Annotated in this window: 46 protein-coding genes, 2 tRNA genes and 3 pseudogenes (1 of these 51 only partly in view); 15 read left to right on the top strand and 36 right to left on the bottom strand. The window is 38.3% G+C overall.

Going from position 1 to position 57,671, the window contains the following annotated elements; all coding sequences use genetic code 11:
* Positions 1 to 52 precede the first annotated feature (52 nt).
* From guaA to IPO27_11855, 3 genes are all read left to right on the top strand, one after another.
* A complete protein-coding gene (guaA, locus tag IPO27_11865) occupies positions 53 to 1,579 on the top strand; it encodes a glutamine-hydrolyzing GMP synthase (protein MBK8847193.1) in 1,527 nt (508 codons plus the stop codon).
* A gap of 92 nt (positions 1,580 to 1,671) precedes the next feature.
* Positions 1,672 to 2,340, top strand: coding sequence for a hexitol phosphatase HxpB (gene hxpB, locus IPO27_11860; protein MBK8847192.1), 669 nt, complete (start codon positions 1,672 to 1,674; stop codon positions 2,338 to 2,340).
* Entirely contained in the window at positions 2,337 to 3,542 is a 1,206-nt protein-coding gene (locus IPO27_11855; protein ID MBK8847191.1) for a glycoside hydrolase family 16 protein, read from the top strand. Before hxpB ends, IPO27_11855 begins: the two co-directional genes overlap by 4 nt.
* On the opposite strand, the gene bshC is transcribed toward IPO27_11855, so the two are convergent.
* The gene (gene bshC, locus IPO27_11850; protein ID MBK8847190.1) at positions 3,539 to 5,128 is read right to left on the bottom strand and encodes a bacillithiol biosynthesis cysteine-adding enzyme BshC; all 1,590 of its coding nucleotides are present in this window, start codon (positions 5,126 to 5,128) and stop codon (positions 3,539 to 3,541) included. The two genes, IPO27_11855 and bshC, sit on opposite strands and share 4 nt — an antisense overlap.
* A 94-nt stretch (positions 5,129 to 5,222) precedes the next feature.
* Between bshC and IPO27_11845 the strand changes: the two genes are divergently transcribed.
* The gene (locus IPO27_11845; protein MBK8847189.1) at positions 5,223 to 6,032 is read left to right on the top strand and encodes a class I SAM-dependent methyltransferase; all 810 of its coding nucleotides are present in this window, start codon (positions 5,223 to 5,225) and stop codon (positions 6,030 to 6,032) included.
* Between the two features lie 7 nt (positions 6,033 to 6,039).
* On the opposite strand, the gene IPO27_11840 is transcribed toward IPO27_11845, so the two are convergent.
* The 4 genes from IPO27_11840 to IPO27_11825 all read right to left on the bottom strand — a co-directional run bounded on the left by IPO27_11840 (position 6,040) and on the right by IPO27_11825 (position 12,266).
* Complete coding sequence (locus tag IPO27_11840; protein MBK8847188.1) at positions 6,040 to 6,246, bottom strand: hypothetical protein; 207 nt, start codon at positions 6,244 to 6,246, stop codon at positions 6,040 to 6,042.
* 437 nt (positions 6,247 to 6,683) lie between these two features.
* Entirely contained in the window at positions 6,684 to 8,021 is a 1,338-nt protein-coding gene (locus tag IPO27_11835) for a T9SS type A sorting domain-containing protein (GenBank protein ID MBK8847187.1), read from the bottom strand.
* A gap of 5 nt (positions 8,022 to 8,026) precedes the next feature.
* Positions 8,027 to 10,933: a hypothetical protein gene (locus IPO27_11830; protein ID MBK8847186.1), complete on the bottom strand. Its 2,907-nt coding sequence runs from the start codon at positions 10,931 to 10,933 to the stop codon at positions 8,027 to 8,029.
* A 517-nt stretch (positions 10,934 to 11,450) separates the two neighbouring features.
* Positions 11,451 to 12,266, bottom strand: a complete 816-nt coding sequence (locus IPO27_11825; GenBank protein MBK8847185.1) for a hypothetical protein — start codon at positions 12,264 to 12,266, stop codon at positions 11,451 to 11,453.
* Between the two features lie 141 nt (positions 12,267 to 12,407).
* Between IPO27_11825 and accC the strand changes: the two are divergent.
* From accC to IPO27_11805, 4 genes and pseudogenes are all read left to right on the top strand, one after another.
* Positions 12,408 to 13,899, top strand: a pseudogene (gene accC, locus IPO27_11820) (acetyl-CoA carboxylase biotin carboxylase subunit).
* Positions 13,900 to 14,006: 107 nt separating this feature from the next.
* Complete coding sequence (locus IPO27_11815) at positions 14,007 to 14,624, top strand: DUF4294 domain-containing protein (GenBank protein ID MBK8847184.1); 618 nt, start codon at positions 14,007 to 14,009, stop codon at positions 14,622 to 14,624.
* A 248-nt stretch (positions 14,625 to 14,872) separates the two neighbouring features.
* Complete coding sequence (locus tag IPO27_11810) at positions 14,873 to 15,934, top strand: SPASM domain-containing protein (GenBank protein MBK8847183.1); 1,062 nt, start codon at positions 14,873 to 14,875, stop codon at positions 15,932 to 15,934.
* A 174-nt stretch (positions 15,935 to 16,108) separates the two neighbouring features.
* Positions 16,109 to 18,118 (top strand): dehydrogenase E1 component subunit alpha/beta, encoded by a 2,010-nt coding sequence (locus IPO27_11805; protein ID MBK8847182.1) that lies wholly within the window; start codon positions 16,109 to 16,111, stop codon positions 18,116 to 18,118.
* A gap of 18 nt (positions 18,119 to 18,136) precedes the next feature.
* Here IPO27_11805 and IPO27_11800 read toward each other — a convergent pair whose 3' ends face one another.
* The 10 genes from IPO27_11800 to IPO27_11755 form a co-directional block, all read right to left on the bottom strand.
* On the bottom strand, positions 18,137 to 19,366 hold the full coding sequence (locus tag IPO27_11800; GenBank protein ID MBK8847181.1) for a tetratricopeptide repeat protein: 1,230 nt from the start codon (positions 19,364 to 19,366) through the stop codon (positions 18,137 to 18,139).
* Between the two features lie 101 nt (positions 19,367 to 19,467).
* Positions 19,468 to 20,004 (bottom strand): hypothetical protein, encoded by a 537-nt coding sequence (locus IPO27_11795; GenBank protein MBK8847180.1) that lies wholly within the window; start codon positions 20,002 to 20,004, stop codon positions 19,468 to 19,470.
* A 173-nt stretch (positions 20,005 to 20,177) separates the two neighbouring features.
* Positions 20,178 to 20,747, bottom strand: a complete 570-nt coding sequence (locus IPO27_11790) for a threonylcarbamoyl-AMP synthase (GenBank protein MBK8847179.1) — start codon at positions 20,745 to 20,747, stop codon at positions 20,178 to 20,180.
* Positions 20,748 to 20,800: 53 nt separating this feature from the next.
* Positions 20,801 to 20,917 (bottom strand): 30S ribosomal protein THX, encoded by a 117-nt coding sequence (locus tag IPO27_11785; protein MBK8847178.1) that lies wholly within the window; start codon positions 20,915 to 20,917, stop codon positions 20,801 to 20,803.
* A gap of 30 nt (positions 20,918 to 20,947) precedes the next feature.
* Positions 20,948 to 21,021 (bottom strand) — tRNA-Arg (locus tag IPO27_11780).
* 191 nt (positions 21,022 to 21,212) lie between these two features.
* The gene (locus IPO27_11775; protein MBK8847177.1) at positions 21,213 to 21,620 is read right to left on the bottom strand and encodes an HIT family protein; all 408 of its coding nucleotides are present in this window, start codon (positions 21,618 to 21,620) and stop codon (positions 21,213 to 21,215) included.
* Between the two features lie 4 nt (positions 21,621 to 21,624).
* Positions 21,625 to 22,098 (bottom strand): transcription elongation factor GreA, encoded by a 474-nt coding sequence (gene greA / locus IPO27_11770; GenBank protein MBK8847176.1) that lies wholly within the window; start codon positions 22,096 to 22,098, stop codon positions 21,625 to 21,627.
* 145 nt (positions 22,099 to 22,243) lie between these two features.
* Positions 22,244 to 24,394, bottom strand: coding sequence for a hypothetical protein (locus IPO27_11765; protein ID MBK8847175.1), 2,151 nt, complete (start codon positions 24,392 to 24,394; stop codon positions 22,244 to 22,246).
* Positions 24,298 to 26,310: a hypothetical protein gene (locus IPO27_11760; GenBank protein MBK8847174.1), complete on the bottom strand. Its 2,013-nt coding sequence runs from the start codon at positions 26,308 to 26,310 to the stop codon at positions 24,298 to 24,300. The genes IPO27_11765 and IPO27_11760 overlap by 97 nt, the downstream gene beginning before the upstream one ends.
* Before the next feature lie 343 nt (positions 26,311 to 26,653).
* Positions 26,654 to 27,994, bottom strand: coding sequence for a PhoH family protein (locus tag IPO27_11755; protein MBK8847173.1), 1,341 nt, complete (start codon positions 27,992 to 27,994; stop codon positions 26,654 to 26,656).
* A gap of 279 nt (positions 27,995 to 28,273) precedes the next feature.
* On the opposite strand from IPO27_11755, the gene IPO27_11750 reads away from it, so the two are divergent.
* Positions 28,274 to 28,612 (top strand): hypothetical protein, encoded by a 339-nt coding sequence (locus IPO27_11750; protein MBK8847172.1) that lies wholly within the window; start codon positions 28,274 to 28,276, stop codon positions 28,610 to 28,612.
* Positions 28,613 to 28,709: 97 nt separating this feature from the next.
* Here IPO27_11750 and IPO27_11745 read toward each other — a convergent pair whose 3' ends face one another.
* The 3 genes from IPO27_11745 to IPO27_11735 all read right to left on the bottom strand — a co-directional run bounded on the left by IPO27_11745 (position 28,710) and on the right by IPO27_11735 (position 35,258).
* Positions 28,710 to 32,162: a T9SS type A sorting domain-containing protein gene (locus IPO27_11745; GenBank protein MBK8847171.1), complete on the bottom strand. Its 3,453-nt coding sequence runs from the start codon at positions 32,160 to 32,162 to the stop codon at positions 28,710 to 28,712.
* Positions 32,163 to 32,462: 300 nt separating this feature from the next.
* On the bottom strand, positions 32,463 to 34,031 hold the full coding sequence (locus tag IPO27_11740; protein ID MBK8847170.1) for a M23 family metallopeptidase: 1,569 nt from the start codon (positions 34,029 to 34,031) through the stop codon (positions 32,463 to 32,465).
* Positions 34,032 to 34,157: 126 nt separating this feature from the next.
* Positions 34,158 to 35,258: a T9SS type A sorting domain-containing protein gene (locus tag IPO27_11735; GenBank protein ID MBK8847169.1), complete on the bottom strand. Its 1,101-nt coding sequence runs from the start codon at positions 35,256 to 35,258 to the stop codon at positions 34,158 to 34,160.
* 191 nt (positions 35,259 to 35,449) lie between these two features.
* Between IPO27_11735 and IPO27_11730 the strand changes: the two genes are divergently transcribed.
* From IPO27_11730 to IPO27_11710, 5 genes and pseudogenes are all read left to right on the top strand, one after another.
* A complete protein-coding gene (locus tag IPO27_11730) occupies positions 35,450 to 36,862 on the top strand; it encodes a phosphoglucomutase/phosphomannomutase family protein (GenBank protein MBK8847168.1) in 1,413 nt (470 codons plus the stop codon).
* A 15-nt stretch (positions 36,863 to 36,877) separates the two neighbouring features.
* Complete coding sequence (locus IPO27_11725) at positions 36,878 to 37,798, top strand: DUF2279 domain-containing protein (GenBank protein ID MBK8847167.1); 921 nt, start codon at positions 36,878 to 36,880, stop codon at positions 37,796 to 37,798.
* A gap of 218 nt (positions 37,799 to 38,016) precedes the next feature.
* Positions 38,017 to 39,112, top strand: a pseudogene (locus tag IPO27_11720) (hypothetical protein).
* A gap of 38 nt (positions 39,113 to 39,150) precedes the next feature.
* Complete coding sequence (locus tag IPO27_11715; protein MBK8847166.1) at positions 39,151 to 39,876, top strand: DUF2807 domain-containing protein; 726 nt, start codon at positions 39,151 to 39,153, stop codon at positions 39,874 to 39,876.
* 9 nt (positions 39,877 to 39,885) lie between these two features.
* Positions 39,886 to 40,335 carry a type I restriction enzyme HsdR N-terminal domain-containing protein gene (locus tag IPO27_11710; protein MBK8847165.1) on the top strand — a complete coding sequence of 150 codons (450 nt, stop codon included), beginning with the start codon at positions 39,886 to 39,888 and terminating at the stop codon, positions 40,333 to 40,335.
* A gap of 11 nt (positions 40,336 to 40,346) precedes the next feature.
* Here the strand turns inward: IPO27_11710 and IPO27_11705 are convergent, their stop codons facing one another.
* From IPO27_11705 to IPO27_11645, 13 genes and pseudogenes are all read right to left on the bottom strand, one after another.
* Positions 40,347 to 40,931, bottom strand: a complete 585-nt coding sequence (locus IPO27_11705; GenBank protein MBK8847164.1) for a noncanonical pyrimidine nucleotidase, YjjG family — start codon at positions 40,929 to 40,931, stop codon at positions 40,347 to 40,349.
* Between the two features lie 118 nt (positions 40,932 to 41,049).
* On the bottom strand, positions 41,050 to 41,619 hold the full coding sequence (locus IPO27_11700) for a hypothetical protein (GenBank protein MBK8847163.1): 570 nt from the start codon (positions 41,617 to 41,619) through the stop codon (positions 41,050 to 41,052).
* 6 nt (positions 41,620 to 41,625) lie between these two features.
* Positions 41,626 to 42,273, bottom strand: a complete 648-nt coding sequence (upp, locus tag IPO27_11695) for a uracil phosphoribosyltransferase (protein MBK8847162.1) — start codon at positions 42,271 to 42,273, stop codon at positions 41,626 to 41,628.
* A gap of 574 nt (positions 42,274 to 42,847) precedes the next feature.
* The gene (locus IPO27_11690) at positions 42,848 to 43,759 is read right to left on the bottom strand and encodes a hypothetical protein (GenBank protein ID MBK8847161.1); all 912 of its coding nucleotides are present in this window, start codon (positions 43,757 to 43,759) and stop codon (positions 42,848 to 42,850) included.
* Complete coding sequence (locus tag IPO27_11685; GenBank protein MBK8847160.1) at positions 43,756 to 44,124, bottom strand: hypothetical protein; 369 nt, start codon at positions 44,122 to 44,124, stop codon at positions 43,756 to 43,758. Before IPO27_11685 ends, IPO27_11690 begins: the two co-directional genes overlap by 4 nt.
* Positions 44,096 to 45,052, bottom strand: a complete 957-nt coding sequence (locus IPO27_11680; protein MBK8847159.1) for a hypothetical protein — start codon at positions 45,050 to 45,052, stop codon at positions 44,096 to 44,098. The genes IPO27_11685 and IPO27_11680 overlap by 29 nt, the downstream gene beginning before the upstream one ends.
* Positions 45,053 to 45,056: 4 nt before the next feature.
* Positions 45,057 to 46,187: a UDP-N-acetylglucosamine 2-epimerase (non-hydrolyzing) gene (gene wecB / locus IPO27_11675; GenBank protein ID MBK8847158.1), complete on the bottom strand. Its 1,131-nt coding sequence runs from the start codon at positions 46,185 to 46,187 to the stop codon at positions 45,057 to 45,059.
* A 15-nt stretch (positions 46,188 to 46,202) separates the two neighbouring features.
* Positions 46,203 to 46,844, bottom strand: a complete 642-nt coding sequence (locus tag IPO27_11670) for an O-methyltransferase (protein ID MBK8847157.1) — start codon at positions 46,842 to 46,844, stop codon at positions 46,203 to 46,205.
* Between the two features lie 60 nt (positions 46,845 to 46,904).
* Positions 46,905 to 46,978 (bottom strand) — tRNA-Met (locus tag IPO27_11665).
* Between the two features lie 295 nt (positions 46,979 to 47,273).
* Positions 47,274 to 47,918, bottom strand: coding sequence for an FMN-binding negative transcriptional regulator (locus tag IPO27_11660; protein MBK8847156.1), 645 nt, complete (start codon positions 47,916 to 47,918; stop codon positions 47,274 to 47,276).
* 22 nt (positions 47,919 to 47,940) lie between these two features.
* Positions 47,941 to 48,258 (bottom strand): hypothetical protein, encoded by a 318-nt coding sequence (locus tag IPO27_11655; protein ID MBK8847155.1) that lies wholly within the window; start codon positions 48,256 to 48,258, stop codon positions 47,941 to 47,943.
* A 111-nt stretch (positions 48,259 to 48,369) separates the two neighbouring features.
* Entirely contained in the window at positions 48,370 to 48,585 is a 216-nt protein-coding gene (locus IPO27_11650; GenBank protein MBK8847154.1) for a hypothetical protein, read from the bottom strand.
* 22 nt (positions 48,586 to 48,607) lie between these two features.
* Positions 48,608 to 50,001: pseudogene (locus IPO27_11645) on the bottom strand (arginine decarboxylase).
* Between the two features lie 90 nt (positions 50,002 to 50,091).
* Between IPO27_11645 and IPO27_11640 the strand changes: the two are divergent.
* The gene (locus IPO27_11640) at positions 50,092 to 51,039 is read left to right on the top strand and encodes an arginase (GenBank protein ID MBK8847153.1); all 948 of its coding nucleotides are present in this window, start codon (positions 50,092 to 50,094) and stop codon (positions 51,037 to 51,039) included.
* A gap of 244 nt (positions 51,040 to 51,283) precedes the next feature.
* Here the strand turns inward: IPO27_11640 and IPO27_11635 are convergent, their stop codons facing one another.
* From IPO27_11635 to IPO27_11615, 5 genes are all read right to left on the bottom strand, one after another.
* On the bottom strand, positions 51,284 to 52,516 hold the full coding sequence (locus IPO27_11635) for a tetratricopeptide repeat protein (protein ID MBK8847152.1): 1,233 nt from the start codon (positions 52,514 to 52,516) through the stop codon (positions 51,284 to 51,286).
* 89 nt (positions 52,517 to 52,605) lie between these two features.
* Positions 52,606 to 53,937, bottom strand: coding sequence for a TolC family protein (locus tag IPO27_11630; GenBank protein MBK8847151.1), 1,332 nt, complete (start codon positions 53,935 to 53,937; stop codon positions 52,606 to 52,608).
* Positions 53,938 to 54,014: 77 nt separating this feature from the next.
* Positions 54,015 to 55,373, bottom strand: a complete 1,359-nt coding sequence (locus IPO27_11625; protein MBK8847150.1) for an HlyD family efflux transporter periplasmic adaptor subunit — start codon at positions 55,371 to 55,373, stop codon at positions 54,015 to 54,017.
* A gap of 18 nt (positions 55,374 to 55,391) precedes the next feature.
* Positions 55,392 to 57,044, bottom strand: coding sequence for an ATP-binding cassette domain-containing protein (locus IPO27_11620; GenBank protein ID MBK8847149.1), 1,653 nt, complete (start codon positions 57,042 to 57,044; stop codon positions 55,392 to 55,394).
* Between the two features lie 8 nt (positions 57,045 to 57,052).
* Positions 57,053 to 57,671 carry the 3' portion of a TetR/AcrR family transcriptional regulator gene (locus IPO27_11615; protein MBK8847148.1) on the bottom strand. The gene runs 56 nt beyond the window's last position, so only the last 619 of its 675 coding nucleotides appear in the window; its start codon lies off the right edge, out of view; it ends in the stop codon at positions 57,053 to 57,055.

The following is a 57,671-nucleotide window of genomic DNA, read 5'->3' as shown; positions in this document are numbered from 1 at the left end:
AATGATGTAACCTTACCTTCAATATTCTTAAATTAATTATTTCCTTCGCCCTATGCATCAGTCAATATTAATTATCGATTTTGGTTCACAGTACACACAATTGATAGCACGAAGAGTACGCGAACTTCAAGTGTATTGTGAGATAGTTCCTTACAACCACATTCCTGCTCAGTGGCAGTTATATAGTGGTATTATACTCTCAGGGAGTCCTTCAGGTGTTAATCAACCGGATGCCCCAAATATAGATACGGCCATGTTTCGTGGTAAGTTGCCCTTGCTAGGTGTATGTTATGGTGCTCAGTTGATTGCCCATCAGGGAGGTGGTAAGGTAGCGCCAGCCGCAATACGTGAGTATGGCAGAGCTACTATTAACCAACGTATATCCTCACTGTTATTAGATGGATTAACACCCAACTCGCAAGTATGGATGTCGCATGCCGATACCATCTTGCAAGAACCTGCAGGCTTCGAAATAATTGCATCTACCAATGATGTGGCCTGCGCGGCTTATCATATTGCAGGCGAGAAGACCTACGGTCTTCAGTTTCATCCTGAAGTTGTTCATAGCACCGAAGGCAAGATTATCGTCAGCAATTTTATTTACAACATTTGTGGATGCACAGGCGATTGGACCCCGGGTTCATTTATCGATGAAACGGTGCTAAATCTTAAGCAGAAACTTGGAAGCGATAAAGTAATTTTAGGCCTGTCCGGAGGAGTGGATAGCAGCGTTGCAGCCATGTTGCTAAGTAAGGCCATTGGTAAAAACCTCTTTTGCATTTTTGTTGACAATGGTCTGTTGCGAAAAGGTGAGTTTGCGCAGGTATTAACAACTTTTGAGCATTACGAATTAAATCTGATTGGGGTAAATGCAGCGCAGGAGTTTTACGATGCATTAAAAGGTGTTACCGACCCAGAGCAAAAACGAAAAATAATCGGACGTACGTTTATCGAAATTTTTGACCGCGAGGCGCATAAAATTGAAGATGTAAAATGGCTGGCGCAAGGCACCATCTATCCCGATGTTATCGAAAGTGTAAATGTAAAGGGACCTTCGGCCACCATAAAATCGCACCACAATGTGGGAGGCTTACCCGAGCGTATGAAACTAAAAATTGTAGAACCACTGCGCATGTTGTTTAAAGATGAAGTACGCGAAACCGGAAAGAGCCTTCAAATGCCTGATACATTGCTACAGCGACACCCATTTCCGGGACCTGGGCTGGGCATTCGTATCATAGGTGACATTACCCAAGATAAAGTAAAGATGCTTCAGGAAGCAGATGAAATATTTATAAGTGCATTGCACAAGCATAGTTTATATCATGAGGTATGGCAGGCAGGTGTTATGTTGCTGCCTGTTCAAAGTGTTGGTGTAATGGGTGATGAACGCACCTACGAAAACTGTGTGGCGCTGCGCGCTGTAACTTCAATTGATGGTATGACTGCAGACTGGGCGCATCTTCCATATCATTTTCTTGCGAGTGTTTCTAACGAGATAATCAATAAAGTAAAAGGTATTAACCGTGTAGTGTATGATATTAGCAGCAAACCACCTGCAACAATTGAGTGGGAATAAATAATGTATCATACTATTAATTGCCTTTTTTGAAAATTTAAAATGCCAATATTATTTAACAGATTCCAAGTTTATCAGGACTTCGTATTTAGATGCTAAGAGAAAAATATAAGGCCATCATATTTGATATGGATGGAGTACTCATTGACTCCGAACCGCTTTGGCGTAAGGCAATGATTGAAATTTTCAATTCAGTGGGCCTGCCCTTTGATGATGATAAATGCATAATGACTACTGGCCTCCGTATAGATGAAGTAACTCAGCATTGGTATGATATGCATCCATGGCCACATTATTCACCCGATGAGGTAGCAGAAAAAATTATTGATCAGCTTATACAATTAATAGAATTGCAAGGCAAATCTATGAAGGGTACCATGGAGTTGTTGTATTACCTGCAGCAACAAAATTATAAACTAGCGATTGCCACAAGCAGTAGTATGCGCATTGTTGAAGCAGTAATAACTACACTGAAACTTAACTCTTTTTTCAACATCATACATAGTGCAGAACACGAGGATTATGGCAAGCCGCATCCGGCAGTATTTATTTCCACAGCCAAAAAATTAAATTGCACCCCAGGCGAATGTCTTGTGATTGAAGATTCAGGTAATGGCATTATTGCAGCAAAGGCTGCTCGCATGCAGGTGGTTGCTGTGCCCGAACCTCACCTTGCCAATCATCCGGCCATGTTGCTTGCAAAAGGTATATACCCATCGTTAACTGAAGTGTGGCATGATTTTATAAGTGGAAAATTATGATTCGAAAATTCCTTTTTTTGTTTTCGTTTTGCATTTATGCTCCTTGGGCAAGCGGACAATATATGTTCAGGTTAAATGACAAGGACATCACTTGCCTTAATTATATTGGCGGAGATGAATTCAATACGAATAGACTTGATACCTCGGCATGGATAGACCGCCTACCATATTCCCGTGTTACGGTGCGAGAGCGAAGTTTTTACGCTTCTGAAAATGTTATCGTAGGCAATGGTGTGCTAACTTTAATTACTAAACCTGAAAAAAGAAAATATGTGCTTGAGTCTTATTTATACGACACGGTCTTATTTACTAAGAATAAAAATTTTCCGAATCAGTATGGTGAAATAACTACAGATTATACGGCAGGTATGATATGGTCACGAAAGCCCTATGCACATGGATACTTTGAGTGCAAAATAAAATTGGAGTTCAAGCGCGGCATGTGGCCAGCATTTTGGCTCTATGGAAAAGAAGGAAATGAAATTGATTTTGTAGAATACAAAGGCGAACGCAACAAGCAAATGCACATAGATGTGCATTGCCCCACTGGTTGCCGCAATTACATACAAGGCGCCCTTGGCTATAGAAAGCGATTTGGGCATTGGGTTGATGTAAATGGAAGTATTGCAGATCAATACCATCTTGTAAGCGGATGGTGGAACAAGGACGGTGTGCGTTTTTATTTAAACGGAAATTTACTTGGCATATACCGCGGATCCATATTAGCACCACAAGACATAATTGTAGGATTGGGTTTAGCCTCTGACGATGGCCCGTTTAATCCGGGACCCGATGCCTCTACGATCTTTCCTTGTAAATTGGAAGTAGATTACATACGTGCCTGGAGTGTTGATTCTGTTTTACCTTCTACTGCTTTCGAAAAGCTTGATTTTAGTTCATTGCCCAGAGTCAATTATAATCTTGTTCCCAAGGGCAAAATCAAATTCAAGCGCAAAGTAAAAGGGGAAATTTATGAGGATGTTTTTATTTCCATATTACCATTGGGCATTGGAAAGTGGATTGTGAATACCAACGGCCTTACAAAAGGCGATAGTGTTATTTTACAATTCATATCTGGAAACAAAGTGATAAAGCAATTACAACTTTCTGCCAATGGAGATAATATCATAGAACTTGCTTCTAAAGAAGGAGTAGAGGTGAAAGTAATTTACAAGGGCAATAATTATGTAAAGAAATTTTAGTACTCCATTATTTTCAACTTCATTTCAAATGGATTGCAAGCCTTTATCAATGCATCAATAAAAGACTCACTGTTCATGGCATAATGCCATGAAAAATTTTCGTGCCGCTCCTGCAAGGTATTCGCAGGAAAAATGGTTTCATGCATTTTTCGAATTTTACTGATGCTTGTTTCATGTTGTCGTTTTAATGCTCTTCGCATTTTATCTTCAATCGCATCAATCGATTTAAGTGTCTTTTGCAATTCTCCATTTACTGATTGCTCTAGTGTTTTGTCTAAACCAACGGCCTTTATTTTAATTTCTTCAAAAATTTTAGATATGCTTTTGCGCTCTTCTTCCATGTTCGCATTTTGTTCCTGATGTTTATCAACCCATTTATTAATGGCCACATCGGCATGTTGCATCAAGTCAGCCATTTCAATAGCTTCGTTACTTACTGTTTGCAATAATTTTTGATTTAGCAATAGGAAGCTATCGCGCAGTAATAGCATGGGGAAGGGAGTTTGGGTTTCATCAAACACTGCTTTTAATTGTAGCCAATAAGCAACTTCGCCCGGACCACCTATATAAGCCAGGTTGGGCAAAACATATTCCTGGTACAAAGGTCGCAAGACCACATTGGGACTAAATCTTTCAGGGTTTTTTTCTAGCTCGTCAAGCAATTCATTATTGGTAAATTGTTTGTTCGAATTTAGTAATTTAAAATTTCCGCCTTCTGATATTATTCGCTCTCGTGAATTTTGACCGAGGTAAAACAAATTTAATTCGCGTGGAGTAACTTGCAGTGCGTAGTCGCTTAATGCATTATTCGTTTTTATTACTGCATGGTGCGAAAAATTAGTGCTAATTTCTTTTTTAAAAACCGGAATAAAATTTCTTTTAAGTGCCGCATCCATTCCATCAACAATCACCAAACCATATTTTCCAAATAATGCATGCACCAATTTATGAGTGGCTTGAGATAGATTTATTGTATTGGAATAAGCCTCGGTTATAACGCTATTCCAGGTTTCATTCTTTCCAATCTCGGGAAAGTCGATTTTTATTTCATCAATTATTTTACTAATGCCTTCTATACTTGCAAGGCCTGCAGCTCCTGTCCATGCTGTGTTCCAAGCATATGCTTTGTCTTTTATATGCAAGTGGTTTATTTCTGCAATATCATGATCTTCGCTTGCCATCCAGTACACGGGGATAAAATCATAGTCAGGATATGCAAGCTTCAACATGTGGCAAGTGCTTATGGTACTACATATTTTATAAATAAAATATAACGGACCGGTTAATATATTCAGTTGATGTCCGCAGGTAATTGTAAAGGCAGATGATGTTGCAAGCAGCTTAATATTATCCAAGGTTTGTTTGCATTCATATTGATCTACGTGTGCATACTGCCTGGTAAGTGCGGTAACCAAGGTTTCTCTAAATGGAAAGTTTTTTTTAGCATCAATAAGTTTGGTTATTGATGCCATGGTAGGTTCGCTACTGTATAAAGGTTGCAACGTTTTTTTGCCTGCGAGATAATCTCGTGTTAAAGCCGGAATAATGGGCAAGGATGTTATATCAATAGCAGCGTTTAGTTTCAATTTCGATGTTTTAGCAAGCAAAGAAAGCGAATAATAAAAGTGTGAAGCAAATATTCAAATCAAATTCATACTATTGCTTCCCTGTAAATTTAGCATGGAAAATAAGGAAACATTAAAGCAGGAAGTTCACGACTTTTGGAACGAGGCATCGTGTGGAACTTTTGCTGCGCATAGTGAAAAGTATACAAAGGCGTATTACGAAGAAATAGAAGCCTACCGTTACAGTAAAGAACCTGAGATAAGGGAGTTTGCACAATTTGATAAGTGGAAGGGCAAAAAAGTACTCGAAGTTGGCTTGGGTGCCGGTACCGACTTTTTGCAATGGTGTCGCAATGGAGCACTGGCTTATGGTATTGACTTAACCGAAGAGGGTATTGCACATGTACAACATCGCCTTCATTTATATAATTTAAGTGCGGTTGAGTTTAAAGTAGCCGATGCCGAAAGCATTCCTTATCCTGACAATTCGTTTGACCTTGTTTACAGTTGGGGAGTAATTCATCATTCGCCCGATACCGAAAAGGCATATAGCGAGCTTGTGCGGGTGTGCAAGCCAGGTGGTGAAATCCGTTTTATGGTTTATCATTACGATTCAGTGCTTACGCGCTTCTTCTGGCTTAAGCATGCACTGTTAAAACTAAAACCTTGGAAATCGAAAGCATGGGTATTATGGAACCATATGGAAAGTATTGGTACGAAGGCTTACACACATAAGAGCATTGCTGCTATGATGAAACCTTATAAGGCAGAAGTATTAAGTATCACATCTCCATTTACATGGTACGATACCATGCAAAGGCATCACCCCCTGCTTAAAATTGCTGATGCAATAACACCTTTGTTTTATAACAAAGAAAAAAATGGCTGGTTTTTAAAAATGATTTGTCGGAAAACAATCGATTGATGCTGTTCTAATAATCATCGTCATCATCGTCATCAAAGTTGGATTCAAAGTTCATTCCATCCTCGTCCATTAAGTTTTCACTAAACTCATCTTCATTGTCAAACTGATCATCAAGTTTGTTTTTGGTACTCTTTTTCAGCGGTTGCATTTTCGATGGTTTCCGCAAGTCGTCAGCTTTGCCTGCAGGCTTTAGCGGTTTTGCTTTTTTCGACATTTTTAAATAATATGTTGGTTTTCGTTTTTATTCAGATTAAATAGTCACACACACAGAAAATCATCATTATCCTTCAACAAATTTATATAAAAACCTCCCTACACCCCATTTCAATCACGTAAAATTGTGTTCTTTTTTTTAACAGATTTTTTAACAAAGCACTTTCCGTTTCATAGAACACCGCTCGCCCACATTTGCAATGCGGATGTCCCATTTTTTATGCTCGTCCGCATTTGCAATGCGGATATTCTATATTCACCACTAATCAGAATTTCCGATGCAAAAGAGCTGCATAACATATAAAATGGCTTCACAAACAGCATAAGCCAGTTTGTTCCTACTTTCAATTAACTTAAAAAAAATCAACCTCTCCAAATGGAGAGGCTGAAATTATCTTTACAATATGCTTTTTTAAAAGGTTCACAAACACCCAACCATTACCGCACCACCACAAACCTCGTATGCCTTTGTTTATCACCATTGCTTATTACAGCAGTGTAGAGGCCATTTGCAAATAAGCTCACATCTATTTGTTCTTGTGGTGCAATTGTTTTTTGCAAAAACAAATTGCCATATACATCGTATATGGTTATGGTTGCTTTCCGGTTGAGCAAATCATTTGGAATTGCAAACCTAACATAATCACTTGCCGGATTTGGAAAGGCGCTATCTTCATCTTGCAGCGTTAACTCTATTTGGCTGGTGAAGATGGTGTTGCCCAGGGAGTCGCATTTGACTAAACAAGCATACCAAATAGAGTTCTTAAAAAGAAATCCTAAATAGGCAAATCCATTGTCCTTTGTCTTTTTAATATCGAATATTTCACTTACTTCAGTATGAAAGCTAAATAAGGTATCAGCATCTTGATTTATAAAATAATGCAAATTACTTAATCCATGTCCACGGATAAGAAATACATTGGAATCGTAAGGTAGTATAAATTCATAGGTAGTACCAAAAAAAATATCTTTAGTCCATAGTGTATCTCCAGTATTTCTATCTAATTTCATAAAATCGTAATCACCGCGGTCGCATGCTATTAAGTAGTTACTATCAGGGCAAACCACACCGGTTGGATAAAGGTCACCTTGCGTATTCCACCACAAATCGCCATAAGTTCGATTCCAAAGTATATTACCCATGCTATCTCTTCTTTGTACCTGCCAGGCGTCGTAAGTGCCCCCGCTCCATCCACAGGCAAAGTAACCATTATCAATATCCTCATACATAATTCCTGCAAAACCCATTTGCATATAATCATGCCAGACATTATTGAAGTTACTATCTACCTTTTGAAATGCATAATCAAAATTGCTGGCATTGGTTAATACAAAACCTTGGTCTTTGCTTCGCTTAATAAAACGAGAATCTGCATAAACGCCATTTGTAAAAATATATCTACTATCTACACTATCTCCATTCAAATTAATAATTGCAAAATTGACAGTACCTATATTAAGTTTAAAAGAAGTAGCTACAATTATCAAAGTGTCATTTAACTTTTCAATATTTAATATTCCCTTCCAATCATGAAACATTTTAAACCAAATTTGATTTCCAAATTTATCAAGACGAAATATAAATGATTCATAATTCCCTCCAAATAATTTATCTTCATTACGACCCGCACAAATATATCCCGAATCGTTTAGCTCTATAAATGTGTGTGTATAGGTATGATACCCAATTTGATTTTTATAAAAAAAAGTTGACTGCGAATAACCAGTTGAGCTTGTTATTGATATAATAACCAACAAAGTTAATATTCCTCTCATACAACTTACTTTGCAATTTGAAATGGAAAATTTTGTATTAAACCACGAGATGTTTTAGCTTTTAGCAAATAAAAACCATTTGTTAGACCATTAAGATTTAACAAATAATTTACCTTGTCAATTTTGGTGATCATTGGATAAAATTTTCTGCCTAATAAATCTTCGCAAGTAATTTCAATAAACTCATGATTAGAACTTAATTTTATGTAATCTCTTGCAGGGTTAGGGAATAAAGTTAAGGTGGAATTATCAGAAAAATATTTTGAAGCTAGATTACTAATATCCGAAGTGTAAATAAGCGAAGTATTTGCAATTTTTGCTTCAGGTAATCCTAGTATCAAATTGACCTGATCTCCAGGTCTTGAATTAATTGTACCTAGCGAGGTAAGCAACAAGCCATCATCTATACCTGGTCCCATTCCATATTGAAACCACTGAAATCCTGCAATTTGTGTATTGCCATAGTCTTCAGTAGGGTCGTCTTGGTCTCCATTTGTGCCTCCTGAATAAGGGTCTGCGCCACTTGATCTAATACCCGCTCTGCTTAAATATTGATAAGCAAATAACTTTTCAACTTCGGGCATATAATGCACTCCTATGGTTGGATTAAAATGAATGTTACTATTATAAGTTCGAGGCCATTCAAGGCCAACACCGCTGTTGGCATCAGTCCATTCGCATTCGTATAACATTAAATCTCCAAGATACGATTCATTATCACCGACTGTTGGACAACCATTTGCATGTCTTAAAGATCGTAGGTAGGGATAGCACTTAATTTTTGTACCATTTGCGTTCGGTTCACCAAGTAATTCGAGCCGATATCGCATGCGCTGGTTTTCACTTTCATTGGTGTTATTTTGCATTACGCCAGTTAAAAATGTTGTTGGGTCATTATTAATAACATCACCAGTTAGGTCAAATTCTTCCCTATTCCAATAACCTAGTGATAACCCATCAAAGCCTAAATCTCTAATATAATGCAATGCTTCAATAGAATTATCTTTGGTGGTTGACGCTGTTGTACCACCATTAGTCCAATTAAAAACATTATTAGCCATTTGTTGTACTCCTGTAAATATTATGGCATTTAAATAACATTGTATAAGTTTAACACCAGTTGTTGTACTATTGGTTCTTGCATCCAGGCACGCATTGGCAACTGTTATCCAATTTTCAAAACCTAATCGCGCAGATCCATAATTTACCGTAGGTGAACCATAATCCTGTGTCCAATATTCATAATCCAACATAATACCGTCAAATCGCTCGTGAGCATTTGGATTATTAACGGGCTTATTAAATTCAATAAATGCATCATACTCTTCATCCCAATGTGTGATTGAACCGCCTGATACTTCATCATCATAGCTGTAAGTACTATTAAAATTACCTCCGTTTGTTACTAAAGTGGGGTCTAAATTATAAACACCCTGATTTGGGGCAGCACCCGTGCGATCATCTAACCATTGTGCATATACTGTGATATTATTTTGATGCAGTAATTTAATAGTGTTTTTCATGTTACTTCTGATCGTGCTTCCATCCGCAGGATGATCAACATTGTTATTTAAAGGATTAGGATAGTTGCTAAACACCAAACCAGATAGATCTTCTCGAAATGCATCTTCTAAGTGTCCGAAGACTACTGTGGAAATTTTGGCCTTCTGACAATACTCGACCAATTCATTTATCTTAACCGCAGCTGTTTTGTGTCCGATTAAATTTGTATTATCATCTACCCAAATAAATTCTTTGGTTCTAGGATACATGGCATTACTGCCACTATGTGAGCTGTACCTCCAGCCATTCATTACCCACAATCCTCTTGGATAATAAATTTTATTCTTTACAGGCATTCCTATTGCCATGGAGGATGCTTCGCTGTTATCAATATTTGCGGTACCTGCAACTATAATGTTGTCATCATCATCAAAGCATACGGCACGTAGCACATCATTAAGCTCTTCTCCAAAATAGAATTCTTCTATCACATCACCGTAATTATTTACTCTAATCGCATATCCTTGATTATTTGATTCACTTATAAAACTGCTTCCTGCCATGGTATAGGATAAATCTTCATTCTCGGCAATATCATACATTACATCATCAGTTTCAGTAGGGTATTGTCTTTGCCATATTAACGTTCCATCAGCCCAAACTTTTAAGAGCAAAGCATCATATGAATTGTTAGTCAGATTTTTCGATTTACCCGCAATAAGATATCCACCATTTGTGATAGGTTTAATACTGTATGCCATTTGATTCTCAGGATATACGTATTTATTATCCCAAATAAGGTTGCCTAGTGCATCGGTACATACAAGATACACATCCTGATTCGTATTATTGTTTGCATTACCACAACTACCTGCTATCATAAATCCTCCTTCTGTGGTTTCACATATACTATAACCAACTTCATCTAAGGCAGTACCGTAGGTATTTGTCCATTGCAATGTACCTAGACTATTAAGTTTTACTAAATTTAAATCGCGACCTCCTGCTCCAACGCTATTTGTAAATCCAGTTGCAAGAAAACCCCCATCGCTTGTTTGCAGCACACTGTAACTACCTTCATTGAGCGAGCCGCCATTGGTTCGTGTCCACAAGATTGCACCATCAGCATCTAGCCGCACTAAAAAGAAATCTGCAAATCCGTTACCATAGCTTTTGGTATAGCCGGCTATAATAAACCCTGCATCAGCTGTTGCATTTATGCAATAACCTTCATCGTCATATTCCCCACCAATGGTTTTGGTAAATATGGTGTCGCCATTGATGTCAAATTTGCAAACGAATACATCTTTAAATGCATTGTCTACAATAGAGCTGCCACATGCTGCAAATTTCCCATCGGCCAATGCTGCTACAGAATTGCCAGTACAATTAAATCCATTATTTATCATGATGTTGAAATTAGAATTTTGCGCATAGCTAATATAATAACTTGAGCAAAATACAATTATGCATGATAGTAAATACTTAATTGGCCAACAACTGAATTTAAGTTGCCAGTGTGTGTGTGTAAGCGAAAATGGTTTGCGATGCAATACTGCTGATACTCTCAACTTCGCATACAGCTACCGATACAATGCCGGATTTGGGCAATTCATTTTTCATACGTTTGTTTTTTAATTTGTAAATACTGGTAAAAACTCGGAATACAATGTGCCCAAAGGCAAATGATTTTTTTGCAATTACAAAGTAACGTGATTTATTTTTAGAAAAGCAAATTTTAATTTTGCTCCCATCAGCTTTTGCACTTTGATGTAATAACTATTTTAGTTTTGTTGCTAACACTTGCTTTTCGAAAAGAGAAGAGGCTGCCTCCTTTGAGACAGCCTCCATTCGTATCATAATTACTACCAGCCATTTTTTAGAAACTGCAATCAGGTAGCATCTATGTTAATTATTAAACAGGCTCTAAAAATAAAAATTCAAGTTAAGCGCTCCATAGCCAGTATCGTTGTCCAGATTAAACTGCGATGACTTAGGCAAGGAGGTGATTTTTTTTGTTATTTCTCCGCTGCCGCTATCAGTATTCCATCGCTCTTCACGAATTTCTCCTTTTGCCGTAGCTTCAAACAAAAAGCCCCAACCATACTCTGCACTCACAGACATACGCGGGGCAAAAAAATACTGTGCACCAATAAAACCACGAACACCAATACCTGTGCTTGCACCATTGCGCACCAGTGTAACTCTATTACTAAATGCAGGGTTTACCGTATCGCTTAGCGATTCGCCATATTTAAAACTTGTCTTGTTGCTGCCATAGCGCAACAATGCTTCGCCTCCATAATAACCTTGAAAACGGCTACTACCAATCGCTTTTTGCACACCAGCTCCAAGTTGTATATCACTTATCGTTTTCTTTTCGGTATTAGCTACTTTAAGTTCATTGGGGTTACTGCCGCCTATTAGTACAAACGTGTCGCGGCTTACTGAGCTAACTCCAATACGGGTATTTAGCCTGTATATTTTTTTCTCGCTTTTTACATATAACACCGAAACCGATAATGGATGCACTCCGGTAAATGCGAATCCGGGTGCCTGGTTCCCTTTTTGACTAAACATATTTCCGGCATAGTTCAAAAAAGGAGTGGCACTTACACTTATTCCCCACGATTTGGGCTGAGGCAAAATGGCAACTCCGTTTTTATTTTTTAATTGTTGCGCACGCAGCGAGCATGTAATTAGAATACCTAAACAAATAAGGATGATTTTTTTACTGAACATAATTTATTAAAATTAAAATTTAAAAGTTAAATTAAAAATTCGCGGCAGCGGATAATCAGCTACCAAACGAATTATTGAATACAATAGTATATATTATTTAAAAATGCAGTAATCTTGGCGACTCAATTTTTAAACAACTATATGAAGATAAAAAAATTGTTAGTGGCCAATCGTGGAGAAATAGCCATACGAATAATGCGCAGTGCCCGCGAGATGGGTATTTGTACCGTAGCCGTATATAGTGAGGCTGATCGTAATGCATTGCATGTGCGTTATGCAGATGAGGCAGTTTACCTGGGCGAAGCCGCATCATCGCAATCGTACCTGCGGGGCGATAAAATAATTGAAGCAGCACGACAGACTCATGCTGATGCTATACATCCAGGATATGGCTTTTTGAGCGAGAACTCAAACTTCTGCCGGCAGGTTGAACAGGCAGGGCTGATATACGTTGGTCCCCCTGCAGATGCTATGGATTGCCATGGGCGGTAAATTATCTGCTAAGGCTACTGCCAAAGCATGCCAGGTGCCATTGGTGCCCGGTACAGATGAGGCATTGACCGATGTAGCGTTAGCAAAAAAAACAGCACGTGAAATAGGATTTCCTATTTTGATAAAAGCCAGTGCGGGTGGTGGAGGCAAGGGTATGCGACTAGTGGAGCACGAATCGGAATTGGAAGAAAAACTGCAGATGGCTCAAAGTGAAGCCCGTTCTTCGTTTGGCGATGATGCTGTTTTTATAGAAAAATTTGTTGCCTCCCCTAAGCATATCGAAATTCAGGTGCTTGGTGATAAACATGGCAACATGGTATATTTATTCGAGCGCGAATGCAGTATACAGCGCAGGCATCAAAAAGTAATTGAAGAAGCCCCCTCAAGTTGTCTTACAGCTGAGGTGCGCAAACAAATGGGCGAGTGCGCTGTTCGCGTTGCCCAAGCTGTTGGCTATTATAATGCCGGCACAGTTGAATTTTTGGTAGATGAAAAACTCAATTTCTATTTTCTTGAAATGAACACACGCTTACAGGTGGAGCATCCGGTAAGCGAAATCATATGTGGTATCGATCTGGTTAAAGAACAGATTCGCATTGCCGAAGGCAATGCGCTTCCATTTGCCCAAGAAGATTTAAAAATTAATGGCCATGCTATTGAAGCGCGTGTATATGCCGAAGATCCCCAAAATAATTTTTTACCCGATATTGGTACGTTACAAACGTATCGAACCCCTCAAGGTAATGGTATACGTGTTGATGATGCCTATTTAGAAGGAATGGATATTCCAGTGTATTACGATCCTATGATAGCTAAATTAATAGTTTATGCAGATACGCGCCAACATGCCATTGATAAGATGATTCGTGCCATTGATGATTATCACATTACCGGAATCAAAACAACACTGCCCTTTTGCAAATTGGTAATGAATGATCAACATTTCCGTGAAGGAAACTTTGATACTAATTGGATAAAAAAATATTTCCAACCTGAAATGCTTGATGCATATGATGATGATGAGGCTTGCATTGCTGCGGCTTTTGCCTCAGAGGTGCTGCAACAAAAATCTCTTGTCACTACAAACAATACCTCGGTTGCGTCAGGCGCCTATCCCTCAAAATGGAAAATGCTAAGGTGAATTAAGAATGAATGACTAATTCAAAAAACAGGATTTAGTATGTTAATTGAATGAGTAACAACAATGCATAAAGTATTATTTTATTTTATTTGCATTGAAATAAGCTGATGAAACTAAAAAGGATTGTACAAATTGTTGTTCTAAAAGCTGCCATAGTTTATTCCATGGCAAGCGTAGCACAAAACACCACCACCAATGCCATCGTTATTGATGGCGATACCATTCCATTGGTTTATATGCGAGCGGTAGAAGTTGTGGGCAACCTTAGCCCCGAAGCAGCAGCTAACATGGCTAAATATGCTAAACTAAGGCGTGATGTATTGCGAGCATATCCTTACGCAAAACTTGCATCGGCCAAAATGAAAGAAGTAAACGACCATATAGCTACTTTAAAAACTGAACGTGAGCGCAAAAAATATGTGAAATCTACCGAAGGGGTGCTTAAAGAGGAGTTTGAAAAAGATTTAAAAAACCTGACCATTGGGCAAGGTAGAATATTGATAAAATTAGTTGACCGCGAAACAGGCAACAGCACTTTTGCTCTTATAAAGGAATATCGCGGAGGCTTTCAGGCTGTAATGTGGCAAGGGTTTGCTAAGTTATTTGGCAGTAATTTAAAAAGTGAGTACGACCCTGAAGGCGAAGACGCGGTTATCGAAGCCATAGTAAAGCAAATAGAAACCGGACAGCTACCTATACCTGCTGCTTATATGAATAAAAAGTAAACTACAGTTTAGCTTTTTATATATCTATTCCACATTTAGTTTTGCTTTTCTTGACTCAGCATGTAGCTGTTTTTCATCTTTATTAAGCTAATCGAAATTAAATTTAATTCTTAATGGTATGATTAATATCAGTTATCTGACAATCATTAGGCATCTTTTCTCATGATAACATAAACCTTTTTTGTAATCATTAAAAAAACAAGAGTTATTCTAATTGCTTTTGCAGATAAACTGCAAAAGTATTTTTTATGAATACTTCGCGCTTTACTATAAACATAATGCTTTCGCTTCGACTAACAACATTTGAAATTAAGAACTTGCTTGTTCAACGCATTGGCAAGAGTAATTTTTTATGGAAATTTGTAAAGGTAGGGCAAAGCCTGTCGTTCGTTTATAACTATGCTATACACTGCGCCATTGGATTGAATTCGCGCACATCAGTTACCGAAATTAATATTGAACTTGTAAGCTACTGTAACCTGCGTTGCCGCATGTGCTCGCTCGATCATCTTAAACCAAAGGTGCGTATGACTGCTGATTTGCTAAAACTTTTTTTTCAACAGTTGCTAAATGATAAACGTTTTAGAAATATTGATACCATACACCTGTACAACGCAGGCGAAGTTTTGTTGCATCCTAAAATTGAAGAGATGCTGGCTATAATTAAGCAGGCAAAAGAAGAAGCTATTAGCCGAAAAATTCCTTTTCCTAAAGTTGCTTTGCTTACAAACGCAACCATTTTAGACGAAAAGAAATCGGCCATATTAATTAGTGCCGACATACTTGATAACATTCGATTCAGCATGGATGGCGGCAATAAGGAAAACTTTGAGCAAATGCGCGACCGCGCCAAGTGGGACGAATTTGCAACCAACATCGAAACTTTCTGCGCATTGAATAAGCAAAGTAGCAATCCTATTAAAACCGGAATTATTACACTGATAGATTATAAATACAAGGCAGACACATCGTGGATGAGCAATGAGTTTAAAAAATTACTGAATACGGTGGATGGTTATGAGTTACGATATGCGCATAATTGGGGTGGAGATATAGATGTTCCCGAAATCAGTACAAAACGTAACTATAAAATTGGTTGCAGCCTCTTAATGCATCAGATGGTTTTTCTGCCCAATGGCGATATTACCGTTTGTTGTGCTGATCTTAATTCAAAAGGAGTGATTGGCAATATTCAAAGCAATACGCTGTACGAAATATATAAAAAGCCTGAACGCCTGAAAATGCTTTCGCTATTCATGCGAAACCGCAAGCATGAAATAGAATTGTGTAAAAACTGCGAGTCCTTTTAATTTTTTAAGAGGTAGTTAAAGATTTATTTTTTGAATTTGTTATAATCCAATTTTTGATTTGGAAGCCAAGTTTTGAGTGCCATAGCATCGTACTACATTTTACAATCATAACAATCATAATCTCAATATTTCAACTCCCAACTATTGCCTACCTTTGCACAAAAAAACACAGGTATGGAAGAAACGGCATTATTCGAACGAGTTATCAACTATAACCCCAAAGGACTGGATGCAGCATCAATGATAGGCCTTTATCGTTCTATTCTAAAGCCTAGAATGATAGAAGAAAAAATGCTGATACTGCTGCGGCAGGGTCGAATAGCAAAGTGGTTTTCAGGCATAGGGCAAGAGGCAATTGCTGCGGGTGTGGCCATGGGATTAGATAACGATGAGTATATACTTCCCATGCATCGCAACCTGGGTGTATTTACTACCAGGCAAATTCCACTCAATCGTTTGTTTTCGCAATTTCAGGGCAAAGAGGGAGGATTTACAAAAGGGCGCGACCGTTCGTTTCACTTTGGTACACAAGAGTATAAGATAATTGGAATGATATCACATCTTGGTCCGCAATTGGCATTGGCCGATGGAATTGCATTGGCACATTTACTGCGCAATGAAAAAAAATGTACTGCCGTATTTTCTGGTGATGGAGGAACAAGCGAAGGCGATTTTCATGAAGCACTTAATGTTGCAGCTGTGTGGAATCTTCCGGTAATTTTTGTTATCGAAAATAATGGATATGGTTTATCAACCCCTTCATCAGAACAGTTCCGTTGCAAAAATTTTGTTGACAAAGGAATAGGTTATGGTATGGATGCCATGAAAGTGGATGGTAATAATATCATTGAAGTGTATAATGCGATAAAAAAATTATCAAAAAGCATACGCGAAAATCCGCGCCCGGTAATATTTGAATGCATTACATTCAGAATGCGCGGTCACGAAGAGGCTTCAGGAACAAAATATGTTCCGCAAGAGTTACTTGACGCGTGGGCAAAAAAAGATCCAGTGCGCAACTATGAAAAATATTTAGTTGATGAGGGCATTATCAATGCTAAAGATATAGAACAAATTCGGGCAGAGTTTAAGCAGGAAATAGAAACTGCTTTGGCCATAACTTTTGCCGAAGGTCTGCCGCAATCTACTCCCGATAGAGAACTGGCAGAAATTTACGCCCCATTTGCAAACCAGCCTGTTTTGCCTACTACGGTTGTGCAAACAGAAAAAAGATTTCTTGATGCCATAACCGATGCCATGCGACTAGCTATGAAAAAGCATGATAACCTCGTTATAATGGGGCAAGATATTGCAGAGTATGGTGGCGTGTTCAAAGCTACGCTTGGCTTTATGGACGAGTTTGGAAAGGCGCGCGTTCGTAATACACCTATTTGTGAAAGCGCTATTGTTGGTGCAGGCTTAGGAGTTTCAATTAATGGCGGCAAGTCGATAGTCGAAATGCAATTTGCCGATTTTGTTACCTGTGGTTTTAATCAGATAGTAAACAACCTGGCAAAGACCTATTATCGTTGGGGGCAACATGCGGATGTGGTAATACGCATGCCTACAGGAGCGGCAGTAGGGGCAGGGCCTTTTCATTCGCAAAGTACCGAGGCCTGGTTTTTCCATGTTCCCGGATTGAAAATAGTTTATCCCGCTTTTCCGGCAGATGCCAAGGGACTTCTTCTGGCAGCTTTAGAAGATAGTAACCCGGTAATGTTCTTTGAACATAAGGCCTTATACCGAAGTGTAACGGAGCCTGTATACGATGATTACTTTACTATCGAAATTGGAAAAGGGGTGTTGCGCAGTGTGGGTGATGATATTACGATAGTTACATATGGCCTCGGTGTGCACTGGGCGTTAGAAGCATTAAAAGATAATCCTGAAATAAAAGCTGACCTGATTGATTTACGTACACTGCTTCCGTGGGACAAGGATTTGGTAATCTCGTCCGTTAAGAAAACCGGAAAGTGCATTGTCATGCATGAAGATACCATTACCGGTGGCATTGGTGCCGAGATTGCATCAGCTATAAGTGATGAATGTTTTAATTACCTTGATGCTCCTGTTAAACGCGTTGGCGCACTCGATACCCCCGTACCAATGAGCGAAGAATTAGAATGGAACTTTTTACCAAAAAAGCGATTTGCCCAGGCCTTAATTAAAATATGGCAATTCTAGTTTAAGCCTTTCGGATAATTATTGATTTGGTGCATTCATTACCTGTTTAGCAAATTCAGGATTGATTTGAGCACCAATCTGCTGACAAAACTGCAACTCACGTTTTGCATCATTATATCTTCCTAATTGAAAATAAGCTTGCACACGTCCCGTGTATGCAGAAGCTAGTTCAGGATTAATCTGTATTGCTTTGTTCAAATCATTTAGCCCTTCCTGCGGTTTATTGAGTTGTAATAACGTCATCCCACGTGTTTGATAATTTTCGGAAGTGTTTGGCCATTTACTTATAAGGTAGTCGAGGTCTTTCATCGACTCATCAAAGCGTTTCATTTGGGCAAGTGCAATTGCCCGGTTATGCATAGCCTCGCGATAGTCTGGTTTTAATTTTACTGCCATATTAAAATCAGCGAGTGCCAGATCAAATTTTCCCTGAATGCTATATACAATTCCACGATTGCTATAGGCAAGTTCATAATTGGGGTCATACTTAATAGATGCATTAAGGTCGCGCTCTGCGCTTACAAGGTCGTTTAATGTTTGACCATAATATTTGCCGCGGTTGTTTAATGCAGTTGATACAGTTGGAAATTGTTCAATGCAATTATTCCAAAGTGTAAGGCTGTTTTGCCAAACCTCGCAGCGTTGGGCAGTAGCGTAAGCAAGTACTGCACTATAAATGCCTATCAAAGCTAGAAGAGGGATTTTTAATGCATTGTTTTTGGTAATCAAAAAATTGATTCCATATGCTATTAAAAAGCATAAACCAATAGATGGGACTAAGCTGTAACGCTCGCTAAACATGGTAGGACCAACCGGCACATATTGCAACACAAGTACAATGGTTGCAACAAAAATTCCACTGCAAAAGAAAAATATTTTGGTTTGCTTCATACTCCAGATAACTAATCCTGCAAGTACCGCAACAATGGCCGGAGCAATATAAAAATCGGTGGGCAGTTGTCCAGGTAGTAAAGATGGGTAAGGGTAGAAGTTAGATAAATTTATAGGCACAATCAATTTCCAAATATATTGCAATAAGTTATGACAGGTAATCCCGATTTTATCATAGAAGGTATGAAGTCCAGATTTGGCAATTGTTCCTGAAGCATCAACCGATTTTACCTGCACAATTCCAATGATAATTGATGGAATAACAAATAGAAGTTTTTCGATGATTAGGCGAAGATCAACTTTACGGCTGTACCAATAATCTATCATAATGGCTACACCAACAAAAGTTACTGCCATTACTTTACTGAATAATGAAATAATGAATAAGATGAACGCAAGGGCTAAAAAGTGCCAGGCAAAATTTTTCTTTACATACTGCAAATAGCAAATTAGTGCTGCTATAAAAAACATGGTGTATAGCATATCCTTGCGTTCTGCGGCCAGGCCACAGATTCTACTTTCATGGGATTGAGCGCGTAGAGCACTGCAGTGGCAGTGGCCATTATTAAATTATTATCAGTTAGTATCAAGATAAAATAAAATAAAAGCATAACACTTATTGCAAACATAACCACGCTAACTTTGTGATATCCTCCGGGATTTTTTAATCCGAAATATTGAAACTCGATGGCATAAGATAAAATGTGAAGTGGTTGATAATTGCCAAAATAAGGTTTGGTAAAAATTTCTTTAATCGTTTCCGAATTAAGATTTCTGATTAGCGGGTTTTCAATGATGTAATCAGGATCGTCCCAGTTGGTTAACTCATTATCAAAGCAATTTGAAAAAGTAATTAAAGTAACTATGAAAAGAGCGATAGCTATGCCCCATGTTTGCCATACAGGTAGGGTCGGCTTAGAAACTTTGTTTAATTTCTTTTTTTCTATAGGTGTCGCTTTTGCAGGCTGCTTGCCGGGCTTCTGATTCTTGAGCATATGCTTCTCTAAAATTTTGTTTGAGCCACAAATCTATTTATTAATTGATATAAAATTGCAATAACAAACAGATGGTTGCGTGCATTTGTGAGCAGGCAGTTGGCAGTAAAGTTTGCAGGTAAAGTGGCGTCAGAATTTTATTCTGGCAAAAAATTAGTAAACAAAAGAAATAGTTATTTCCTGATAATTTGAAAAGTACCGTTGGCACTAATTTTCATAATGGTTGAAGGTGCGGCTTTTTTGTTGTCGTTTTGTTTGTATTTTACAACATAATCTACCCTGGAAAGAATGGTTTCGCTAATTTCCTTAAAAATAGATGGCGCAGGTTCGTTACTGATATTGGCCGAAGTTGAGAGCAAGGGTTTTCGTAACTTTTTTATCAGCGCTTTGCAAAATGAATCTTCACAAATCCGAATAGCTATGCTGCCATCAGGATAGATGGCATTTTCAGCAATATAAAAGCATTTGTCGTAAATAATTGTTAGCGGTTTTGTGTTGTATTTTAATATATCGATAGCCGGCCCCGGAATAGCATCTATATATTTTATCAGCATGTCAATGTCTGATACTAAAACCACATATCCTTTGTTTTCAGGTCGGTTTTTTATTTCATTGACCTTAGCAACAGCCTGCTCGTTGCAAGCATCGCAACCTATTCCCCACACTGTATCGGTTGGGTAGGCAATGGTGCCGCCTTGCCGCAAAGCGGTTAGTGCATTATTTAAATCAGCATCTGACCACATATGCTATTCTATGAAATTGTTTTTTTAGGTGCAGAAGCTTTTTCCTCTACAAATTATTTCTTTGCTTTTGGCTTAGACGCAACCGTATTCTGCTTGCGGGCGGGTCTGCGTTTTCCAAAACTGCCAATAATCAATTTTCCTTTTTTCGATTTTTTGTCTCCTTTTCCCATTTTTGTTTTTATTTATTTGGTTTCAATTTGTGATCCCGATTGGATTCGAACCAATGACCTACTGCTTAGAAGGCAGTTGCTCTATCCAACTGAGCTACGGGACCAAGATACTTATTTTTTTATCCTTCCATTCTGCTTGTATATCACCTCCGAAGCGATAGCCTAATTTGCTACACCACATAATTATCTGTGTGTGGGCTAACTTGTTATTCATTTCAATCGAATCGGGGGGCATCAATCTCTTTTGATATACTTGCAAAAAACGAGGCGCAAAAGTAATTTTATTATGTGAATTTTACTTCCAATTCATATTAAAAAAACTCCTTATAAGTTCTGCCGTTTTGCTTAACTCATCAGGGGTTGGATTCATTTTTGGCAATGAAAAATTGATGTCATTTACCGTATTGAGCGGAATCAGGTGTATGTGAGCATGAGGCACTTCGAGGCCTATTACAGCAATGCCAATGCGTTTACACGCTATCGCGTGCTGTTGGGCAATGCTTACTCTTTTGGCAAATTGCCAAAGCTTTGCATATATATCATCGGCAACATCAAAAATGTAATCAACTTCAAGTTTTGGAATAACTAATATATGACCTGTGGCGAGTGGCTGTATATCCAGAAAGGCAAAGCAATCATCTGTTTCGGCAATCTTATGGCATGGGATTTCGCCCTTTACTATTCGAGAAAAGATAGTCATGATTGATTTATCTTGTTATTTCGAGCACTTCTAACTTTAAAACACCCGCTGGGACCTGCACATTTGCAATATCACCAACTTTGCAGCCCAATAGCCCTTTGCCTATTGGTGAACTTACCGAAATCTTTCCCAACTTAAGGTCAGCTTCCTGCTCAGCTACAATGCTGTATTTAATTTCTTTGCTAGTATTATGATTTAAAATGCGTACTGTACTTAATATAGTCACTTTGCTGGCGTCTATTTTGCTTTCATCCAATACACGGGCATTAGCAATGGCATCTTCCAACTTCGAAATTTCAAGTTCCAGCATCCCTTGAGCATCTTTTGCTGCATCGTACTCTGCATTTTCGCTAAGGTCGCCTTTATCGCGAGCTTCCGCTATTGCTCTGGACGCTTTTGGACGCTCCACCGTTTTTAGCTGATGAAGCTTATCCTTTAGTTTCTTTAAACCTTCTTCCGTTACATAAACCGTTTGTGACATGACTAGAATTTTATTTTTAAACTGTGCTAAAATAAAAGAAGACTTCCTTTTTTATTGGAAGTCCTCTTTGGCAAAGATACAGTTTTTTGAAAAACTGCAAATCTTATTTTAATGGTTCTAATATTTTCCGACTAAGCCAATTTCATCAAAACGTATCAATATCAACCGGGCGCATAATAACCATCGATTTCAGAACGCGTGAGCCAACTTCAGGTACCTCAACATGTATAAGGTAAATGCCGCTTGCTACCGGTACGCCTTTATGGTTTTTCAGATCCCATTCAATGGATGTATCATAGTTTTGTGTAAGGGTGGTGGCCCCGGTTGAGTTATCTTCACGCACATCGCGCTTAAACTTGCGTATCATCAGGCCATTCATACTTGAAATAGTAACTATACAACGGCTAGGCAAATTGGTAATCTTAACGCGGCTGTCCAATTGATTTTTTTCATAGGATGAATAGGCATAATAGGGATTGGGCACTACATTCAATAAATCAAGTGCACTGGCAGCTGCTCCTTTATCATTTTTAATGGCCTCAAGTCCTTGAAGCGAAATGTTATAATATGGAAATCCACTATTTAACGTATCGCCAGCAACTACACTACCATAGCCTGAAAAAGTTCCGCTGCTTTGCACCGCAGTAAATGTTGTGCCTGATGCATAGTATAACTGCTGGTAACGAATGCTGTCAACCATGACCATATATGTTTTGCCTGATTCCAGAGTTTCACCGGCAAATATTTCTTTACGCGTATCATAGGTGTTATACCTTTTTGAGATTCGCAGGCTTACCACAATGTCCGATTCATTTAGTGAGTGTCCCTTATTCATCATGGGCAATCCGGCCCAGATGCAATCTTTATAAACCGCCCGTTTATTGTTTACATTGTTTGTAAGTAATAACCTGCTTAGCACTCTTCCATGGTCATAGCGTGGAACATCATTCCAATCATTTGCCACATGATTGAAAATATAAATGTATTGCATGTTGCCTAATGTATAATTCCCGCTAGCATCTTTTAGTGTTGAGCCCGGATTAAATTTCATATCGCTATCGAGGGCCGAGTTTTCGCCATAGCAAAGATTGAGTCGCTCTCCGGTTTCAATATTTATAGCATATCCCGGAAACCAACCCATACCTGTTGCCGAAATAAAATTGGGATCGTTGCTATTATCTGAGCCAGAGTTTGTTGTGGCAGGTTTACCATCTTTATCAATACTTGGCGATTTGCGTATGTCCAGTTTCAATGCATTTCCAACAGTTTTTGATTTATCGCCACTTGTTTCTACAACCACGCAGCGGGTCCATTTGCTACGATCGTCTGTAAAAACAATATCCACACTGGCCAGCTTACTCAATGTGTTCATGGCATCCATAGAGCTGCTTGCATATTTGGGCGATGTAGCTATGGTATCAACATTAGAACACAATCTGAAAGGTGCCCAGGTGCCATTAGCTACGGTTTCAAAAATCTTTTCTGCATCAATCGTTTTATAGGGAACTTCGCCCGACCTTATCCAGTTTAACTCTTTAATTGAATTGTTATCAGCAACAAAATTTAACCAACGGTTATCGTTTTCGTAAACGATATAAGATGTTATTAGAGGATTGTTTGATTTATTGATCCCCGAAGTACCATTATCAATGTATTTATTTTCTATTTCGGCCGAGAGTCCCCAGCCGGTAATTAATTGTTCATTGTGCACACCAAAAGGAACCTGCGAAATTTGTTTTTCTTTGGTAGCCATGTTTTGCATTTCCCAGTTTGACTGCCCTTCGATTGTACCATCAAACTTTAGCTCTAGCATTAACGGTTTAATTTTTACCGGATCATATACACTTATGTTGACAGGCGAACCATTTACTTGGTAAACCGGAAAGTAACTGCGATAGTCGGGTGCAGTTATTGCTTCAGCTATTGATTTTTCGTTTAACTCTAACGCAAAGCCTCCATTGCCTGTGCCAGCCAATCGCTGCATTTGCGGTCTTGTTTCATAATCGGATTGAAGCACCTGACCATAGTTTTCAGGATTTGCTTTATGCGGAATTCCGGTATACGTACGAACATTTGTTCGACCTGCCAGGTAAGGCGCTTTTTGTGTAAAGTTAGGTGATGCATAAGGCGTGTATTGAAATTTTTCATATTCATTATGTGCATATGCTATCACGGTAAAATAGTAGTTCTTATAATTAATCAATTGGCTGCCACCTGCTGCAAATGCATCCTTTTTAATTCGTAGGGTGTGTTGCAACCCTGCTTGTTTCCATTTACCATTTCGATTTCGTCCCAACTGTTTATATTTATATTCCAGCTATGATTAATAATCTGGCTGATATTATTTTTAAAATCAAATTGTGCAATCAGTCTTGCTTTATCTGGGTTTTGCAACGTTTGTATATCATACGTTACATTTTCATCAAGCAACTGGTAAATCTGATAACCTTCAAATTTAAACGAGCGCTCCGCAACGGTTAGTGTGTCGGTGTAAGTAGAATCCTTATAGATATACGTTGCTATATTGCCTTGCATGATAGTATCTACAATCACCTTGATAGTTTTGCTGATAGTATCTGGTATGGTTATATCTTTTTCAAAATACAGTTCTGTTGCTGGGGTAAAATAATTTTCGAGCGAAATAATTAATTCACGATCAAGTTCTCGTATTACCAAATCAGGAGCGCGTGGCCCATCTATTACTTTAAAACAATTATCAAATAGTTGCTGAGCTTTTACATCGGCAAATTTTATTAATTCGATTGATTGTTTAGGTCCTCCGTTTGATGCTTGGGCCCATACAACACCAATAGTAATGTAGTTAACTGCGCCTGGTAACAGGGTAAATGGCCCGGCACTTTGTAAAAATCTACGATCCCCAGTGGGATTTCCGGCACTGCTTTCGCTCCATGGAAAATCGGGATTGTTATTAAAGGCAGTATCGGTATTGCCTGAGTATACAAAATCACAAACCGGATTGCCCGGTACGAAACCATTTTTGCCGTAAGTTAGTTGCTGACCATTTTTCCAAAAACCTTTTAGATAATTGTAATAATCATTAGCATCATTAGGATCACCTTGAAAGCCGGAAGCGTTGTTATAGTAAATAAATTTTGACATAATAATTTGCTCTCCCGGCTCATCTATTTGACCATCGCGATCGTTATCTAAACCATCCGCGTTATCAGCCAAAGGGCCTTGAAAAAAATCGATAGCCAGGGCAGGAGGATTTATTCCATAACTACCCGGTCCATCATCATCCGGATCGCCATTATAAACAAAGCCCAATCCCAGATCTACATCACAACCTATATAGTCGTCATAGGGATTTCCCAAATCAGGATCGGCCCATGCGCCAAAGTAAGTTTGGTTGAGCTCAAGGTTGCCACGATTAATAATTTTGAATTTATTAAATGTCATATTATTCAATTCATCACTTGTTCTGAAAGCGAATGCCTGACATTGAATTTCGATGCCTGCTCCTTTGCCCGATTCGGAAAGTGTATGCACATTGCCCACATCATTTATCACCCACCATATACATTCGTCTCCAAATAGAAAATCATTGCATCCACCTCCTGCATCTACTGCATTTGCATCTAGACGAAAAAGTGGGTAATCTCCTTCGGATGGTTCGTACAAATTGTCGGCACCATTATCATGAAAGGGGGCAAGAAATTCGTCTTCGTTGTATAACGAGTTTCCATTGCCGGGATACGATTTTATGTCATTGGTAATATTATTTTTATCAGCAATAAAGTCGAGTACTTCGCTTTTCTTAATTTTCCAAAAGCGATCATAATAATTGCAACGTTCAGCTCTTATGTCGCCATTGCTTAAGTCTATGGTCCCGGGATAAAAATCAAAACCCAGATTGCGATACGTTTGTGCTGCTACTTTTAAATTACCCGATGCATCAAGCCCACCAATCCAAATAGAACCTGCATACATGGAATGCTTTCCACTATTTATTGGAATTTCGTAGTAGGGAAGCGGACTGGCAGGATCTGTCCAAAAGTCGCCACCGGTGTGCATGCGGGTTCTTACATTATTAATATCCATATCAATTTTCGAAACAGGATCCACACATCCCGAAACAAGTTTTGCAGCAACCTTTGGTTGCTGTGCTTTTTGCGAGTGACTTGGTTCTCGCGCAGCACTTTTTAGTTGAAGCAGTAAAATCAGGAAGAGAAAGGTGTTTAGTGATTTCATAACTGGTTGGTTTTAATTATTTAAAAATGCTTTTTGCTTTAATAGGCTAACGCTTATACAATGGTACGATGCAAATGCAAAAATTATTCATGTCGGAAACCTGATATGACGCTTTGGTTGCAATTGCAAGCGCTTATGACACAATTATGGCAAGGGTTTTACATTGTCAGCGTTTTAGTAACGATGGTTTAAAACTATCGTAGCCTGATAGACTCAATATGGTATGCGTTGTTGTAACTATATGTGTATACTAAGAAAAAAATCAGATGTCTCCAATAAAAACAAAGCGGCTATTAAAATAGCCGCTTCAGAGTTTTTTATGATGATGAGGGATGGGAAGTTCTTACAAAAGCTGGCCGGCAAGGTTGGCAAGCTCGCTGCGCTCGCCCTTCTCAAGGGTTACGTGTGCATACAATAATTGATTTTTCATTTTATCAATTAATGTGCTAAGTCCATTGCTATGCGAATCGAGATAGGGGGTATCTATTTGAAATATATCACCAGTAAAAATTATTTTGGTGCCTTCGCCTGCGCGTGTAATAATGGTTTTTACTTCGTGCGGTGTAAGGTTTTGTGCTTCGTCAACTATGAAACAAATGTGCGATAAACTACGACCACGTATATATGCCAAGGGTGTAACGTGCAGTTTTTCGTTTGCAATCATGTCATTTATTTTTTTAAACTCTTTATCAGTTTCGGCATACTGGCTTTGAATGTATTTCAGATTATCCCAAAGCGGTTCCATGTAAGGATTGATTTTCGATTTAATGTCGCCCGGTAAGTACCCAATATCTTTATTGCTTAAAGGAACAATTGGTCGTGCCAAAAAAATTTGCCGGTAACTGCTTTTCTTTTCCATGGCCGAAGCAAGTGCAACTAATGTTTTGCCTGTTCCTGCAACGCCTTGTATTGTTACCAATTTAATATCGGGATTCATGATGGCGTGCATTGCAAAGGCTTGTTCGGCATTACGTGGTTTTATTCCGCTTGCACTTTCTTTCGATATACGTTCCAGCATATCAGTTTCTCCATTGTATACCGCAAGCGCACTTGCTTCTTCTCCCTTGCTTTTCAAAATAAAATAATGGTTTGCCACGGGAACACTTTTCATAATCTGCCTGCGCATCACAAATCCATTTTGGTACAACTCGTCAATATGCTTACGTGCCACATTATTAAGTACCGATTTACCGGTATACAAACCCTCCAGGTCTTGTACCTTCCCGGTTTGATAATCTTCGCTTATAATGCCGAGTGACTTAGCTTTTAACCTCAGGTTTATGTCTTTACTTACCAAAACCACTTTGTGTTTTGGTTGTTCTTCTTGCAGTGCTACTGCTGCATTAATAATATTGTGATCAGCTTTGTGCTCACCAAATACTTTGTTAGCATCAATGCTACGAGCTACCTCGTGCATCAATACTTTCATTTTTCCTTTAGTAGGCCCGTTGAGCGGAATCCATTCGGTAAGCCCGGCTGCCCCGCTCAGTTTATCGAGGTTGCGGATAAACTCACGTGCTTCGTAGTTGATTACATCATTCCCTTTTTTAAACCTGTCAACCTCTTCAAGCACCGTAATGGGCAAGGCTACATCATGCTCCTTGAAATTATGTATTACGTTATGATCGTATAAAATTACTGAGGTATCTATTACAAAAATTTTCTTTTCTGATTTTCCTTTCATTCTTTGAGTTGATTAATTGTAAAATCCTTTTCAAATATAGGTGCGCTTATATGGCTTACGCTTTAGGTAAATATATTATTTCAACATCTGCATGTTAGTAGTTTATGCGTGTAAATTTTTCGCCATTTTTTTTACAATTGAAATAGCCCAAAGAGGCCAATGGTTTTCCCTGTATTTATAAAAGGAGGATTTGCCCTCTGTTTTGAAGCTAATAGCAACCATACATTTGTAACGTATTTTTAAATCATATGTTTCTTCAACCATTAAAAAATCAATACGATGAAAAATTTAAGTTTTATTAGAGCGCTCAACATTATTCTTGTGGTGGCGCTTACCATTACCCTATCTTCTTTGATGCTAAAAGCAAGTTACGAAACCTGGGTGCCTTGCGATTTACCCGAAAAGGCATCTATTAAAGAAGTAATCAACTGTGATCAAGGCAAAGGATTGCCATTAGTAGTTATTATAAAAAACTTGAAGGGCGAAAGCGTGCATAAGGCCTCGCTCGAAGATGGTTCTTTTTCGCTTGATGTTGCTGAGCCCGGAACCTACATCATGTATTTTTACAAAGGCAATAAAGTTTTTTATAAATCAGGAATTGAAATTGTAGCACCATGAAAACAAGATCATGTATCTGGCTACAGGAGCGGCCGGATTATAGAATCAAAAAAAGGTGCACATCGGTGCACCTTTTTTTTATTATTCTTGACTGATGCTACTCGATTTTTATAAATTTTTCAGATAGTAAGGTCTTGTCATTTCTTACCAGCACATGATAAATACCCGCAGGCCATGAGCTTATTTCTATTTGAACAGGCGTAGCATCGACGTGTTTAGTTAGCATTGATTTTCCGAATGCATCGTATATGGTAACCGTATAATTTTGTTTTGACTCTGTAGCTTCCCAACTAAAATTAACTTGTTGCGTGGCAGGTTGCGGAAAAACTCCAAGTGTTTGATTGTTGATTCCTTTGCGAAAAGGGTTATTGCTTTCGGAAATACGAATGGTATAAGGGACATTATTTTTAAAAGCACCATTGGCTCCAAATACACGTGCATAGTAAACTCCGGCAGATGGATAATTAAGTACAACCGAGTCGGCCGATGAACCCGTGGTATATGAACCAGCCACTAAAACTCCGGCCAAATTAAAAACTTCCAGATTGTAATTTGCCGGCAATTGAGAAATCTTGACTTTATAGTTTTTTGTAGAAGTCGCAGTAAATTGATACCAATCTACATCAAGTATCGGGCATATATATGCCTGATATGCACTGCCTGTAGCTAGCGGTGCTGCGGTAATAAGCGAGTTGTTATACTCAAAAGCATCGGCATTGCATTTAAGGCAATCAGCTTGCTCATCAAGCACAACTTGCATTTTTGGTGCTGTAATATTATAAGGAGGCAACTGGTCTACATACTCCAGATGGCCCCAACTGCCCCATATGCTTTGTCGTGGAGAAATATCACTGAATATCATGCCCAGATTGCTGCCCCAATAGCGCACACTATCTATAACGCGACTATATAAGGTGTACATGCCGGGATGAATTTGTGCATCATACATGGCTTGTATATATGGCGGCACTGAAAAATCGGTAAAATGCTGACCTCCTTCATAGTTAACAATGCCTTTACCATACATGCGCACAGTTCTATAATCTTGTTTTACAAGCGGAGCAAAACTATTAAAAGAGTTGCTTGCATTGGCAAGCACATCAGCAACGGTGCTTGAGGCGTTTAGCACAGGATTGCCAGTGTTGCCATGGTCGAGGCCAAAATAAAAGGTTGGTGATGCAAAGTCCCATTCGTTAGGCTTAAGTCGTGCAAGAATAAACTCATTTAGATAACCAAAACTTGCTTGAAGCCCAAGTACACGCTTCACTCTATTCTTAGAAGTGCCAAACACCGAGTGCCATATTTTAAAAACGTTATTTGCCTTGTCGCTATATGCTGCACCATAATGCAGGTTGTCTGGCTTGTTATCTGCATTGTAGTGTGATTGTGCAAAAATCCAATTCCACACTTCGTTGCTGTATTCAAGATATATATTTTGTTTGGAACCTACTTTACGAAATACGTTCGCCATTTTTGCAATATAGTTGCTATCAGCTGCATGTGGTACACATATCCAAACATCCTTTTTCAATGTATTGGCTAGCGAAACCATTAGTTCGTAAGGAACACCTTTGTCAGTTGAGTAGGTGCGATAAGATTTTAATGCACGATCGTTCCAATTAATATGTGGGCTACCATTGGTAGCTCCCCAATCCATAAAACGCAATGAAGTAAAGTTAGCACAATAGTCTAAAAATGGCTGATAGAACGGATAGGTTTCAATATCATCAAACTCATGCTCTATGCGCAACAAGCGTATGTTACGTATAGGATTACCAAGTGTGCTTGAGTCACAGACAACAAAAATATTACCATCGGCTGTTACATCAAAAACCACTCTGCCCGCTGCATTTGATACCAGATTAATTCCATATGGATAGCTAAACTGCCCTGTGCCTTGATACAACATCACATAGCGTTTGCCCATTTGTAGTGTTGCATTTTCTGAAGATAATATATATCGTATTTTAGTAGGCCCGCCACTTGTAAGTTGCGGGAGATATGTAGGATAGCCATTTGCATTTAGCACCAACTCACTTAGTTTATGATTATCCCAACAATAACAAGTATCCGAGAAGGTAATGATTTCGCCTGAATGTTTGAATAGGTTTTTGAAAGGAATGTTCACGCCCCAATAATTAATTCCCGAAAGGTTAGTGCCCAATTTCAATGCGCATCCCGAAGGTTGCCAGCCGGGGCACGTGCTGCTATCGCGATTCATATTTATCATTAACGAATCATTGCAACCATTGGTGCCGGTGAGATATACACGATATGCACCCGGTGTTAGATTATGGTATTCGTTGAAATTGGTGGTACTCATAAGCCCATTGTTACTATTGTACATTGTGTAACTAATTCCTGTATTTGCATTAATTCTGATACGGCCATCATTTGTACTGCACGATGGCAGGTTAAGGCAGGTTGCAGTTGTATTGCAAGGAAAACTATTGGCAGTATTCAACACCTTTATCGAATAGTAAGAAGTATTGCTTTGGCCAACATTGTCTGTTACGGTAAGTGAAGCTATCATTTCTCCGATATACGTATAAGAGTGATTTACAATTGGCCCAGTTACATCGGGTGTACCATCACCAAAATGCCATAAGTAGGTGAGTGGCTGTCCTTCCGGATCGGACGATGCGCTACCATTTAATGTAACAGCAAGAGGCGATTGCCCTTGCGCCACATTCGAGTTTATGACCGCAATGGGCGCTAAATTAAAGCCTATGGTGCTATCTGGAGCTACTTCTGCAAACGAATCGGCCACGCGCAATTCATCTATTGCACCTTGAGAAGGCCCATCTCCAAGGTAAACGATAATGCTGCGATACGATGAGGGAGATGTTGTAACGGTGAGTGTAGGCGTTGGTGGCATATTGTTGCCAAAAGTTGTAGGATTGGCATAAAGCGAAACGAGCGTATTTGCAGCATTGAAATCAATACGTATGGCAGCAAATGCAGTAACATTAGCTTGAACAGGTATACTTGTTCTATAATAATTTGCATTTACGCGTAAGGTCCAATATCGTTGCCCTGCGCTATCGCTGTTACTTCCAAAGTAGCCAAAGCTAACATTATAAGCACCGCAGGCATCGCACCAGGCAAGGTTGGTTTCATTTATTGCGAAATTTACCGGCTGACTATTATTTACCTCCTTACGAATTAGGCCACTAAACCACAAGGTGGTGCCTGTTTGTGTTCCAATACGGTCTTCTCCATTTGCAATAAAGGGCGCGAATGGTCCTGTGGAAGATAAATTAAGCCTGCGGCCTATGGTTAAATATTGATAACCGCCTATCCCTTTGTTGCCTGATGTAGATAATGCACCAAAGGTCAGCGACCCGGAACTTGCATTAAATCCAGGCACTACCGTATTCCCGTTTTGTACATCCCATGGCAACCCCCAGCCACTGCCACCCGACAAGCCGTTGAGGGGCGCAAGATTGCTATAACTAAAGTTGTCGTAAGCCAGCAATTGATAGGTTTGCGATTTTGCTAAATGTATTATGCATGTTATACATAACACTAGCGCTAGTAGATTTTTCATAATTAAAATGAGTTTAATTTAAGGAGTTTCCTATTGGCAATTATAGCAGATTGTATGTTAGGTATTCTGACGTTTGTCAAAATAGATATTGAGATAACCTGGTAAAAGGATTTATTACCATGGCCTTATTTATACAAATTAAGTTTCCTGAAAGTATTGTCAGCAGTGAGTTGTGGCGATAGCAGAGCGGAGGTTATGCTTCATTTTATTCTTTGGTTAGCATCAATAGTTGTACATGATGTTATATTTCGCAAATAAAAAGTATGAACCTGTTTAAACAAACTCTAAACATCAACCTGCTTATTCTGCTTTGATAAAATATAGTTGCCCCGTTTGGTTTTTTACCTTGTCAGCAATGTTTACTTCAACAACATTTTCTCCCTTATTAAGGTATTTGCTTTCAACATAAAGCAAGTTGTTTTTAGCATCATAGCATGCAATAACTTTTTTTTCGTTAACGGTTAGGGTATATGTTCCAATTCCTGAAAGCTCGTCTTTTATTCTGAATTTTACCGTATCGTTTTCCATTTTAGATATCAGGTTTTTGTTTAGGCTTACAAGTGTAGGCGCTTCGGTATCTATAGCAAGTGCAAATGCACCCAACGATTTCGTGTTTGCAAGTATGTAATTGCCTTCCACATCGCCACCTATGCTTGCATAGGTGCCACTTTTATTGAGCTTTACTATTACAAGTTTCGATTTTTTATTGGCTAATTTGGCGGGTATGCGAATACTAACAGTTGCTGATTTTTTCAATGGGATAGAGGCATCGTTTATTGCATGAATGGTAGTTACAAGCCCTTTCTTGTTACCCAGATTTTGGTAATACAGATATTCATCCTGATACAATGAGTTTGCTTTAATCGAAAATTTAAATTCGCTATTTTGATAGCTATAATTTTCTGAATACACTGTAAACTTGCCTTTATGCTTGCTTTTTTTGACTTCAAATCGTGTTGCTGTAAAATAAAATTCAAGTACCGACCTGTTTTTATTCAGGTCGCTAAGTTCTAATCGGCCTTTGCATATGGATGATGGTAACGAGGGTTTAAAATTATTTCGTGCTGACTTTGCAAGTACATTAAGATCGTTGTTTGGCAAGCGATACAAGCGCTCAATGGTTGTATTGTTAAAATAATCATAGGCATAGTCCATGTAGCCATTTACATTAATCGACTCATCAAACCCAAACGAGTCAAGTAGCGAAAGCCAGATAACCTGCTCATCAATAGAAAATTTTACCTGATAGATACCAAGTGTGCTGCTGCTGTTATTCATAAAGTCGGTTGCAACAAAACCAAATCGGGCACGAGGCGAAACTTCTATAGTATCGGTTAGGGTATAGGTTGTTCCGGAAAGCGAAGCCTTATACAATTGGTCAATGCGATAGTCCTGATAAACTGCCAGATGTCTTATCACAGGAGCAATCGTATCTTGTAATATAATTCCAAACAGTTGCGGATTATACGTTACATCGGTTTTACTATTTCTGATTTCGAAATGTAAGTGAGGGCCAGTTGAACCACCTGTGTTGCCGCTATAAGCAATGGTGTCACCTTGCTTAAAATAAAGCAGGTTTTCATTCAGGTCAATATCAATTTCTGCTTTGCCTTTTTCTAATTGGCGCGGTTGAATAAATTGTTCGATAGCGGGTGCAAACTGACGCAAGTGTGCATACACCGTAGAATAGCCATTGTTATGTTTTAAGTAAAGGGCTTTGCCATAACCCACAGCACTCACCTTTATTCTCGATATGTATCCCGATGCTGCGGCAACAACAACTTTACCTTCAATGCTGTCAGTTTTAATATCAATTCCACTATGGAAATGATTGCTTCTTACTTCGCCATAATTACCCGAAAGTTTCATTGTGAAATGAACAGGGCTAATAAAGTAATTGGTAGGATACTGTGCTGTGCACCACATGGTGCAGCACAAAAATAAGAGCAACGTTATGCTAATAACTTTCACACAATTGATAAATACGTTTACGTATTACCTGATTTGAAACCTGGTGCTGTATTTTTTATTGCCTGCTATTATTTCGGCTATGTATACACCTGCGTTCATGTCCGCAATTGCAACCGGTAGAAGTTGTTCGCCTTTATTTCCAGCAAATTGTTGTTGTTTTATTCGTGCCCCTTTTGCATCGTATATAGTAAGCGATACATTGCTTGCATGCAACAAGTTATAACGCACATAAAGCAAATCATTTGCAGTCCATGCCTGCAAGCCATCAATAAATTCTAACTGATTTATACTGCTCAGGAACGGGCCAAAATTATCCCGGTATTTAATCTCAGTAACGGCAGATTGTCCAAATGTAGTTGTAACAGTTATTTCCAAAACAGGGATGCCTTCGTTTTTTGCAAGCCATTTATATTTTGTTTGACGTGCTCGAGGTATAGAAAATCCAAAACCTGAGGTATCGGCAAGTGTATCTTTTCCGGTTAGTATGGTTTTTATGCGTAATGCATCAAATGTTCCGTAAGGGGTAGTAACCACACCCCAGCCATCAACAAGATTTACACGCTTTTGCGCGGTACCATAATAGCCAAGTCCCGGTATGTTTATGCCACCCGAAAACGAGCAACTGTCATTATCGTTAAAATTTAATGGGAAGAGATAGATGGAGTCTTTATCGCCATTATATGGAAAGGCTGTTGGCAGCGAGGCTACTTCAATTCCGGTGCCGGGGCTTCGGAAGTTGGCGGTTGTCTTGTAAAAAAAGGTAACCGGATTATCTAACGTTACCGGTAATGGCAATGCAGGCAATGCGCCTTCGGCTTTTGCAATATTGGCGCGGTTGGGATTAAATCCCAAGTTGCTAAAGGTTAATAGATATATTGGGTTTGCATTAAGCACCGACAAAAAAGTATCTACATCTTGCGATACCGGAATAAGCATACTAAAATCCCAGGTATAGTTGGCTCCCGTTTGTGTAGCAAGGCTTGCTGCCGTTGCCTGATTTGGATTAGCAAAGCTAACTCTGAAGGTATCGCCTGCATTCATTAAATCGGCATCATCTATGGTGATCTGCGCATTTGTGGTTAGCACAGCAACCAAACAAGTGATTATTAAATAATATCTGTTCATTGAATTTTTTTTTGCGAAAGTAAGAATTGATTCAACATCCCTTCTGTTTCGTGGTAGAAATATTACCTTGATAGCCTACTTTTTTTTTAAACAATCGTTTGGGCAAATGTTTGTTTAAGCAGCAAGAGCGATAAATTAGTTTTAATACAAATCAATTACATTTGCGTCCTTATTAAACGAAATAGTAAAATATGGCTTTAAAAATTAAATTTGGAACAGATGGATGGCGTGCAATAATTGCGCAAGAGTTTACTGTAGAAAATGTAGCACGGGTATCTGAGGCAACCGCCCAGTGGGTGCTTAATAAAACCAAGGGTGGAAGCATAGTGGTTGGGCACGATTGCCGCTTTGCTGGCGAGTTGTTTGCCGAAACGCTTACTAAAGTGGCATGTGATATGGGGCTCAAAGTTTTTCTTGCTAAAGGATTTGTTAGCACTCCCATGATATCGTTAGGCGCCCAAAGACTTAAATGTGACCTTGGTGTAATCATTACAGCAAGTCATAATCCACCTTCTTATAACGGATATAAATTAAAAGGCCCTTATGGTGGCCCGCTTATTCCATCGCAAGTTCAGGAAATTGAAGACATGATACCTGAGAAATCTTCGGTGAACTATGAGAAAATTTCGATGGAGGATTTGGTGGCACAGGGAAAGGTGGAATATATTGACTTAGAAAAAATGTATTGCGAACATGCTGAAAAGTCTTTTGACCTTGATGCGATACGAAATTCAAAATTGAATTTAGCATACGATGCCATGTATGGCGCAGGGCAAAATGTAATTAAACGTTTGTTGCCATCAGTAAACCGATTGCATTGCGACAACAATCCCGGATTTCATGGACAAGCACCTGAGCCAATTCATAAAAATCTGTTGGAGTTTTCAGAAAAAATAAAAAATGCCAACCCCAAATTTCATTGCGGCCTTGCAACCGATGGCGATGCCGACCGTATTGGATTGTACGACTCTAGTGGTAATTTTGTTGACTCCCATCATATCATTTTGTTGCTTATACATTACTTATGCAAATACAAGAAGATGACAGGTAAAATTTGCATAGCCTTTAGTGTTACCCCTCGTGTAGAAACATTATGCAAGCACTATGGTCTCGAAATGGAAGTAAAGAAAATCGGTTTTAAGTTTATTGCCGAAACCATGATTAACGAAGATGTTTTGTTAGGAGGAGAAGAGAGTGGAGGGATAGCTATAAAAGGTCATATACCTGAGCGCGATGGAATATGGATGGGCTTGGTGATATGGGAGTTTATGGCAAAAACAGGCAAGACCCTCGAAGAGTTAATTGCCGAAGTATATGAAATAACTGGCCCTTTTGCTTTCGAACGCATTGACTTGCAGATTAAAGAGGAGCTCAAGCAAAGCATTCTTGTTAATTGCAAAAGCGGCACTTATCAAGCCTTTGGTAAGTATAAGGTTAATCGCATGGATGATATGGATGGATGGAAATATTTTTTCGACAATGGAGAATGGCTTATGATACGCGCCTCGGGCACCGAACCTGTTTTGCGCACCTATGCTGAATCGGACTCACGCGAAAATGCTTTTGCTATTTTAAAAGCTGCTCAGGATGTCTTGTTAAAGTAATCCTTCTTATATACCATGACCATATACGTTGCCCATAAATTAATAATTAGTTTATGGGCATTTTTGTCAATAATGATATGGTGCCATACAAGTATGGCACAGCAAGACTCCACAAAACTTATTAAGCAACAGCACCGTGTTACACTTGTTTCAACGGCTGCATATAGCGCAGCATTAGTTGGCTTACATCAACTGTGGTACAAAGATTATCAGAGTACATCATTTCGTTTTTTTAATGATAATGCCGAATGGATGCAAATGGATAAAATAGGACATATTGGTTCGGTATATTATCTCTCCAAATTTAATTACAGCCTGTATTCATATTATGGAGCAAGCAATGGAAAATCGGTTTTACTTGGCACAACCTCTGCTATGACTTTTTTTACAGCAATCGAAATAATGGATGGCTTCTCATCGGGTTGGGGCTTTAGTGCCGGAGATATGATTGCCAATACCTCAGGGGCACTATTATTTGCCGGACAACAATTGTTATGGAATGAAACACGAATCGATGTGAAATTTTCGTTTTCGCCTTCGCCTTATGCAGGTTGTCGTCCATCGTTATTAGGCAGCAGTTTTACGCAACAGTTATTAAAAGATTACAATGGTCAAACGTATTGGCTTAGTGCGAATATTTCTGATTTTTTAAGACCATCATCAACGTTTCCTCAATGGCTTAATGTGGCGGTAGGTTATGGAGCAACAGCAATGACAGGTGCTCGGCATAATGTTTTTGTTGACGGTGGTTGCTTAATTGATAATAACGAAAGACAGAGAAAATTTTATTTGTCGCCCGACATTAACCTGAATAAAATTAAAACACGTAAGAAGTGGCTAAAGACATCTTTGTATATTTTGTCTTTTATAAAAGTACCCTTGCCAGCTATCGAATTTCAAAATTCAAAAACCCGTGTTCATTGGTTAAAGTTTTAACTTCAGCAAACTCATGTCCACAACTATTTGTTTACCTAAATCTATTAGATCGAGTTGCCTTTGAATTGAATAGCCCATGAATTTATTCATGGGTTTAAAAGTCCATGAATTTATTTATAGGCTTAAATCCATTAAATTGAATTGTTAATTTGTATTAACAATTGCGCCTATTGCACAATGATATAGAATAAATACTTTTACATAAAAATGTTAGGTCAATGTTAGGATTACGATTTGCAAAATTTGTTCCCGGAGAAGAAGGCAGTGCTTTCGATCGTCTTTTAAAGTTATTTATGGAGTTGCTGAATTATACTGCTGGCGATGCAAACGAAGCATTGCAGTGGATGACCGAGCTTGACCGCGAGCATAAGTTTACAACCCTGAGTATGGCATGTCAGATTTTATTAAAGACCTAAAGGATAATGGATACATAAAAGATTCAGCTAACGATAAGGTGTTTGAGCTTACTTCAAAAAAAGCGAGCGTAGCATACGTAAAAAGGCATTGGAAGAAATTTTTGGAAAACTGCGTAAGGGCAACAATGGTAATCATAAAACTTTTTATTCAGGTCAGGGCGATGAACAAACTTCAGATTCGCGGCCATTTGTTTTTGGCGACAGCATCAATCAAATCAATTTTACCAACAGCATTCACAATGCCCAAATTAATCATGGTATTGATGAGTTTAAACTTACCGAAGACGATATAGAAATTCAGGAAATGGAGCACAAGTCGCAAACAAGTACCGTGCTTATGATTGATATATCACATTCCATGATTTTGTATGGTGAAGATCGCATTACACCTGCCAAGAAGGTAGCTATGGCTTTGGCCGAATTGATCAGTATAAAATATCCAAAAGATACGTTAGATATAATTGTATTTGGAGATGAGGCATGGCCCATTGCATTAAAGGATATTCCTTATTTAACCGTAGGGCCCTATCATACCAATACCATTGCTGGATTGGAATTGGCAGCAAACATTTTGCGCAGGCGTAAAACAAGTAACAAGCAAATTTTTATGATTACCGATGGCAAACCAACCGCCATGTTTATTGGAAACAAAGTTTATAAAAATAGCTTTGGCCTCGATCGTCAGATATTAAACCGCACCTATAATTTTGCTGCCCAATGCAGAAAAAACAGAATTCCGGTTACCACCTTTATGATTGCTAGCGACCCATACCTTCAGCAGTTTGTACGTGAGTTTACGCGCATCAATAATGGCAAAGCTTATTATAGCTCGCTCAATAATTTGGGAGAGTTTGTATTTGAAGATTATGAACGTAACCGCAAAAAGAAAGTTCGATAAGACCCATGAATTCATTTTGTAAGAATGTTTTAAATGCAATGGGCATACTTGTTGCGGCCATGGCAATGTTTGGTGCGTGTAAAAAAGAAAACAACCACGATTGCTTTATTGGTACAGGTAAGGAAATTATCGAGCAGCGCAGTTTGCCTCCATTTTCAAAAATTATAATTGACCGCACTGTAACTGTTTATTTGGTGCAGGATACTGTAAATTATGCATTGGTTACTGCAGGCGAAAATCTTATCGAAAAAGTAAAAACCTACCTTGATGCCAATGGAGATTTGGTAATCATAAATGACAACCGTTGTAATTGGGTACGAAGTTTTAAGAATGCGTTTAATGTAGAGTTGCATTTTACAAAATTGAATTCGGTATTTTCAACTGCTAACGGTGACCTTATATGTTCCAATACGCTGATGGCCGATACCTTTTTGCTTGAGTGCTATAATGGCACCGAAAAATTTGACTTGAAACTGGAAGCAAACTACAGTTTTCTCAAGTTGCATACCGGCTCGTCCGATTTGGTAGTTAGCGGAAAGGTTAAGGAGAGTTATATATACAGTGCCGGGCTGGGTTGGGTAGATGCCGCTGCCCTCCAAACCATCAATTCGCAAGTAGACCTGCGAAGCCAAAACGATTGCTCTGTTTGGGTAGATCAAAAACTTGTTGCCGAAACCAGATGGAAAGGAAACGTCTACTATACCGGCAATCCCGCTGTGCTCGAAGTAAAAAACTTTCATACCGGTCAGGTAATTAAAAAATAAAATCAGAACATGACCATTGACCTTGTCGAGTTAAACCTTCCTCCTATACAACCTCAGCTTAGCAGGGCGGGCGATGATGTTTTTATTTTTGATGATATTCGTAAGAAGGACATCCTGTTGACTAACGAAGAGTGGGTGCGCCAACATTTTATTTCTTTCCTCATCAATCAATGTGGGTATCCCAAAGGATTGATCAGTGTAGAAAAAGGATTACTTGTAAATTCGTTAGCCAAGCGCAGCGATATACTGGTTTATAGCAGCACCGGTACTCCATGGTTGTTGGTTGAGTGTAAGTCGTATGAAACAACACTTAATGAAGAAACCATTTATCAGGCACTCAATTATCATTTAACTTTAAAAGTAAAGTACATCATCATCACCAACGGTATGGAGCATTATTGTCTTAAAGTAAATGATAATGCCTTTGAATACATTGATGCTGTGCCAGCGCATGAATAAATTATGTAATTTTAAAAATATTGCTTTAGTTGCAGTAAGTGAAAAATTTCGTAGGTAGGTGTAGCGGTATGTTCATTTTTTTCCGGATTAAAATAAATAGCCTTCAAACCCGCATTCATAGCGCCACCAATATCCGCATATAGGCTGTCGCCAATCATAATACTTTCGCGCGAAGCACCTTTGGCAGCACTTAATGCATAATCAAAAATGCGTTTATCCGGTTTCATCACGCCAACCATTTCACTAATGATTATCTCCTTAAAGTATCCTCCAATATTGCAACCGTTTATTTTTATAAATTGTACTTCTTTGAAACCATTGGTAATTAAATGCAGCTGATATCCTTTGCCATTAAGGTATTCAAGTATTTCAACAGCACCATCCATTAAGGCTCCTTTTTGCGGGCAGTGGGCTGTGTAATAGGAAGCTATTGCTTCTATATCCAAAGCATGCAACTTGCTAAAGTAATCGAATGTTTGTTTAAATCTTTCGAAGCGAATTTGCTCTTTGCTAATTATTCCCTTTTCATACTCATCCCACATGCGATAATTTATTTTTTTATACAAAGAAAAAAAATCGTCAAATGATGGTACCACTTTTCTAATTGAAAAATATCAAACATCTCGAGCATGGTAATTCTCGAGTTGGTGTCAAAATCCCAGAGGGTGTGATCAAGATCAAAAAATATATGAGTCATAGGTAATGTTGTTTCCATTATTCAAATACTTTTTTTATTTCCTGCGGATGAGAAATTTGCAGCAGTTCAAATACACCGGTCATTGCAAGCGACCAAAACAAAATAGCACAAAACATATACAGGTAAATTTTTTTCTTATTATGCACATAGCGTGCTGCAAGTATACTACCAATGGGAATGCTGATTAATACCGGTGTTAAAAGGGCTATGCCGGCCAGGCCGTATTTGGTCCATAGCTTCACAATCCTGCGGTTTCGAGGGGTAAATATCCGCTTATGTTTTACCATATAACCCCCATCCTTGTATTGTATTTTTACTTGCCCTTCCAGATCAATTGTTGGCTCATCAAAGAATGGGGTGGTGTTTTTATTTTTAAACAGTTGCCTGATGCGTTCCCACAGTTTGAAAATTGGCTTGCTAAAGTTTACAAAAACAAATACACCAAGCATGCCTCCCAACACACAGTAAAAAATCGATTCAAAAAAATGGAATTCGTAACTGTCATTGTAATAAGCAAATGGTGGTCCTGCCACAAATTTTACACTGCTCAGCAAGATTACTGCCAGTATCTTTATCAGTTTTTGCATGTAGGGTTAAACTTTTTGGCCAAACGCAAGATCGCCTGCATCGCCAAGGCCCGGCACTATGTATGACTTTGAGGTTAGCTCCTCATCAATTGCCGCTGCCCAAATGGTAATATTTTCAGGCATATTAGCTTGCACATGTGCAAGCCCCTCTTTGCTGGCTATAGCAGTAACAATATGGGTATGCTTTGGAATCCCTAATTCAAGCAATGCCTTATAGGTAAGCACAAGCGACTGCCCTGTTGCCAACATAGGATCGCTAAGTATAAGTATCCTATCTTGTATTGGTGGCGAGGATATGTACTCCAGGTGTATATCAAAACTGCCATCTTTATGATGCCTGCGGTATGCCGAGATGTAAGCGCAATCTGCCCCATCAAAATAATTAAGCAATCCCTGATGCAAAGGCAATCCCGCGCGTAGGATGGTTGCCAGTAAAGGAATTTCTTTTAACAGATGTGTGTTGGCTATACCTAATGGCGTGGTAACTTCTTCTGGTTTATAAAGTAACGTCTTGCTTATTTCCATTGCCGCTACTTCGCCAATGCGTTCCAGATTTCGTCTAAATCGCATGCGGTCTTTTTGTATGGTTACATCCCTGAGTTCTGCTACAAAATGATTAAGTATACTATTGGAATCGCTTAGATGGTGAAGCATGATAAAAAATGCTTTAGTGTTTATTTGTGCAAATCTAAAATTCTTAAGGTGGGTTTCAAAATAAATTTAGTTGTTGCTGTTCATTGTTGGCTGTGTAGTACGCCAATAGAGGGTTTTCTACCTAACAATCTATTTTGCAAAAGCAATAGGCATTTGGCGGTTTAAGAAAGTTAATAGCAAAGGATACTCACCAACAAATCGCATGTGGCAATTAACATTTCGCACCTCGATAGTTTCTTGGTTTCAATCAATAACAGTAAAATAAATCCGTATATTTAGCATTGCATCATCAACATAATAAGATATAAGGCATTTACAAAACAAGGCACTTGATGTAAAATTGCATACACGTTTTTACTACTAAGTATATACGTGTTTACAGGGTCAGCCAAACAAAAATCATTTCGTTTTCGACAATTCTTCTTTTCATATTATCAACTAACACCATAAAAGCAAATGATGTAAAACAGAACGAAATGAAGTGATAGGGTTAATTGTGAAAATTAACATGAAGGATTAAAAAGTGCAGGACATCTTAGTTGTAATCAATAACATGCGCGGTCACAAACAACCTTTATTCTTTCAACCATTTAATTGCTCGGGGCAATAAATTTTTTCTAACAAACAAATAGGGTTGCAACTCACTCCCAAAGCCTTTGTAAAATGAGGCCAGTGAGGTATTATTACTTCCTTCAAAATCTAAAATCTTTTGGCTGTTACAATTGATTTGTATCAGATGATTTACAAGTTTAAACATGGCCTTACTAGTGCGCCCTGCCGGTGCTACTGCCGAAAATAAAAAAACAATCCGGTTGTTGAATTCCAACGTAATGCAACCTGCCACCAACAAGTTATGTAAGGTAACACCATGTATTTTTATAACAACTTGCCCCTGGCAAGTTGTTATCAATTGTTTAAGTAATTGGTATTCTTTTGTTGTAAATTGTTTTACCTCTTTCCCTTTATTTTCTCTGAATAATTGAATAAGGGCATCAGCATCTTGCAATAAGGCTATTTGTAATTCTGCATTTGCATCTTTTAGGTTACGCTTGTGGTTGGTGCCAAACGTCTTTGCAAGCGCATCGTAACTTTCGTTTAGCCTTAGTATATAGTTATTGTTAGATTTTATCTGAAACGATGAATCATCAGTTGCATTGGCATGATTTAAATACAATTCAATTAATTTAAACTTGGCCGGTATTGCATGCAGAAACGAGTTTATGGTTTGTACCGATAATTTTTCGTCTCCATATATTCCCAATTGCTGAATAAAGAAGGGAGGAAATAGATAATGGAACCCCAGCTTTTTGCGATGCGGTAAAGGCATAATTATCTTGTAATCGTCTGCTACCAACGCATCCCACCCGGGGCATACCGTATTCAGATAGCATGATAGCCCATACATATTACCATTAACCGCGCGGCCAATAGCAAGGTCCCATTTAACCATATCAATTTCACTATGTGTTACATACGTAATGTTCATTTCAGTTGCAGGGTTTTAAGAAAAATTTGTTGCCAGCCTTTCCACATTCCCTGATCATTTACTGTTTCGTTGTGCCAGATGTAGTGAAACAATCCTCCAAATTTCTTTACTTCCATGTGCAGATTATTTATTTCGTGCCATGCCTGAGCAGGAGGTTTTTTTTGATAGAATACAAATGTTGCATCCATATAGGCAATGGGGTGAACAAGGAGTTCGGTCTCCGTATTTTTTTCTAAATCGAAAAAATAAAATGGAACGGCAGTTGATGCCCTAAAACCACAGGCATCTGCATAGCCCATGCTGTAATCGTTTTGTATACCACAACTTATGAGGTTGTTATAGGTTGATGGAAATTTTATTTTCAAAATGCTGTCGCGAATTTACAATGCTTGCACCTGTTATTTCTTCTAATCGGGCAGTTTCGGTTTTCAGTATTTGTAATTCGTCACTCGTGTATCCCGGATGCAAACCGGTTGTTGCTTGCAAACTCAGTTGCTGTATTAGTTTTATATACGTTGCATTGGTATGTGGCAGGTTGCGATCATAGGTTCCCTGATTAGCGGTCATTAGAAAAAAAGTAGGCGTTACGCTTTGTTCTTTGCAACTGCGCAGTATAAACTCATAGGTGTCATATGGATCCTTGTTTGTTAACAAGGACCTTATACGATGTGCCAGATTTGCAAAATCAAACTTCAACATATCTTTTCCTATACCGCCCAATGTTCGCGTAGCGCCTTTATGCAGATAGGCATACGCATTATCTACATCTATTCCGGGAGAATTAATTACTGTTTTATCAGGAGTAGGAGGTAGGTTGTGTTTTGCTGCAAGGTTGCTGTACAATATGTTTGCATAATATTGTATTAATGGAAGATGTAAGAAGTTCTCGCGGTAAGCCAACGATTGGTTGGCCGGAAATCGTTGATGCGCATCAGCTTCGAAAGGCAAGTATTCTTCGTAGCGAGTAATTAAGTAAAAGGATGCAGCTAACAAATCGAATGGCAATGAGTCATTGCCTGTTTTAAAAAATGCTTTCATTCCATTCCACTTTTCTACCTTAAAAGATTGAGGGGCAATGGCATCTTCAAATAAAATGGTATGGGGTATTATTTGCAAAACATCACTGATGTTTTGGTTTGAGTAATTAAGTTTAATACCCTGAGCTGCTTGAAAGGAATCGATATGGGTATAAAAAATAATTTTTTCGAATGGTAGTAGGGTAGTAAAAAAGTAATCGGCAATATACGTTAACCTGCTGCTTTGCTGCTTGGCATATATATGTATAGGCTCCATTTATTCAACTAAGGTGTTTTATCAAGCTATTGCAAATAAGTCGTGCTGCATGGCCATCACCAAATATTGGAGGATAAGTAAAGCGCTTTTTATTTTTCATTTTGTTTACTGCATTCACTATATCAGTAGCAGTAATTTTGGTAAGCATACTATTTCCATTTTTAACCAGCTCCTGCCATTCGGTTTCGTTGCGTAATACTACACAAGGTTTTTTGCAGAAAAAACTTTCGCGTTGTACACCACCCGAGTCAGTAATAATCAAAGCAGCATTTTTCTCAAGCCAAATCATTTCAAGGTAGCTAACCGGTTCAATCATATAAAGCAGCCTGGCATTAAATTTTATCTGATGTTGTATCATACTGCGCCTGGTGCGGGGATGTGCCGGAAACACTACCGGCATATTTTCTGATTTAGCTATTGTTTCTAACGCAGCAACAATGTTTTTAAGGCTGTTTGCATTATCCACGTTAAAATCGCGATGCACCGAAGCAAGAAAATAGTGCCCATCGCTCAATTTCAATTGCTTCATGGTTTGCGAATCATATTTCAGCTTTGAAGTAAATAATTCAAAGGCATCATACATGAGGTCGCCTGTGTTCATTACAAGTGGATTATTAATGCTTACGTTTTCTTTCTTTTTAAAATTAAAATTTTCACGTATTAAATTATTGACCGCACTTTGGGAAGTGCAAAATAAAAAGGAAGCAGCCTGATCAGCAGTTATGCGGTTAAGCTCCTCGGGCATGTGTTTGTTATAACTGCGCATACCTGCTTCTATATGTGCTACAGGTATATGCAATTTGCATGCGGCTAAAGCCGCAGCGAGGGTCGAGTTAGTATCACCATAGATAACAATAGCATCAGGACGTTCGGCCAATATTTCTTTTTCAATTTCAGAAATCATCCTTGCAATTTGATCGCCATGTGAGGCACTGCCGGTATGCAGATTCTTATAAGGTAAGGGTATATGCAGCTCATTAAAAAATACTGCGCTCATATTGGTATCGTAGTGCTGCCCGGTGTGCAATATTTTTTCAGTTATAAGATGTTGAAATTCGTTATTAATGCAGTAGCTAAGCGCTGCAGCTTTAATAAATTGTGGACGGGCGCCAACTATAGTCAACAGTTTAAGCATATGTAAAGAAGCAAATTATTTTTTTCGGATGAGCATAATTCCATCGCGTACCGGCAACAAAACATTTTCTACTGCTTCGCATTCTTGCACCTTGGTATTGAAAGCATGAATATGTTCGGTTTCTTCGTCTTGCTGGGAGAGAGGTTTAATCACATTGCCACTCCACAAGACATTGTCGGCAAGTATAAATCCTCCCGGTTTACAGGCGCTTAGGCAAATTTCAAAATAGGCAGGGTATGCCTCTTTGTTGGCATCAATAAAAATTAAATCAAAGTTCAGATTAAGATTTGGAACAATGCTAAGTGCATCGCCATGTATAAGTTTTAGTTTATCGGCTGTGTTAGCAGCAGCAATATTTTTTTGAGCAATGCTCAAAAACTCTTCGTTAGCATCAATAGAAATGAGCAAGCCATCTGCTGTTAATCCTTCGGCAAGGCAAAGGGCACTATAGCCGGTATAGGTGCCAATTTCAAGAATACGTTGGGGCTTAATCATGTGCGAAATCATTGCCAACACACGACCTTGCAAATGTCCCGATAGCATACGTGGTTGCATCACCTTGGCATAGGTGTTACGGTTAATTTCTGCTAGCAGCACACTTTCGGGAGAAGTGTGATCTTCGCTATATTTTTGTAAGGCAGGAGATATAAAATCCATCAGTTTTAAGGTTACATTGTTAAATAAAAAAACCGCTCATTATAGGAGCGGCTTTTGTAGTAGCGGAGACGGGAGTCGAACCCGTGACCTCAGGGTTATGAATCCTGCGCTCTAACCATCTGAGCTACCCCGCCAGGACAATGAAAGCACACATTTATGAGTGCCCCATTTTTTTGAGCGCGCAAATATAGAAGTTTTTCTATTCCTAAAAATTTTGAAGAAAATAATTGAGGTCGGTAATTTCAGGTGTCAGGTTTTTGATTTTTATATTTTCGGGTTAGGTTTAGCATCGCATCGGTGTCTAAAACCACATCTTTATTGGAATTAACTGCTCAATTGATAAATCAATTGGTTGGGTTATGTTTGTAAATGTAGTAAAATCAGAAACGTGCACTACTACAATTAATAAGGCGACAAAAGTCGTGGCGTTTATCTGTCGTTTTTTGGGTATAAGGTGTTGTATCTTTTTTCCATTTCTGAAGCTATCACACGCCCATTTTCATCTCGTGTTTTTAGTTTACTAATTATGTTTAAAAAGCTTTGTTCGTCACGGTCCTGACTAAGTTTAAATACAGTATCAAGTGAAGTTATTTCAATTTCGAAAACAATAATTGCTTTCATTACTCTTTCCAGATATGCGGCCGGTAGGTTATCGTAAATGGTGGTCGATTGTGGATTGTTATTTTCAAAATGGAGGGTGATTTTACGTAAGGCTTCTATTAACGCATCATTGCCAAGAAAGCGGATAACCCCCGCTGCATGCACACTCATATAGTTCCAGGTGGATGGTGTATGTGGATTGCTATACCATGTTCCACTTACGTAACAGTGATGACCAGTAAAAACAGCCAGCACATTGGGGTTATTTATAAATGCTTTATGATGACCTGAATTTCGCATAATATGCCCACGCAATGTTTGCTTACCATCATGTTCTTCGAAAAAGACAGGTACTTGCGTAGCTACCGGTTTTTGGTTGACATCAATTCCCGTAAGAAATGCAAATGGAAATTGCAACATAAATTCCTTGATAACCTCAGGGTTATTTTCTTTATGGAAAGGAAGATCGTACATTTGAAAATGTTTGAAGTAGCTATCAATATTTTGCCCCTGTTAGTTTATCAAAATATTTTTGGCTGCAAATTTTATAATCAGTTGGCATCGTTAATTCGGTAGGTTGGTTATTAATGTCAGTTGCTATCAGCGTCATAAGTGTTCCGTTATTGTCGAGCGGGTATGCATATTCAAGTAAGGCGCCATCAATAATCTTATAGTCTTTGCCAGCGCGTCCTGTTTTAATAATGTCTTTGGTGTACCAACCTGTTGTAGTTACACCATTATTAAAAGTGATTTCAACCTTATTACTCTCATGACTAAGAAAGATATTGGTAAGTTGGTGATGCACTTTTACCATTTTAATATTTTCCTTGTCGCTCTTTTTCAGTTTGCTTTTATAGCATATTTTTCCCCCAAAAATTTACCAGCTGGTATGTAACACGGTCGGTTTCATTGGTAACGGTTTCAATCAAGATGCTATCACGTTCGTTTTCATTACGGTACGATATTCCTTTTCGTTAAAAATTAGTTCGCACTTTACCGGAAGTTGCGACACAGTGGTTGCTATGCCGGATGCATTACTGTATTTAATATCATACCTGATTATACCTGCTTTGATTTTTTCGGTTTGCGCCATAACGCTAAACGAAAAACAAAACAACAATGCAACAACAATAAAACGCATAATTTTTTTTTTCAAAGGTAAATTAATACCCCAATATCTTCAACATCGATTTGGCGCTTTGCTCCTTTGCAAACAAACGGGTAGTGTATTTGCCATCTTCATCTCTATCAATTAGTACATGTTTTGGTGCAGGTACCAGGCAATGCTGAATGCCCCATACCCACCAAGGCTTTCCTGATAAGCACCGGTATGGAAAAATCCCAGGTATAATGGATCGTCACCTTCACTTACCTTTGGCATAAACACACGGTTGGTTTGCGACTCAAAACTATAGAAGTCTTCGCTATCACAAGTAAGTCCTCCAAGGTTGACACGTTGATATTCTTTATCCCAATTATTTATTGCAAGTAAAATAAATTTTTGATTGATGCCCCAGGTATCCGGCAGTGTAGTAATAAATGAGCTGTCAACCATGTTCCAGGTTTCTTTATCATTTTGTGTTTTTTGATGCAATGTTTTAAATAATACAGCACCGCTCTCGCCAACGGTAAAACTTCCAAATTCAGTAAATATGTTTGGCTCAGGAACTCCTGCTTTCTGGCAAGTACTCTTTATTAGGCTGATAATCTCATTAGCCATGTAATCGTAATCGTAATCAAAACTTAATGAGGTGCGTATGGGCCACCCCCCCCCAATATCAAGAGAATCAAGCGAAGGACATACCTTTTTTAGCTCACAATACTTGTCAACACCTTTGCTCAGCTCGCTCCAATAGTAGGCATTATCACGAATTCCGGTATTTATAAAAAAGTGTAAAAGCTTTAGCTCAACATTTGGATTGTTTTTCATTCTGGAATTTACGAATGGCGTAATGTCCTTATATCTGATTCCTAAGCGTGATGTATAAAATTCAAAATTCGGCTCCTCGTCTGCTGCAATGCGTATTCCTATCTTAAATTTCTTTTTCATTGCCTTTTCGTAGTAATCCAATTCGGCCATGTAATCCATAATCGGAATGGTGTTTTCGAAACCATCTTTCCAAAGGTCAATAATTCCATTCATGTATGTGTCTTTTTTAAAGCCATTACACAAGATGTAAGTTTCCTTGTTTAACTTACCCTGAGCGTGCAACTCTCTGATAATAGGAATATCAAAGCCTGAACTGGTTTCAATATGAATATCGTTTTTAAGCGCTTCTTCGAGCACAAAAGAAAAGTGCGAACTTTTTGTACAATAACAATAAGTATAGCTACCTTTGTAATCGTTGCGGGCCATGGCTACATTAAATATTCGCTTGGCCTTTTGTATTTGCGAGCTTATTTTAGGAAGGTAAGATATTTTTAATGGAGTGCCGTACTGTTCAATAATATCCATAATTGGAATACCATTAAAATGCAGACAGTTGTCTATAACATCAAAATCATCTTGTGGAAAATAGAATGTCTGCTTAATTAAGTCGATGTATTTATTCTTCATTTTTTAAAATTTAACTCTGATACATTATAAAAATTATGCCAACCTAAGTGAGTTGGATTATTAAATCAAGTGCAAATAAAGTTTTTTTATATGATTAAAAACGTAAAATTTATAGAAGTTAAGTCGGAAATAGGGGCAGGAACCCGAGGAGCCAGTCTTGGTCCCGATGCCATTAAGATAGCAGCACTTGACTATGGAAGCAACTTGTTCAGGCAAATAAACAGTACGGAGATTACCGTAGAGAACCAGTTATTGTTTGAGCGCGACAGTTCGCCCTATGCAAAACGCATTAAGGGTTTAATTGCTGTATATGAGCGCCTGGCTAAAGAAGTAGCAAGCACACTAAAGGCCAAAATATTTCCGGTAGTGCTGGCGGGCGATCATAGCACATCAGGTGGAACTATCTGTGGCATCAAGACTGCCTTTCCAAAATGCAGACTTGGGGTAATATGGATAGATGCCCATGCTGACCTTCATTCGCCTTACACCACACCATCGGGCAATATGCACGGAATGCCGTTGGCTGTGGTATTGAATGAAGACAATATTCCTAATAAGATAAATAAGCCGGACAAAGAAACGGTCGATATGTGGAATAAACTTAAGAGTATAGGTGGTGCAGGGCCAAAGTTTGATTATAATGATTTGATATTTATTTCGTTGCGAGATGTGGAACCGGAAGAGACATCTATCATAAAGAAAAACAAAGTTAAAGTAATTACAACTGCCGAGCTCAAGCGCAACGGAGTTGAAAAAATTGCCCGCGATACCTTGTCTCACCTCAATCACTGCACCCATATTTATATATCATTTGATGTTGATTGTATGGATAGCAGCATTTCCAAAGGCACAGGAACACCGGTGCGCAATGGCATAACTGAAAAAGAAGCAGGTAGCTTGTTGGTAAGACTTATTCAAAACGAAAAAGTTTGTTGTTTTGAAATTGCAGAAGTAAACCCAACTCTCGATAAAGAAAACTTAATGGCTGAAAATACTTTTGAAATTTTACAAAAGGCAATAAGTCAACTTACCAATTAGTTCAGCTAAGTTATTTGACCTTCAAGTATCTACAACAGTTTTCCTGTAAATAGTTTTAGCTTCTATAAGTTTCTATTAGAAGAAGAATTAGTATTTTTCTTCCTGACAGCAACAAGAAAATTATTTTGGTTGCTTAAAATTTGAAAATAGATCCTTTTTTATAAACCTATTTGCGCAGCATACAGGTTCATTAAATTAAACCGAAAGGCAACCGCCCAATAAATCGGTTATATATCATGATAAATTAATTACAGAATTTTTGTTTGAGCAATTCGGCAGGCGAATAGTTAAGTATGATTGCATAATCAAAATCCTGACAGGCCTCATTAATCCGGTAAAGCATTACATATGCAATAGCACGATTGTAATGGGCTTCGGCATAATCACTTTTATAACTAATTGCCTTGCTATAGTCGTCAATAGCTTCTTTATAATTGGAAAATAAAAGTTGAATGTTTCCACGCATATTATAATTTTCGGCAGCTGCAGGGTTTTGAGAAATAACCGTATTGATGTCATCGATGGCCCCACTATAATCGCCCATAAACTTTTTTAAATAAGCGCGGTTATACAATGCATCGCTGTATTGGGGTGCGTTTTTTATGGCCATATCATAATCGCTTAAACTTCCTTGCAGGTCGCCTAATTCTTTACGTACCAACGCTCGTGCAAAATATATCTTTGAGTTTTCTTTACTGAGCTCAATGGCTTTGTTTAAGTCATTTTGTGCTAAATCTTTTTTGTCGCTCATCCTGTAAGCAATAGAACGATTGTAGTATGCCTGTTCAAAGCCCGGGTTTAAGGCTAATGAGGTGTTCAGATATTTTATGGCTTCTGAAAAATTATTTCGCTTCATTGCTATCAATCCTAAAATATTGTTGGCCATTGCACCCAATGAATCGTCAGTTACAAGTTTCCTGGCTTGTTCTTCGGCTGCATTATATTCCGCAGCATTATAATTAGATAAAGCAAGCAGGAGTAAACTGTACGAATCATTTTTATTGGTTTTAGACAAAGAATCAGCCAGCGAAACAGCCAATGTAAAATTTTGGGCAAGTATATAATCTTCAACCAACTGTTCTTGCTCCGACTTATTCAAACCCTCCAATGCAATCGCCTTATTTATATCATCAATAGCACCTTTATAGTCCATTGCCAGTATTTTTAATTTTGCACGTTTGTCATAAATATAGAATGAGTAAGGGTTGATATCCAAAGCAATCGTCAAATCTTTGGATGCCTGATTGTAATTTCCCATTTTTTCGTGAAGCAAGGCTCGCTTAATATAGGCATCGGCAAAAGTTACATCCGTTTGTATGGCATGGGTGTAACTGAATATGGCATTAAATAAATCACCTGTCCTAATCCTGTTGTCTCCTTCTTGAACCAATCGGATTGCTTCTATGCGGTTAGCAGATTGCGCTGTAAGAGTGGCACTGCATGCCATTAATAAAATTAGGATATAAGCTATTCTCATTTTTTATATTGTTAGAGGTTGTTTTTTTTTCTTGATCTGATGCATTTTTTTGTTTTTAATTATACAAGCAAACATACGTTTTAGTTTAGCTATTTCATTTGAGATATCATACCCAATGAGTATGCAGTAAATAATGCTGCTTTATATTTTTTCGAAATCAGGTCAACATATTTATTTGATGCATTAATATAAGCAGATTCGCGAGCATTAATCATAAACAAGTTACTCTCGCCTGCATCAAATAGCGAGCGTTCAGCATTAAGCAGCGACATCTGATCGGTGAGTGTTTTGCCGTAAAAGTTTACCTGATCGGTTACAATTTCTAATTCGCGAACACCCATCTGCAGTTTGTTATTAAGTTGCACACGTTTGTTTTCTAAGTCAAGCTCTACTTCCTTCACCTTGATTTTCGCAAGTTTTAATTCTGCACGTTCCTTTCTAATAAATATCGGGAAACCTACAGATACACCCCATTTGTAGTTTTCAGTATTCAGGTTATTAATATTCGCATTGTTTTGTAATAGATTGTAATTGAGATCAACCACCGGTTTAAGTTTTTCTGATTTTAGCTCCTGATCAATCCTTAATTTACGCAGTTCTACCTGGTAATAATATATCAGGGGATGATTATTTATAGCTCCGGTATCATTCAAATTGGGCGGCAGCATTTTGTCAAATTCCTGTTCGGCAGCTGCATAGTCGGGTGCTACCAGGTTATCATTAATTTGCAAGGGTTCATCGTTGTCGTTCCAAATAAACGTGCTAAGCCAAAGTGTTTTATTGTTTAGTTCAATGCGACTTTGTAACATGCTTACATAACGCTCCTGCATTTGTATAGAAGCCTCAAGTGTATCTACCTTGCTGCGGTCGCCCGCGCGTTCGCTTTCAACTACAGCCTGCAAGCGTTGGTTGGTAGCATTGTAAGCCTCTATAGCAATTCGTTGTTGATTGAAGGCCAAAAACCAATCCCAGTAAGCTTTTCCCGCATCGTAACATAATTCGTTTTGCGCCAGAATTTGTTGTGATAGCGATGCCTGATTTATCAGTTTAGCTTTGCGCAATGCCGCTCTGCGCTCATCTATAAACAATCCTTGCCCAACGGGAATCGATATTCCGGCATACCAAAGGCCTGATGAGGGTGTGGTGTTTTCATCATTTAAAAAAACGCCATTGTTAGTTTCATAGCCACCTTTAAATTCGATACCATACCATGTTGGAATTTTTAAGCCACTATTCAACAGGGCAAAATAATTTTTCGACTCGAAAAATTTCTGATCGTAAACACCAAAGAGTTTAGGGTCAAAATTTCCACGCGCTTGTTGTTCGGCCATGGCACCTCTATCTACCATTAACCTTGCTGCTTTGCTAACCGGATGATTTGTAATGACCATTTGCATGAAGTCTGAATATTTCAGTACCATGGTCGTATCGGCTTTGCAATTATAAAGCGCACCAAGTAATAGGCAAAAAGAAATGTACAAGGCTTTCATTATCGTAATCACTTTTTTGAATTTTCTGTTTTTGTATTTTTTGCCTGGCTAACATAGTAATCAGGTGGGAAGGCATTTAACTGCCGCCATATCTCGTACCACACCGGAACATTTTTTAACATCATTAAGCTTTGTGTTGCAGCACCTAATTGCAAAGCATTAGGCCAAGCATGTTCTTTGGGGTCCGCGGCAACTAGTATTCGGTATTTACCGTTGGGGCTCACAAACTTATCCATTGATACCACAACACCACCATATGCACCATATGAAATAGTGGGCCATCCCGAAAATACAATTGCCGGCCATCCATCAAATTGAACACGAACAGCAGTGCCTATTGAAACAAGTGGTAAGTCAATCGGATTGACATACGTTTCTACAGCCAGTTCAAAATCAGAAGGCATGATGGTAATAAGTTCTTCTCCTTCTTTAACCACTTCGCCAATTCCAAATTTAACAGCTTTGGTAATAAATCCATTTTGTGCCGCAGTGATATAATAAAATTTATTGCGAATATTGTAATTAGCCAATTGATTATACATCTTGGTAACATCGGCTTCGGCATCATACATAGCCCCAAAGGCTGTTGCCTGGTCCGATTGTACCTTTGATATTTTTTCATTGTAATCTGCATTAATTGAACTAAGCTCTATTTGTGCATTTGTATATTCATTTTTTGTGTTTTCAAATTTGTTTTGAGCACTCACTTTTTTTGCCAGCGTTTCCTGCAATTTTAAACTGCGGGTTTCTAAATCTGTCAGCGATTTCAATCCTTTGTCATACATTTCTTTCATTCGCTGAAATTGCTGCTCAGCAATTTGATGCGCAATTGTTGCATTGGTAAAGTCGGCACTGTCAATTTTAATTTTGAAATCTGCCTGTAGTACTTTGTTACGTGCTTGTTCCAATTTAATTACCTGAGCATTTTGCAATGCCATAATCTGTGAGCTTAGTGCACCAATCTTGCTGGTATAGGAACCTATGCCCGATTGTTTATTCTGAATTTGTTTACTCAAATTTTGAATCAGGTTTGGATCAAAGTATTGTTCTTTAATTTCAGTAATATATACAATCGTATCTCCTTTCTGCACAAAGTCGCCTTCGCGCACATACCATTTATCTATTTTTCCTGCTATTACTGCATTAATGGCTTGCGGGCGTTGTTCCGGTTTCAGTGCTGTAACTGCACCACTTGATCGTATATTTTGAGTCCATGGCAGAAAAAGAAATAGTACTATCACTATTGCTAAAGCGATTAATATACGAGGTAGTGTTTTTCGCCTCGTCAGTTTTCCAACATAAGTTAATGTCTTTAGTTCATTAACCTTTATCTCGTTTACTATTGATTGTTTACCTATGTTCAACATGTTGTATTATTTTTTATATCAAGCTATACTAACCTGACCATCTTGTAACTTTATAGTTTTAGTGCACATCCTTGCCAGTAATTCATCAGCATTAGCAGTAATTACAATCCAGCTATGTTCTTTTGAGGTAATGTATTCGTATATTTCTGCACGTTCTGCAATTGAAATATGTTCAGGGCAGTGTTCCAGCATAAGAATGCGTGGCTTGCAAATAATACTGCGTGCAAGCAATATCTTTTGAATGTTGCTTTTGCTAAGACCAATTCCTTCGCTCATCAATTGCGTTTCTATGCCATTTGGCAGTTGGTTTATATAATCTTGCAAAAACAATTTTTTATTTAGTTCTACTATTTCTTCATAGTCGATTTTTTCACCAAGTGTTATATTTTCAAGTATAGTGCCTTCAAATAATTTTCCATGGGCATAACTATTAAAAGTCATGCTATAGTTTTGGTTATACTTAAACACTGATAACGGAATAGAGTTAATCGTAATGTTACCTTCGGTTGGGTTTAACATGCCAGCAAGCAAGTGTAGAAATGTTGACTTTCCGCTATCGCTTTTACCATCAATGTTTATAATACTGTTGGTAGAGAGATTTATGTTAATATTATTGAGTACATTTTTTGTTTGATTGCTATACTTAAAACTAACATTATTGAACTCGATTATTAGGTTTGTAAGTGGGTTATTAAAAGTGAGGTCGCTCTTTTCCTTAATTTCGATAGGCATATCCATCACCTCGCCAATTTTTTCAAGCGAGGTAAGCACATCATAAATGCTTTCTAAATATAAAACCAGCTTTTCAACACTATTTAATACCAGAAGAATTATGATTTCGGCTGCAACAAATTGTCCTATGTTTATTTTCTGATTTAATACTAACAATCCACCAATGATAAGTAACCCAGCAGCTATAAATATTTTAAATACAACGAATAGATAAAACTGTTTTCTAAGAATAGAAAAATGTTTTTCGCGAGCCCATAGGTAGGTGCCGGTATTGGAATCGGTATGGCGCAGAGGCAATGCTGAAAACAAGGCTTGCCTGAACAAGTCGCGTGTGCGTGCAAGTTCTTCGAGCCATGCTGCAGCCCTGTATTTGTATTTGCTTTCAATAATACTTGTTCGTAAACCTTCTTTAAATGTAAATCTAAAAATGGTCCACATTACTATAATTAGCAAAACACTAAAAAGAATAAATACCGGATGATAGAATGATAATAATGCCAATCCAAACAAAATCTGTATAGCTGCAGAAGGTAACTCTATCAAAATTTTCGGTAATCCTTTTTGAAGCGTTAGTGTATCAAAAAATCGGTTCATTAACTCAGGAGCATATACGCTTTCCATGGCCTTTGGCGATATTTTTGGAATACGAAAGGTAAAGTCAAAGGCCGACCTTACAAATACTTTCTGTTGAATATCTTCGATAATACGCATTTGCATAATATGCAAAACTCCGTTAAAAGCCAAACCAACAAGCACCACTGCCACCAGTAGTACATAGGAATATGAAATCCGACCACCTTGTATTAGGTTAATTATAGACTGTATGCCTAAGGGTAGTGTAAGGCTAATAATACCACTAAAAATCGCATAAATATAGATGCTGTTAATTTCGCGTCTGTCCTCATGCAACAGTAGCCAGAATCGTTTGATAGGAGTCATTGTTAGGATTAGTTTTTAATGGCTTTAAAAATCAGATTTGTATAAAACTTTGTAATCATATTTACTTTTTTTGTGTTGGTTAGCCGGGGTAGGTGTTCTGCAAAAAACATTTGAAGATGTGCGCCTTCTATCATCGTGCTGGCCAGCATGTTTGGGTATTCATATCGCTTGTTTATCTCTAAAATAATATCGCTTACTCGCGCTACTACTTGCTTGTAAGCAAAGTATGCTCCCAGGTTGTTTTCCTTGTCTACATCCTTTATAAGAAAAGACTTTTGAGATTCATTAGCTATAATATTATGAAGATTGCTAAGATTGATATATCCCGATTCCCATTTTGTTTCGATTGGCGTTGTTAGAATTTGAATCGATTTTTCGAGTCGCTTTGTAGGTGAGGGTATGTTGTTTAACTCAAGCCCAAGTTGGAAGTCGATAAATTCCCAGTACCAGGATGTAATATATATCAAGAACTTGTATTTATTTTCAAAATACCGGTATATTGAAGCCTCGGTTGAGTTAATTGCTATCGCTAATTTTCGAAACGTAAAATCATCAAAGCCCAACTCAGCTATCATGTCAATACCATGCATTATTAGTTTGCGCCCCAAGTCGGAGGTTTCCGGGTCT

The organism is Bacteroidota bacterium (assembly GCA_016714535.1).
Taxonomy (GTDB): Bacteria; Bacteroidota; Bacteroidia; order AKYH767-A; family OLB10; genus JADKFV01.
Note: the sequence above shows the minus strand (reverse complement) of the source record. Positions and strands in the feature narration are given on the sequence as shown.

What these genes read in the sequence shown, in the direction of transcription:
- IPO27_11625 (MBK8847150.1), bottom strand. Translation starts at nt 55,373, where the DNA reads ATGTTGAACATAGGTAAACAATCAATAGTAAACGAGATAAAGGTTAAT.
- IPO27_11740 (MBK8847170.1), bottom strand. Translation starts at nt 34,031, where the DNA reads ATGAAACTTTCGGGTAATTATGGCGAAGTAAGAAGCAATCATTTCCAT.
- IPO27_11825 (MBK8847185.1), bottom strand. Translation starts at nt 12,266, where the DNA reads ATGTTCAGTAAAAAAATCATCCTTATTTGTTTAGGTATTCTAATTACA.
- IPO27_11840 (MBK8847188.1), bottom strand. Translation starts at nt 6,246, where the DNA reads ATGTCGAAAAAAGCAAAACCGCTAAAGCCTGCAGGCAAAGCTGACGAC.
- IPO27_11755 (MBK8847173.1), bottom strand. Translation starts at nt 27,994, where the DNA reads ATGAAAGGAAAATCAGAAAAGAAAATTTTTGTAATAGATACCTCAGTA.
- IPO27_11710 (MBK8847165.1), top strand. Translation starts at nt 39,886, where the DNA reads ATGACCATTGACCTTGTCGAGTTAAACCTTCCTCCTATACAACCTCAG.
- IPO27_11735 (MBK8847169.1), bottom strand. Translation starts at nt 35,258, where the DNA reads ATGAACAGATATTATTTAATAATCACTTGTTTGGTTGCTGTGCTAACC.
- IPO27_11750 (MBK8847172.1), top strand. Translation starts at nt 28,274, where the DNA reads ATGAAAAATTTAAGTTTTATTAGAGCGCTCAACATTATTCTTGTGGTG.
- IPO27_11715 (MBK8847166.1), top strand. Translation starts at nt 39,151, where the DNA reads ATGGGCATACTTGTTGCGGCCATGGCAATGTTTGGTGCGTGTAAAAAA.
- IPO27_11855 (MBK8847191.1), top strand. Translation starts at nt 2,337, where the DNA reads ATGATTCGAAAATTCCTTTTTTTGTTTTCGTTTTGCATTTATGCTCCT.
- greA (MBK8847176.1), bottom strand. Translation starts at nt 22,098, where the DNA reads ATGTCACAAACGGTTTATGTAACGGAAGAAGGTTTAAAGAAACTAAAG.
- IPO27_11830 (MBK8847186.1), bottom strand. Translation starts at nt 10,933, where the DNA reads ATGATAAATAATGGATTTAATTGTACTGGCAATTCTGTAGCAGCATTG.
- IPO27_11785 (MBK8847178.1), bottom strand. Translation starts at nt 20,917, where the DNA reads ATGGGAAAAGGAGACAAAAAATCGAAAAAAGGAAAATTGATTATTGGC.
- IPO27_11800 (MBK8847181.1), bottom strand. Translation starts at nt 19,366, where the DNA reads ATGGCAGTAACTTTTGTTGGTGTAGCCATTATGATAGATTATTGGTAC.
- IPO27_11725 (MBK8847167.1), top strand. Translation starts at nt 36,878, where the DNA reads ATGACCATATACGTTGCCCATAAATTAATAATTAGTTTATGGGCATTT.
- hxpB (MBK8847192.1), top strand. Translation starts at nt 1,672, where the DNA reads ATGCTAAGAGAAAAATATAAGGCCATCATATTTGATATGGATGGAGTA.
- IPO27_11635 (MBK8847152.1), bottom strand. Translation starts at nt 52,516, where the DNA reads ATGAGAATAGCTTATATCCTAATTTTATTAATGGCATGCAGTGCCACT.
- IPO27_11845 (MBK8847189.1), top strand. Translation starts at nt 5,223, where the DNA reads ATGGAAAATAAGGAAACATTAAAGCAGGAAGTTCACGACTTTTGGAAC.
- IPO27_11660 (MBK8847156.1), bottom strand. Translation starts at nt 47,918, where the DNA reads ATGTACGATCTTCCTTTCCATAAAGAAAATAACCCTGAGGTTATCAAG.
- IPO27_11655 (MBK8847155.1), bottom strand. Translation starts at nt 48,258, where the DNA reads ATGGTAAAAGTGCATCACCAACTTACCAATATCTTTCTTAGTCATGAG.
- IPO27_11810 (MBK8847183.1), top strand. Translation starts at nt 14,873, where the DNA reads ATGAATACTTCGCGCTTTACTATAAACATAATGCTTTCGCTTCGACTA.
- IPO27_11640 (MBK8847153.1), top strand. Translation starts at nt 50,092, where the DNA reads ATGATTAAAAACGTAAAATTTATAGAAGTTAAGTCGGAAATAGGGGCA.
- IPO27_11650 (MBK8847154.1), bottom strand. Translation starts at nt 48,585, where the DNA reads ATGCGTTTTATTGTTGTTGCATTGTTGTTTTGTTTTTCGTTTAGCGTT.
- IPO27_11815 (MBK8847184.1), top strand. Translation starts at nt 14,007, where the DNA reads ATGAAACTAAAAAGGATTGTACAAATTGTTGTTCTAAAAGCTGCCATA.
- guaA (MBK8847193.1), top strand. Translation starts at nt 53, where the DNA reads ATGCATCAGTCAATATTAATTATCGATTTTGGTTCACAGTACACACAA.
- IPO27_11805 (MBK8847182.1), top strand. Translation starts at nt 16,109, where the DNA reads ATGGAAGAAACGGCATTATTCGAACGAGTTATCAACTATAACCCCAAA.
- IPO27_11760 (MBK8847174.1), bottom strand. Translation starts at nt 26,310, where the DNA reads ATGAAATCACTAAACACCTTTCTCTTCCTGATTTTACTGCTTCAACTA.
- upp (MBK8847162.1), bottom strand. Translation starts at nt 42,273, where the DNA reads ATGCTTCACCATCTAAGCGATTCCAATAGTATACTTAATCATTTTGTA.
- IPO27_11670 (MBK8847157.1), bottom strand. Translation starts at nt 46,844, where the DNA reads ATGGATTTTATATCTCCTGCCTTACAAAAATATAGCGAAGATCACACT.
- IPO27_11690 (MBK8847161.1), bottom strand. Translation starts at nt 43,759, where the DNA reads ATGAACATTACGTATGTAACACATAGTGAAATTGATATGGTTAAATGG.
- IPO27_11700 (MBK8847163.1), bottom strand. Translation starts at nt 41,619, where the DNA reads ATGCAAAAACTGATAAAGATACTGGCAGTAATCTTGCTGAGCAGTGTA.
- IPO27_11730 (MBK8847168.1), top strand. Translation starts at nt 35,450, where the DNA reads ATGGCTTTAAAAATTAAATTTGGAACAGATGGATGGCGTGCAATAATT.
- IPO27_11620 (MBK8847149.1), bottom strand. Translation starts at nt 57,044, where the DNA reads ATGACTCCTATCAAACGATTCTGGCTACTGTTGCATGAGGACAGACGC.
- IPO27_11835 (MBK8847187.1), bottom strand. Translation starts at nt 8,021, where the DNA reads ATGAGAGGAATATTAACTTTGTTGGTTATTATATCAATAACAAGCTCA.
- IPO27_11630 (MBK8847151.1), bottom strand. Translation starts at nt 53,937, where the DNA reads ATGGTACTGAAATATTCAGACTTCATGCAAATGGTCATTACAAATCAT.
- IPO27_11745 (MBK8847171.1), bottom strand. Translation starts at nt 32,162, where the DNA reads ATGAAAAATCTACTAGCGCTAGTGTTATGTATAACATGCATAATACAT.
- IPO27_11680 (MBK8847159.1), bottom strand. Translation starts at nt 45,052, where the DNA reads ATGGAGCCTATACATATATATGCCAAGCAGCAAAGCAGCAGGTTAACG.
- wecB (MBK8847158.1), bottom strand. Translation starts at nt 46,187, where the DNA reads ATGCTTAAACTGTTGACTATAGTTGGCGCCCGTCCACAATTTATTAAA.
- IPO27_11795 (MBK8847180.1), bottom strand. Translation starts at nt 20,004, where the DNA reads ATGCTCAAGAATCAGAAGCCCGGCAAGCAGCCTGCAAAAGCGACACCT.
- IPO27_11790 (MBK8847179.1), bottom strand. Translation starts at nt 20,747, where the DNA reads ATGTGGTCAGATGCTGATTTAAATAATGCACTAACCGCTTTGCGGCAA.